The organism is Candidatus Endoriftia persephonae, assembly GCF_023733635.1.
In the GTDB taxonomy this organism is placed as follows: domain Bacteria; phylum Pseudomonadota; class Gammaproteobacteria; order Chromatiales; family Chromatiaceae; genus Endoriftia; species Endoriftia persephonae.
The window spans coordinates 172,228-229,898 of sequence record NZ_CP090569.1 but is presented as its reverse complement, the minus strand read 5'-3'; the positions used below and the strand labels follow the sequence as shown (position 1 = coordinate 229,898).

The 57,671-nt window shown below is 58.7% G+C and carries 51 protein-coding genes (2 of these 51 only partly in view); 19 read left to right on the top strand and 32 right to left on the bottom strand.

All coding sequences use genetic code 11. The annotated features are described in order from the left end of the window. The 4 genes from L0Y14_RS01020 to L0Y14_RS01005 all read right to left on the bottom strand — a co-directional run. Positions 1-138 carry the 5' portion of a retropepsin-like aspartic protease family protein gene (locus L0Y14_RS01020; protein WP_005959151.1) on the bottom strand. 405 nt of this gene lie to the left of the window's left edge, so 138 of the gene's 543 nt are visible here — the first part of the coding sequence; it begins with the start codon at positions 136-138; the stop codon falls past the left edge of the window. A gap of 83 nt (positions 139-221) precedes the next feature. Beyond that, the gene (locus L0Y14_RS01015) at positions 222-815 is read right to left on the bottom strand and encodes an MlaC/ttg2D family ABC transporter substrate-binding protein (RefSeq protein WP_006474364.1); all 594 of its coding nucleotides are present in this window, start codon (positions 813-815) and stop codon (positions 222-224) included. Positions 816-981: 166 nt separating this feature from the next. Next, positions 982-3,117, bottom strand: coding sequence for a nitric oxide reductase activation protein NorD (locus tag L0Y14_RS01010; RefSeq protein WP_006474366.1), 2,136 nt, complete (start codon positions 3,115-3,117; stop codon positions 982-984). Positions 3,118-3,135: 18 nt separating this feature from the next. Continuing rightward, positions 3,136-3,948, bottom strand: coding sequence for a CbbQ/NirQ/NorQ/GpvN family protein (locus tag L0Y14_RS01005; RefSeq protein WP_005959155.1), 813 nt, complete (start codon positions 3,946-3,948; stop codon positions 3,136-3,138). 371 nt (positions 3,949-4,319) lie between these two features. On the opposite strand from L0Y14_RS01005, the gene L0Y14_RS01000 reads away from it, so the two are divergent. From L0Y14_RS01000 to L0Y14_RS00985, 4 genes are read left to right on the top strand one after another with little or no spacing between them, the layout of a single operon-like run. Continuing rightward, positions 4,320-5,591, top strand: a complete 1,272-nt coding sequence (locus L0Y14_RS01000; RefSeq protein WP_006474367.1) for a CoB--CoM heterodisulfide reductase iron-sulfur subunit A family protein — start codon at positions 4,320-4,322, stop codon at positions 5,589-5,591. 3 nt (positions 5,592-5,594) lie between these two features. Continuing rightward, positions 5,595-7,847, top strand: a complete 2,253-nt coding sequence (locus L0Y14_RS00995) for an FAD-dependent oxidoreductase (protein ID WP_005959157.1) — start codon at positions 5,595-5,597, stop codon at positions 7,845-7,847. Between the two features lie 12 nt (positions 7,848-7,859). Beyond that, the gene (locus L0Y14_RS00990) at positions 7,860-8,471 is read left to right on the top strand and encodes a 4Fe-4S dicluster domain-containing protein (RefSeq protein ID WP_005959158.1); all 612 of its coding nucleotides are present in this window, start codon (positions 7,860-7,862) and stop codon (positions 8,469-8,471) included. A gap of 16 nt (positions 8,472-8,487) precedes the next feature. Beyond that, positions 8,488-9,387: a CoB--CoM heterodisulfide reductase iron-sulfur subunit B family protein gene (locus L0Y14_RS00985; protein ID WP_005959159.1), complete on the top strand. Its 900-nt coding sequence runs from the start codon at positions 8,488-8,490 to the stop codon at positions 9,385-9,387. Positions 9,388-9,721: 334 nt separating this feature from the next. Here L0Y14_RS00985 and L0Y14_RS00980 read toward each other — a convergent pair whose 3' ends face one another. Further along, entirely contained in the window at positions 9,722-10,243 is a 522-nt protein-coding gene (locus tag L0Y14_RS00980) for an FKBP-type peptidyl-prolyl cis-trans isomerase (protein ID WP_005959160.1), read from the bottom strand. A 60-nt stretch (positions 10,244-10,303) separates the two neighbouring features. On the opposite strand from L0Y14_RS00980, the gene L0Y14_RS00975 reads away from it, so the two are divergent. Continuing rightward, positions 10,304-10,516: an acetyltransferase gene (locus tag L0Y14_RS00975; RefSeq protein WP_240991615.1), complete on the top strand. Its 213-nt coding sequence runs from the start codon at positions 10,304-10,306 to the stop codon at positions 10,514-10,516. 51 nt (positions 10,517-10,567) lie between these two features. Here the strand turns inward: L0Y14_RS00975 and L0Y14_RS00970 are convergent, their stop codons facing one another. From L0Y14_RS00970 to L0Y14_RS00930, 9 genes are all read right to left on the bottom strand, one after another. Further along, the gene (locus L0Y14_RS00970; RefSeq protein WP_006474370.1) at positions 10,568-10,792 is read right to left on the bottom strand and encodes a hypothetical protein; all 225 of its coding nucleotides are present in this window, start codon (positions 10,790-10,792) and stop codon (positions 10,568-10,570) included. A 157-nt stretch (positions 10,793-10,949) separates the two neighbouring features. Beyond that, the gene (locus L0Y14_RS00965) at positions 10,950-11,471 is read right to left on the bottom strand and encodes an HPP family protein (RefSeq protein ID WP_240991616.1); all 522 of its coding nucleotides are present in this window, start codon (positions 11,469-11,471) and stop codon (positions 10,950-10,952) included. A 237-nt stretch (positions 11,472-11,708) separates the two neighbouring features. Then, positions 11,709-12,074 (bottom strand): TusE/DsrC/DsvC family sulfur relay protein, encoded by a 366-nt coding sequence (locus L0Y14_RS00960; RefSeq protein WP_005959163.1) that lies wholly within the window; start codon positions 12,072-12,074, stop codon positions 11,709-11,711. A gap of 62 nt (positions 12,075-12,136) precedes the next feature. After that, complete coding sequence (gene narI, locus L0Y14_RS00955) at positions 12,137-12,832, bottom strand: respiratory nitrate reductase subunit gamma (protein WP_005959164.1); 696 nt, start codon at positions 12,830-12,832, stop codon at positions 12,137-12,139. Between the two features lie 12 nt (positions 12,833-12,844). Further along, entirely contained in the window at positions 12,845-13,360 is a 516-nt protein-coding gene (gene narJ, locus L0Y14_RS00950; protein WP_005959165.1) for a nitrate reductase molybdenum cofactor assembly chaperone, read from the bottom strand. Positions 13,361-13,375: 15 nt separating this feature from the next. Continuing rightward, positions 13,376-14,929 carry a nitrate reductase subunit beta gene (narH, locus tag L0Y14_RS00945; RefSeq protein ID WP_050798697.1) on the bottom strand — a complete coding sequence of 518 codons (1,554 nt, stop codon included), beginning with the start codon at positions 14,927-14,929 and terminating at the stop codon, positions 13,376-13,378. 78 nt (positions 14,930-15,007) lie between these two features. Then, positions 15,008-18,769, bottom strand: coding sequence for a nitrate reductase subunit alpha (locus L0Y14_RS00940; protein WP_006474372.1), 3,762 nt, complete (start codon positions 18,767-18,769; stop codon positions 15,008-15,010). Positions 18,770-18,908: 139 nt separating this feature from the next. Beyond that, positions 18,909-20,513, bottom strand: coding sequence for an MFS transporter (locus L0Y14_RS00935; protein WP_005959167.1), 1,605 nt, complete (start codon positions 20,511-20,513; stop codon positions 18,909-18,911). Between the two features lie 30 nt (positions 20,514-20,543). After that, complete coding sequence (locus L0Y14_RS00930; protein WP_081417693.1) at positions 20,544-21,983, bottom strand: MFS transporter; 1,440 nt, start codon at positions 21,981-21,983, stop codon at positions 20,544-20,546. 300 nt (positions 21,984-22,283) lie between these two features. On the opposite strand from L0Y14_RS00930, the gene L0Y14_RS00925 reads away from it, so the two are divergent. Together L0Y14_RS00925 and narL are read left to right on the top strand one after the other, a co-directional pair. Further along, on the top strand, positions 22,284-24,197 hold the full coding sequence (locus tag L0Y14_RS00925; RefSeq protein ID WP_005959169.1) for an ATP-binding protein: 1,914 nt from the start codon (positions 22,284-22,286) through the stop codon (positions 24,195-24,197). Further along, positions 24,194-24,841, top strand: coding sequence for a two-component system response regulator NarL (gene narL / locus L0Y14_RS00920; protein ID WP_005959170.1), 648 nt, complete (start codon positions 24,194-24,196; stop codon positions 24,839-24,841). Before L0Y14_RS00925 ends, narL begins: the two co-directional genes overlap by 4 nt. Positions 24,842-24,929: 88 nt before the next feature. On the opposite strand, the gene L0Y14_RS00915 is transcribed toward narL, so the two are convergent. Then, positions 24,930-26,351 carry a response regulator gene (locus L0Y14_RS00915; RefSeq protein WP_005959171.1) on the bottom strand — a complete coding sequence of 474 codons (1,422 nt, stop codon included), beginning with the start codon at positions 26,349-26,351 and terminating at the stop codon, positions 24,930-24,932. Positions 26,352-26,476: 125 nt separating this feature from the next. Here L0Y14_RS00915 and L0Y14_RS00910 point away from each other — a divergent pair, with 125 nt between their 5' ends. Continuing rightward, entirely contained in the window at positions 26,477-26,818 is a 342-nt protein-coding gene (locus tag L0Y14_RS00910; protein WP_039959644.1) for a 4a-hydroxytetrahydrobiopterin dehydratase, read from the top strand. Between the two features lie 314 nt (positions 26,819-27,132). On the opposite strand, the gene L0Y14_RS00905 is transcribed toward L0Y14_RS00910, so the two are convergent. The 5 genes from L0Y14_RS00905 to L0Y14_RS00885 all read right to left on the bottom strand — a co-directional run bounded on the left by L0Y14_RS00905 (position 27,133) and on the right by L0Y14_RS00885 (position 32,063). Further along, positions 27,133-28,023, bottom strand: coding sequence for a YkgJ family cysteine cluster protein (locus L0Y14_RS00905; protein ID WP_005966056.1), 891 nt, complete (start codon positions 28,021-28,023; stop codon positions 27,133-27,135). Positions 28,024-28,269: 246 nt separating this feature from the next. Next, entirely contained in the window at positions 28,270-30,255 is a 1,986-nt protein-coding gene (aprA, locus tag L0Y14_RS00900) for an adenylyl-sulfate reductase subunit alpha (RefSeq protein ID WP_005966055.1), read from the bottom strand. A gap of 26 nt (positions 30,256-30,281) precedes the next feature. After that, positions 30,282-30,755, bottom strand: coding sequence for an adenylyl-sulfate reductase subunit beta (aprB, locus tag L0Y14_RS00895; protein WP_040819155.1), 474 nt, complete (start codon positions 30,753-30,755; stop codon positions 30,282-30,284). Between the two features lie 325 nt (positions 30,756-31,080). After that, positions 31,081-31,245 (bottom strand): hypothetical protein, encoded by a 165-nt coding sequence (locus tag L0Y14_RS00890; protein WP_006474377.1) that lies wholly within the window; start codon positions 31,243-31,245, stop codon positions 31,081-31,083. Then, on the bottom strand, positions 31,245-32,063 hold the full coding sequence (locus L0Y14_RS00885) for a CobW family GTP-binding protein (RefSeq protein ID WP_006474378.1): 819 nt from the start codon (positions 32,061-32,063) through the stop codon (positions 31,245-31,247). Before L0Y14_RS00885 ends, L0Y14_RS00890 begins: the two co-directional genes overlap by 1 nt. Before the next feature lie 136 nt (positions 32,064-32,199). Here L0Y14_RS00885 and L0Y14_RS00880 point away from each other — a divergent pair, with 136 nt between their 5' ends. From L0Y14_RS00880 to L0Y14_RS00860, 5 genes are read left to right on the top strand one after another with little or no spacing between them, the layout of a single operon-like run. Continuing rightward, positions 32,200-32,835, top strand: a complete 636-nt coding sequence (locus L0Y14_RS00880) for a HEAT repeat domain-containing protein (protein WP_006474379.1) — start codon at positions 32,200-32,202, stop codon at positions 32,833-32,835. 8 nt (positions 32,836-32,843) lie between these two features. Then, on the top strand, positions 32,844-33,386 hold the full coding sequence (locus tag L0Y14_RS00875) for a hypothetical protein (RefSeq protein ID WP_006474380.1): 543 nt from the start codon (positions 32,844-32,846) through the stop codon (positions 33,384-33,386). Continuing rightward, positions 33,383-33,763: a DUF423 domain-containing protein gene (locus L0Y14_RS00870; protein WP_005966041.1), complete on the top strand. Its 381-nt coding sequence runs from the start codon at positions 33,383-33,385 to the stop codon at positions 33,761-33,763. Before L0Y14_RS00875 ends, L0Y14_RS00870 begins: the two co-directional genes overlap by 4 nt. Beyond that, positions 33,760-34,695 carry a class I SAM-dependent methyltransferase gene (locus L0Y14_RS00865; protein ID WP_006474381.1) on the top strand — a complete coding sequence of 312 codons (936 nt, stop codon included), beginning with the start codon at positions 33,760-33,762 and terminating at the stop codon, positions 34,693-34,695. Before L0Y14_RS00870 ends, L0Y14_RS00865 begins: the two co-directional genes overlap by 4 nt. Next, a complete protein-coding gene (locus tag L0Y14_RS00860) occupies positions 34,674-35,117 on the top strand; it encodes a YqaA family protein (protein WP_005966037.1) in 444 nt (147 codons plus the stop codon). The genes L0Y14_RS00865 and L0Y14_RS00860 overlap by 22 nt, the downstream gene beginning before the upstream one ends. 89 nt (positions 35,118-35,206) lie before the next feature. Here L0Y14_RS00860 and L0Y14_RS00855 read toward each other — a convergent pair whose 3' ends face one another. The 9 genes from L0Y14_RS00855 to def all read right to left on the bottom strand — a co-directional run bounded on the left by L0Y14_RS00855 (position 35,207) and on the right by def (position 46,611). Continuing rightward, the gene (locus tag L0Y14_RS00855) at positions 35,207-36,436 is read right to left on the bottom strand and encodes a diguanylate cyclase (RefSeq protein WP_006474382.1); all 1,230 of its coding nucleotides are present in this window, start codon (positions 36,434-36,436) and stop codon (positions 35,207-35,209) included. 184 nt (positions 36,437-36,620) lie between these two features. Next, on the bottom strand, positions 36,621-38,072 hold the full coding sequence (locus tag L0Y14_RS00850; RefSeq protein WP_005964342.1) for a TrkH family potassium uptake protein: 1,452 nt from the start codon (positions 38,070-38,072) through the stop codon (positions 36,621-36,623). A 14-nt stretch (positions 38,073-38,086) separates the two neighbouring features. Then, complete coding sequence (gene trkA, locus L0Y14_RS00845) at positions 38,087-39,460, bottom strand: Trk system potassium transporter TrkA (protein WP_006474383.1); 1,374 nt, start codon at positions 39,458-39,460, stop codon at positions 38,087-38,089. A gap of 163 nt (positions 39,461-39,623) precedes the next feature. Further along, a complete protein-coding gene (locus L0Y14_RS00840) occupies positions 39,624-40,991 on the bottom strand; it encodes a sigma-54-dependent transcriptional regulator (RefSeq protein ID WP_005964336.1) in 1,368 nt (455 codons plus the stop codon). Then, positions 40,988-43,162 carry a sensor histidine kinase gene (locus tag L0Y14_RS00835; RefSeq protein WP_040819214.1) on the bottom strand — a complete coding sequence of 725 codons (2,175 nt, stop codon included), beginning with the start codon at positions 43,160-43,162 and terminating at the stop codon, positions 40,988-40,990. The genes L0Y14_RS00840 and L0Y14_RS00835 overlap by 4 nt, the downstream gene beginning before the upstream one ends. Continuing rightward, the gene (locus L0Y14_RS00830) at positions 43,144-43,695 is read right to left on the bottom strand and encodes a DUF4390 domain-containing protein (protein WP_006474385.1); all 552 of its coding nucleotides are present in this window, start codon (positions 43,693-43,695) and stop codon (positions 43,144-43,146) included. Before L0Y14_RS00830 ends, L0Y14_RS00835 begins: the two co-directional genes overlap by 19 nt. Beyond that, the gene (gene rsmB / locus L0Y14_RS00825; RefSeq protein WP_040819217.1) at positions 43,692-45,017 is read right to left on the bottom strand and encodes a 16S rRNA (cytosine(967)-C(5))-methyltransferase RsmB; all 1,326 of its coding nucleotides are present in this window, start codon (positions 45,015-45,017) and stop codon (positions 43,692-43,694) included. The genes L0Y14_RS00830 and rsmB overlap by 4 nt, the downstream gene beginning before the upstream one ends. A gap of 2 nt (positions 45,018-45,019) precedes the next feature. Beyond that, on the bottom strand, positions 45,020-45,958 hold the full coding sequence (gene fmt / locus L0Y14_RS00820; RefSeq protein ID WP_006474387.1) for a methionyl-tRNA formyltransferase: 939 nt from the start codon (positions 45,956-45,958) through the stop codon (positions 45,020-45,022). Between the two features lie 122 nt (positions 45,959-46,080). Continuing rightward, the gene (gene def / locus L0Y14_RS00815) at positions 46,081-46,611 is read right to left on the bottom strand and encodes a peptide deformylase (protein ID WP_039960340.1); all 531 of its coding nucleotides are present in this window, start codon (positions 46,609-46,611) and stop codon (positions 46,081-46,083) included. 288 nt (positions 46,612-46,899) lie between these two features. Here def and L0Y14_RS00810 point away from each other — a divergent pair, with 288 nt between their 5' ends. From L0Y14_RS00810 to topA, 4 genes are all read left to right on the top strand, one after another. Continuing rightward, positions 46,900-47,946 carry a LysM peptidoglycan-binding domain-containing protein gene (locus tag L0Y14_RS00810; RefSeq protein WP_005964308.1) on the top strand — a complete coding sequence of 349 codons (1,047 nt, stop codon included), beginning with the start codon at positions 46,900-46,902 and terminating at the stop codon, positions 47,944-47,946. A 30-nt stretch (positions 47,947-47,976) separates the two neighbouring features. After that, the gene (dprA, locus tag L0Y14_RS00805; RefSeq protein WP_005964306.1) at positions 47,977-49,101 is read left to right on the top strand and encodes a DNA-processing protein DprA; all 1,125 of its coding nucleotides are present in this window, start codon (positions 47,977-47,979) and stop codon (positions 49,099-49,101) included. Positions 49,102-49,128: 27 nt separating this feature from the next. Then, positions 49,129-49,605, top strand: a complete 477-nt coding sequence (locus tag L0Y14_RS00800; protein ID WP_005964303.1) for a Smg family protein — start codon at positions 49,129-49,131, stop codon at positions 49,603-49,605. Positions 49,606-49,675: 70 nt separating this feature from the next. Then, complete coding sequence (topA, locus tag L0Y14_RS00795) at positions 49,676-51,970, top strand: type I DNA topoisomerase (RefSeq protein WP_006474388.1); 2,295 nt, start codon at positions 49,676-49,678, stop codon at positions 51,968-51,970. A 333-nt stretch (positions 51,971-52,303) separates the two neighbouring features. Here the strand turns inward: topA and L0Y14_RS00790 are convergent, their stop codons facing one another. Genes L0Y14_RS00790 through L0Y14_RS00780 form a run of 3 tightly spaced genes read right to left on the bottom strand, consistent with a single transcriptional unit; the run spans position 52,304 to position 53,127 of the window. Next, a complete protein-coding gene (locus L0Y14_RS00790; protein ID WP_139042125.1) occupies positions 52,304-52,672 on the bottom strand; it encodes a hypothetical protein in 369 nt (122 codons plus the stop codon). After that, a complete protein-coding gene (locus tag L0Y14_RS00785; RefSeq protein ID WP_006474390.1) occupies positions 52,611-52,832 on the bottom strand; it encodes a hypothetical protein in 222 nt (73 codons plus the stop codon). Before L0Y14_RS00785 ends, L0Y14_RS00790 begins: the two co-directional genes overlap by 62 nt. 25 nt (positions 52,833-52,857) lie before the next feature. Continuing rightward, on the bottom strand, positions 52,858-53,127 hold the full coding sequence (locus L0Y14_RS00780) for a hypothetical protein (protein ID WP_006474391.1): 270 nt from the start codon (positions 53,125-53,127) through the stop codon (positions 52,858-52,860). Between the two features lie 74 nt (positions 53,128-53,201). Here L0Y14_RS00780 and L0Y14_RS00775 point away from each other — a divergent pair, with 74 nt between their 5' ends. Beyond that, a complete protein-coding gene (locus tag L0Y14_RS00775) occupies positions 53,202-53,411 on the top strand; it encodes a hypothetical protein (protein WP_006474392.1) in 210 nt (69 codons plus the stop codon). 797 nt (positions 53,412-54,208) lie between these two features. Beyond that, positions 54,209-57,671 carry the beginning of an Ig-like domain-containing protein gene (locus L0Y14_RS00770; protein ID WP_251859236.1) on the top strand. 4,694 nt of this gene lie beyond the right edge of the window, so the window shows 3,463 of its 8,157 coding nt (coding positions 1-3,463); it begins with the start codon at positions 54,209-54,211; its stop codon lies beyond the right edge, outside the window.

Below are 57,671 nucleotides of genomic sequence, written 5' to 3'. Positions count from 1 at the left end.
GTTGTGCTGACGCTCGAGCAGACCGGAGAAGAGCAGCGCGAACAGCCCCAGCAACAACACCCAGGCGGCAAGGGTCATGCCTCGCCCTATACCTGTCGTCTGTGGCGTTTCTGGGGTGCCATTACTCGCTGGGGACATGGGCAGTGCGACTCACAATAGATATACAGCCTGGCTGTTTTGAGGCCGCGACCAGCCAAAAGTTCGCGAATGGCCGATCCGCCTCAATGCCCTCTGCCAGCCAGTTTGCGGGCAAAGTGTCGCCGATAGTAGGCCAGTGCGCTGTTGCCATTGGCGGCGACGTCAAACACCTTCCAGCCCGCCTCACCGCGATAGAGACGGAAAATCAGCTTGGCCGGGTAGCCGGCACTGCCCATGATGCCCACCGTCACTTTGGCCTCGTTGCGACCGACTCGCCGCGAATGGAACAGGCGCATACCCTGATCGTCATAGACCGAGAGGCGCTTCGCCAGGGTGCCCAGCAGCAGATGCTTTATCTTCCGCGCCATCACCTCACGCTGTGTCTCGTTCATCGTCCGATAGGCCGGCCCGGCCGCCCAGCGCGCCATGTAAGCGAAGTCGAAGGAAGGGGCAATGTTCTGTTCGAGAAAGGCCGCAAGCGCTTGCGGCGATCGCCCCTGCTGGCTGTGCATAAAGCTGATCAGCTGCTCGATACCCTGCTTCAGCACCTGGTCAGGGCCTGGCGGCTGTAGTTGCTGATAGCGAGGTCCGGGAGCATAGCTGTAGCCGGGGGCCGCTTCTGCCTGAGATACGCCAAACCCGGCGAGTATGCACAGCGCAATGATCTTTGCTTTCATGATTCCTCCAGTGGGGACTGCTGCAACTGGCCGTCTGCGCGACCAAGATCGTCAGGTTGCCAAGCACCCCAAGCGAAAGCAAGCAGCTTCAGCATCACAGAAACTGCCGATAAACCAATATCATCAGCAGCACCGCCAATTATGATTTTGAGAACCACAAGAGAGCTCAGCTGGTGAGTTTTTTATAGATCTCAGAGACCTTGCGCGGCAGCGCCTCAACATCACTGATCAGCGCATAATTGGCCGCACCATACATATGCGGCAGGTAGTCCTGGCCCTCTTCATCAATGGTGATGCAGTAGGCGTGCACCCCATCCTGGCGCGCCTCGTAGAGCGCTTGGCGGGTATCCTCCACCCCATATTCGCCACGATAGTGATCGGGATAGTCCTCCGGCTTGCCATCCGACAGAGTCACCAGCAGCTTGGTGCGCGCCTCCACCGACTTCAGTTTGGCGGTGAGATGGCGGATCGCGGCCCCCATGCGAGTGTAATCGCCGGCTGTGATCCCGCTGATGCGCGCCTGCACTTCGGCATCGTAGGCCTCATCGAACGCTTTGATCTGGAACAGCTCACAGCGCTTGCGTCCCTGCCCAGTGAAACCGTAGATGGCGTAGCGGTCACCCACCATCTGTAGCGACTCCGCCAACAGCACCAGCGCCTCACGCTCCATCTGGTTGATCCAGCCCTCGGTGGAACCGGACATGTCGACCATGAACATCACCGCGATGCTGCGCTCCTCCCGCTGCATCCGGGTAAACAGCCGGTCGCTCATCTCCAGGCCGATGTGCAGATCGGCCCAGGCCTCGACAAAAGCATCGATATCCACCCCGTCACCATAGGCCTGGCGCTTCAACAGACGATCCTCATCGCGCATCGCCTCAAAGGTACGGCGTAGGCTCGCCAACAGCCGCCGATACTTCTGCAACACCTGCGTGGCAAACCCATCGTACTGCGGCTGGATCTGCAGCTCGCGCACCACGCACCAATCCTTCTTGTAGTGCTTACGGCGGAAGGGCCACTCGGGATAGAGAAACGCCCCCTCTTCATGATAGGCACCGCTCCAGACGTCATCCGGATTGAGGCCCTGCTCTTCAAAGGCGCTGAGGTCGTACTCGCCGGGGCCAGCGGGAATCAGGTATTCATCCGGGATATCACCCAGATCCTGGATGATCGAAGTCATGGTCTGCTTCAGCTCATCAGTGAGCGGGATGCGGTTGCCATCCACCGCCAACTCCATCTCGAATCCCTCCGGAACCATCGGCTCCCGCTCCTCGTCGAACAGCCGATGGAAGGTGCGAGGCGACGGCGCCTCAGTACGCTCTTGGCGCCCCTCGTTGAGTTCATCGTCGATCTTCTTCAGGGCGACCCGGAAGCGCGCCTTCTCCCGCTCGATGCGCCGCTGCATCACCTCCGCCACCTGCCCCGGCGCCAGTTCACCATAGAAACAGCTCGATGGCGGCGGCGACAACGCCAACGCCTGGGGCAGCAGGATGAGACTGTCGGTAACCGTTGCACTCGCCGCCTGCAACGGCGCACTGAGCCTCTGCCAAGCATCACCCGTCACCGTATCGCCCAGCTCGATCTGCAGCCGCCGCATCTCACGATAGAGTCCAGGCAGCTCCCGCGCCACACAGGCGTCGAGGCGCACCGACTCCAGCGCATGAAAGCAGCGCAACGCATGCCGCGGCGCAACGTAACGCTCCAGCTCGGCCGCGATATCGACCCGGAAGGTACCGAAGCGGGTCTGCGCCCAGAGGTGCGCCACAGTCGCCTTATAGAGCTGAAAGTTGTCACGCGGGTTGGGCAGGTGCGCCATCACCGCCGGCAGGTAGATCGTCTCGCTGTCGGTGTAGGCAAAGTCGGCCTGCTCCAACTTCAGCTTGCGCCCGGAGAGACCATGCACGAACGGCAACAGCACCCCCACCTGCTCGTCGAACAGCGCGCTCGAGGCGCGCTCGCGCCCCTGTCGCACAAAGATATCGATGTCGCGGATCACCTTCAGCGCCGGCTGCAGCCCAACCCGGTCGTAGCTGTCCATCGCCTGCACCACCCAGGTCTCGATCATCGACTCATCCATCAGCCGCAGCGCATCGGCGGCCTTCAGGCAGAATTGGTAGGCGAGCTCGATGTTGGTGCTGCTGATGCGCCCCACCCAGTCGAGCACAAAGCGCTGCTCCGCCGGCACTAACCGTTTGATGGCATCGGCCGGCTCGGTAGTATTGCGAAAGGTGAACTCGACCTCGAAAAGCTCATCCAGGAGAGCCTGGATCTGCCCCAGTGAGAGTTCAGGTTGCGGCGCCATGATCCGAGCAAATGCTAATCAGAAGAGTGAGGCGCTCAGCTCGTTGACCGCCGTCAGCATGTCGGCATCATCGGTCAGGGTCTGGGCGATAGCGGCACGGCAGGCGTTGACTGGCTCGATCCCGGAGTGGATCAGCTTGGCCGTGTGCACCAACAGGCGGGTTGAGGCCCCTTCGTCGAGGCCGCTGCCCTTGAGATTGCGGGTCATCTGCGCGAACCGCACCAGCCGCCCGGCCACATCCGCATCAACCCCCGACTCTGCGCAGATGATCCGCTGCTCCAGCTCCGCATCGGGGTAATTGAACTCCAGTGCGATGAAGCGCTGGCGGGTACTCGGTTTGAGATCCTTCAGTACGCTCTGGTAGCCGGGATTGAAGGAGATCGCCAAGCAGAAGTCGCTGCCCGCCTCGAGCAGTTCGCCCACCTTCTCCATCGGCAAAACGCGCCGGTCGTCGGCCAGCGGGTGGATCACCACGGTGGTATCCTTGCGCGCCTCCACCACCTCGTCGAGGTAGCAGATGGCGCCGGCACGCACCGCCGCCGCCAGCGGACCGTCGACCCATACCGTCTCGCCACCCTTGACCAGAAAACGCCCCACCAGGTCGGAGGCGGTCAGATCATCGTGGCAGGAGACGGTGATCAGCGGGCGTTTCAGACGCCATGCCATGTGCTCCATGAAACGGGTCTTGCCACAGCCAGTCGGCCCCTTGAGCAGGATCGGCAACTGGTTGCGATAGGCCACCTCGAAGATCTCGATCTCGTCCCCCACCGGCTCGTAGTAGGGTTCGCTCTCAACAAAATACTCTTCCGGCTTCAGGGTGCGTGCATCCAACTCTTTATCCTTATCTCTATGGCTGGCCCACGCTAACCTCAGCCCCGGTTGGAGGCAAGCCGATAAGCCATGAATGCGCCGTGGGAATCCAGCCAGGCAGGAACCGGCAGTGACAAAACCCTGCAGAGAACCTTGTTTTATTAGCAGCTACTAATAAAGCATAACCGCTTTCTATCAAACCATTGGAAAATTCGATAGGGAATAGGGGGCATTCATATAGAAGGGAGGCGCGAAGACGCGTATCGTAGCGGATCCAGAATCCGGGGGCGTGGAAACGCGCCGTCAATCATGAAATAACCTAGCGATCAAGTCAACTATTGGCTCGCTCACTGTTTCACATTGAAAAGCCATTCCGCGACGGAGGAAGATCCATGACGGAAGTAATCGCAACCAACGAGACCATTCTGGTGGTCGGCGGTGGCATCAGCGGCATGACCGCCGCCATTGAAGCTGCCGAGACCGGAAAACAGGTCGTACTGGTTGAAAAGCGCCCCTATGTCGGCGGCCGCGTCACCCAATTGTACAAATACTTTCCCAAGCTCTGTTTCCCGACCTGTGGTCTGGAGATCAACCAGCGTCGGGCCAAGATGAACCCCAACCTCAACATCATCACGATGGCCGAGGTAACCGACATCAAGGGCGAAGCTGGCGACTACACCGCCACCGTTAAGATTAGCCCCCGCTACATCAACGAAAAGTGCACCGGCTGCGGCGACTGTGGTCGCGCTGTCGAGGCCGAGTTCGACGACGAGTACAACTACGGCTTAGGCAAACGCAAGGGCGCCTACCTGCCCCACACCATGGCTCACCCACAACGCTACGTCATCGACCCCGCCATCATCGGCACCGATGACGCACAGAAGGCGGCGGACGCCTGCAAGGTCGGCGCGGTCGATCTGGAGATGCAGGAAGAGACCATCGAACTGAAGGCCGGCGCCGTGATCTGGGCCACCGGATGGCAGCCCTACGATGCCAACAAGATCCAGCCCTACGGCTACGATCGCTTTGCCAACGTCATCACCAACGTCGAGTTCGAGCGCCTGGCCGATCCGAACGGCCCCACCGGTGGCAAGATCGTCCGTCCCTCCGACGGTAAAGAGGTAAAGAACGTCGCCTTCATCCAGTGCGCCGGTTCCCGCGACAAGAACCACCTGCTGCACTGCTCGCGCATCTGCTGCATGGCCTCACTGAAGCAGGCCACCTACCCGGCAGACGATGTCGATATCTCCATCTACTACATCGACATCCGCGCCATCGACCGCTTCGAGGACTTCTACGAAACGGTCAAGGCGAAGGATAACGTCAAGTTCATCAAGTCCAAGGTGGCCTCTATCGTCAAGGGCGAGAATGACAGCCCGGTGCTGCACGGCGTGGATACCGAAGGCTACAACCGCTACGCCAACGAGCACGACCTGGTCGTACTCGCGGTCGGCATGGAGCCGAGCGTCGACAAGGCCAGCTTCCCGGTCGAGATCGTGATGAACGAAGAGGGTTTCATTGAGCCCGATCCGAACAACGGCGGCATCTTCGCAGCCGGTTGCTCGTCCGACGCACTGGACGTCAACCGTGCGGTACAACACGCCACCGGCGCCGCCCTGCGTGCGGTTCAGGTGGTTAATCGCGTAGCCGGAACGGAGGGTTAAACAGTGGCTGACGAAAAGAAATTTGCTGGTTATGTCTGCACCGGTTGCGGCCTGGGCGAACGCCTGGACGCCGCCACCCTGGAGCAGACGGCCACCCGCGACGGCAAGATGCAGTCCTGCAAGCAACACGAACTGCTGTGTGGCGCCGAAGGCGTGCAGATGATCAAAGACGACATCGCCAACGACGGTGTCACCCATGTCATGATCGCTGCCTGCTCCCGCCGCGCCAAGGTCGAGGCCTTCAACATCCCAGATGTCGCCATCACCCGCGCCAACCTGCGTGAAGGCGTCATCTGGATCCGTCCCGACACCGACGAGAATCGCGAAACCACCCAGGAGATGGCGGACGATTACGTCCGCATGGCCTGCGCCGAGCTGAAGTCGATGGGCATCCCATCCAGCTCCGGCGAGCAAGAGCTGAACAAGAACCTGCTAGTGGTCGGCGGTGGTATCACCGGCATGACTGCAGCCATCGAGGCGGCAGCCGCCGGTTATCCGGTACACATCGTCGAAAAGAGCGGCGCCCTGGGCGGCGCGGTAGGCAGTTACTACAAGATCATCCCGACTCGCGCACCCTACGACGCACCGGAAGAGAACCCGGTACCCGGCCTAGTCGCTGCCATCGAAGGCAACGACATGATCACCGTGCACCTCAACAGCAGCGTGGCCAAGACCGACGGCGCCCCCGGCCGCTTCGAGGTCGATATCACCACTGAGTCGGGCTCCAGCGAGACCGTCTCCTTCGGCGCCATCATCCAGGCCTCCGGCTGGAAGCCTTTTGATGCCAACAAGCTGCCCGAACTCGGCTACGGCAAGAGCAAGGATGTGATCACCGGCCTGGAACTGGAAGCACTCGCGGTTGCCGCCAACGGCGGCCCGATCAAGCGCCCCTCCGACGGCAAGGAAGTCAGCAGCGTCTGCTTCATCCAGAACGCAGGCCAGTGCTCCGATAAGGAGGGCCACCTGCCCTACTTCTCCGGTGTCACCGACCTGGTCTCGATCAAGCAGGCGATGTACTTCAAGGAGCTGAACGGCGACTGTGACACCACCATCCTCTACGACAACCTGCGCACCCCCGGCGCCGGCGGTGAGGATTTCTACCGTGCTGGCCAGCAGGCGATGGTGACCTTCTCCAAGGGCATCGCCTCCGAAGTGGCTACCGGCAGCACCCTGAGCGTCAAGTTCCATGACCAGATCCTCAACGAGGATACCGAGATGGCGTGTGACCTGGTGGTCCTGGCCACCGGCATGGAGCCCAACTCTGGCCCCGATCCCTATGCCCAGCTCGCCTTCGAGGAGGCCGAGGAAGGTTCCGCAGAGAAGGAGACACTGAAGCAGGCGCTGGAGGTGGCTCCGCCCTCGATCCTCAACCTGGAGTACCGTCAGGGCACCGACCTGCCACACCTACGGCACGGTTTTACCGACTCTCACTTCATCTGCTTCCCCTACGAGACCCGCCGCACCGGCATCTACGCGGTCGGCCCAGTGCGCCGCCCGATGGATATCCAGCAGGCCCAGGACGACGCCACCGGTGGCGCGCTGAAGGCAATCCAGGCGGCCGAGCATGCCGCGCTGGGACAGGCGGTTCACCCCCGCTCTGGCGACCTCTCCTTCCCCAGCTTCCGCAAGGAGGGCTGCACCCAGTGCAAGCGCTGTACCGTTGAGTGCCCGTTCGGCGCGATCAACGAGGACGAAGAGGGCTACCCGATGTACAACGAGGCACGCTGCCGTCGTTGTGGCACCTGCATGGGTGCCTGTCCGGTACGCGTCATCTCCTTCGAGAACTACTCGGTGGAGACCGTCAACCAGCAGATCAAGAACGTCGAGATCCCGGAAGAGTGGGACGAGAAGCCACGCATCCTGGTGCTGGCCTGCGAGAACGACGCCTACCCGGCACTCGACCAGGCCGCGCAGAACGGCGTCGAGATCAACCCCTGGGCGCGTGTCATCCCGGTCCGTTGCCTAGGTTCTGTGAGCCTCTCTTGGGTGACCGATGCGCTGAACAACGGTTATGACGGCATCGTGATGATGGGGTGCCGCCGTGATGACGACTACCAGTGTCACTTCGTGCGCGGCTCCGCGATGGCGGCGGAGCGCATGAGCAAGGTTGGCGACACCCTGGACACGCTGAATCTGGAACCGGAACGCGTCGTGCTCCACGAGGTCGCGATCACCGACACCCAGCGTGCGCCGCAGCTGATCAACGACATGGCAGAGACCGTCGAGAAGATCGGCCTCAGCCCGTTCAAGTTCTAAGGAGTCTTCCCAATGAGCAATCAGATCAACAACTATCGCAACAGCTTCCTCAAGGAGGTTGAGGCGAACGTGGAAGAGGGCGAATGGGTCAAGATGTGCATGCAGTGTGGCGTGTGCGCTGGCTCCTGCCCGCTCGGCAAGCACTGGGAGCATCCGCCGCAGGAGATCTTCATGATGATCCGTGCCGGCAAGCGCGAAGAGGTGCTGACCTCCGACTCGATGTGGATGTGCACCTCCTGCTACAACTGCATCGCACGCTGCCCCCGCGGCCTGCCGATCACCCACATCATGCACGGCCTGGCGACCTATGCTAAACGTCTCGGCTTGGTGCCCAAGAAGCAGCCGACTCAGGAATTCTCCCAGATCTTTTGGGACAACCTGATGAAGAAGGGCCGTGTCAACGAGCTCAAGCTGGGCCTCTCCATGTACTTCAAGGACGGCTTCAGCCAGGGCATCAAGAACGCCATGGCTAATCAGAAGCTGGGACAGAACATGATGAAGGCCAAACGCATGAACGCCATGGAAATCCTTGGTGGGCATGGTGTTAAGAACCCTGGAGATCTACAGAAGATCATCAAGAAGGCCCAGGAAATCGAGGATGGCAACATCCAGGACTTCAGCTGAGTGAGGACAAACCGCAATGGCTAAGATAGAACTTTCCTTCTACCCGGGCTGTTCCTCACAGACAGGAGCAACCTCATCCAACTACCTGGTCTCTGCGCAGACCATGTGTGAAGAGTTGGATATTACCCTCAACGAGATCCCCGACTGGAACTGCTGTGGCGCTTCCATCGGCTATGGCGGTGGTGGCGAGCTGCCCCGCCTGACTCTCTCGGCCCGCAACATCGCCCTCTCCGAGGAGCACAATGCCGGTCAGGAAATCGTCGCCACCTGCGCAGCCTGCTGGCTCTCCACCCGCGAGGCCAAAGAGCGTCTCTCTGAAGACGAGCAGATGTTCAAGGATGCCAACACTGCCTTGGCGGAAGGCGGTCTGCGTTACAAGGGCGAAGCCAAGGTCCGCCACATGGTGGAGGTACTGGTCGAGGATATCGGTTTCGATGCCATCAAGGAGAAGGTCAAGAAACCCCTTGAGGGTATCAAGATCGCCGGCTATGTCGGCTGTCAGACCAACCGCCCCTTTGGTATCGCGGGCGAGTCGTTCGAGAATCCGCAGTACCTGGACAAGATCGTTGAGGCTGTCGGCGCTGAGTCGATCCCAACTTTTGAGAAAAAGGTGCAGTGCTGTGGCGGCGCCCTGGCATTCTCCGAGCCGGAGAAGTCCCAGGAGATGATCCACGGCATCATCGAAGCGGCCTACGATAACGGCGCCGACATGATCGTCACCCCCTGCCCGCTATGTCAGGCCAACGTAGAGATCTATCAGGATCAGATCAACGAGACCTACGGCTCCAAGTTCAACATGCCGGTGGTCTACTACTCGACCCTGATGAGTGTCGCCTTTGGGCGCAGCGCCAAGGATGCCGCCCTCAACGGACAGGTGATTCCGGCCAAGAAGCTTGAGGAGCTTGCCGCCAAATAAGGCTGTTTTCGACTCGCCCCTGCTGGGGCAAAAGAAAAGCCCGCGCAAGCGGGCTTTTTTTTGCCCCCAATCCCACAGGTCGGGCTACAGCTGCCTGGCAGAGATAGCGCCTGCGATCTTTCTACATTCCCTCCCCGCTGGGTGTCAGATACAGGAGGCTCGCCCCCAGGGATGTGGGAGCTCGGGCAACACCCGGACCAAAGCCGGGAACAATGCATGGAACAATTGCTGAGCACAGCATAATCCGCCGCTGTTGCCGGCACAGTGCCGCCCTTGTTAGATCAGGGCTGGGGACCTTATTCGAGCGAGAATAGATGATCTGAGATACAGATTTCTATAGCTTGAATTCCACCACCACGCCGTCGACCCGCTCCTTCTCGTAGATTGCTTCCATATCCTGGACCCTGCCGCTCTTCAGCTCCTCATCAATCGCATCGCGCACCTCCACGATCACCAATTCCACACCCAGCGTGGCGCCAGCAAGCGGATTATTTGCATCCAGCGTCACCGTTTCATCGTCGAATTCGACAACCGTAATCGGCGTGACATTAGAGCCGTTTCTACCTCTCAATTTGAGGCCAACCTCCAGATCTCCCGAGACATTGACATGACTTCTCGGCACCTTCCTGATCAGACTTTTATCCCGATGTCCGTAAGCCTGCTCCGGCTCGAGGACGATCGATAACTTCTCCCCCACATCGCGGCCTTCGATTGCTGCTTCAATCGCAGCAAGTAGGCTCTCTTTGCCTTGAATGAAAGAGAGAGGTTCTCCATTGTCAGTGGTATCAACCACAGTGCCCTCTTCATCGGTCATGGTGTATTCGATGGTTACGACTTTGTCTTTTGTCACTTGCATGATCGGGTCCTGTCAGGATAAATACTACTGTTCTAGGTTTAACCGCAGGGATAACACCCCTTGAGTAAGAAGACGATGACAACGCAACACGAACCGAGTGACACGCACCACATGGCCACTGCGGTCAGGGATGCATGCATACGTGCCGCGCTTGAAGGTTACCAACATGCCGCCATCAGCGGACTGTGCCACGAAGGTGCCTGGGAGGCGGCTATCAGCGCAATAAAAATGCTCGACCTCGATGCGGTTTTGCATGAGAGCAAGCGTGACTGACTGCTGTCGCGTTGCTGCGGTTCGATTGGCGACGCAAGGCCGCTTCATTCATCACAACCAACCGCGGGTACGGGCCATCTCTGCAACTAGGAGCACGATCGCCGCATATAAAACGACGTTCTGCACAAACACCAGCGCCATCTTTTTGTTGATGCCGGCCTCCAGCTGTTGTGTGGTATCCTCGCGTTCGGCCATCGACTCGACCTCGCTCCACGCTTCTTTTCTTAGCCGGATCTGATCAACCGCCTGAGTCACACAGACAACCAACACAGCCATTCCTATTCCTTCGGGAGACCAGAGAAAATAGTAAGCCCCGAGCCAGCCCATAAGGGCGTGCATCATTAGATTCCAGAGCATAACAACACCATATTTTACTTTGCAGTCTCATCGACAAGAATAAACAAGGATCTCTCCAGCGAGCTTTCGCTCCCTGTCACTCTTCCAGCACATCCAGCGTTTCATCCCCCTCTCCTTTGAGCCGGGATTCAAACGGATTGTCATCGCGAAAGGTTGCAATCGCCATCGCGATGGAGAGCAGGATAATGGCGTTGATAAAAACGGGGATCACGATAAACGCGTATCCCAAGGCATGAACATTGGCTCCCCCCACCACCGCAGTAATCGCCGTGGCGCCGCCAGGTGGATGCATACATCGAAAAAGGTGCATCAGCAGCATCGCACTGGGAATGGAAATGGATGCCGCGAGCAGCTCACCGGGTACCAGCAAATAACAGGAGACGCCTGCAAATGCGGAGACCAAATGGCCACCCACCAGATTCCATGGTCGGGATACAGGGCTGAAGGGCAGGGAAAAGATAAGCACCGCCGAGGCGCCGGTAGACGCCAGAATGAGCGGCATCGCCTCCGCCTGCAGTATCATGTTGCTGAAGAACGAGGCAATCAGGGTACCGACAAAGGCGCCCATGACCGAAATCACGAACTCCTTTTCGGTCATATCCCGCTTTAGACCTATGATTTTTTTAAGCATGGTTCGTGTTATATATCAGCCTGGCCGATATCAACAACCTCCAGCGCACTCCACCCTGACCTTCTCCACGCCTCCGCTTTCGTTCAACAACATATTCGGGTATTGATCCCCGGGGTCAGCCGCTCTTTCTCGGCCATAGCAAGATCAGGAGGCGGAGAAGATGCCTTTACCGCCGGATACCCCTGTTCCTACATAGTGATTAGCTCAGTGCTCACCCTTGGTCTTGCGAATACCCGCCAGGCGGTTACCCTGCTTCTGCGGCCCGCCTTTGGGAAAGATATCGTGGAGATAACGGTTATTGCCGCGCTCCTTACCCCACGCCGTCCTGAAATGTTTGATCATATCGCGCACCTGAGCCTGAACTCGGTGCTCTTCATAATAGTCGCGGATATAGTTGATCACGTCCCAGTGGTCATCGATCAACTCTAGCCCCTCTTTTTCGGCCAACGCCTTTACAAAGCCCTCCGACCACTCATCCATATCCTGGATATAACCCTCCTGGTCCGTGGCCACCTTTTTGCCGTCGACATCCAGATATTCGATCCGTGTTGCGTAAGGGTTCGTACTCATGATTAACGCCTCGTGAAAGTGAGCGGGAGCAATCGCTCCCGCTCTACAACATCTACTTTCTGTTAGTTCATCCGCACCCGCTTGACGCGGACGATCTGGTAGGCGCGACCGAGATAGGTCACCGGCACACTCCAGACGTGAACCAAGCGGGTGAATGGGAAGACCAGGAATACCGTCATACCGAAGAACATGTGGGTCTTGAAGATCGGCGACACATCCTTGATCAAGCTCGGGTCCACACTCAGGGTGGCAATGCTCTTGACGTATTCGGTCAGAGCAATCATCTCCGAAACATCACCGTGGGCAGCGTGACCTGTGGAGACCAGCAGGGTGCTCAGCCCCAGGGTCACGGTGGCCAGCAGCCAGCCGATGACAAAGGTATCGCGATTACGACTCACCGCCTTAACCCGGGGGTTGGTGACACGCCGATACAACAGCATCGCGGCGCCGATCAGGCACATAATGCCGAAAATGCCACCGGCATAGATAGCGATATACTGATGACCGACATCGGAGATGCCCATCGCCAGGAACCAGCTGTGCGGCAGCAACATGCCTCCCGCGTGACCAAAAAAGATGCCCAGTATGCCGACGTGGAACAGGTTACTCGCCAGCCGCATATTCTTGTTGCTGAGCAATTGGCTGGAGTCCGCCTTCCACGTGTACTGTTCACGATCAAAACGGATCCAGCTGCCAAGCAGAAAGATGGCGCCAGCCAGATAGGGGTAAGCCCCAAAAACCAAGTCATGTAAGTTCATTTGTCTATCTCCTCAGGCTGCTTTGGCTAGATGACCACGGCCTTCCACAATCCGCAGCAGTCGTGAATAGGGGCTCTCCGCCTTCTCCAAGTTCTCCGCCAGTACGGTAATCACCTTCGCGGCATCCCCCAGAAAGACCCTTGCCTGCATCTCATCCAGCGTCGACACATACTCCAGAATCAGCGGCAGATAGTCCGGGATCTCACCCTCCTCTACCTCCAGCCCTGCACTCTTGAAGTGTTCCGAAAGGTCGATCAGTGCCGGACCGCGTCCCCGATCGTCACCAAACAGATGGTGGGTCAGGTGCAGATCGTGTTCCGGGGTCATATCGAAGGTCTGTACGTAATCAGCCTGCATACCGATCAGGTCGTGCAGTTGCATCCATGAGATCAGCTGCATCAGGTCTTCGCGCTCCTGTGCACTCACTTCGGGATCCTCTTTCAGTATCGTTATGATGGCTGGCAGATTCTCCATCAACTCCTCGGTCGGGTAATCCAGCAGACGAGCCATAATGTTATATATACGCATGGTGAACTCTCCCGGTTAGCCCTTCTTGCGGGGCTGAATGCCCTGCGGGGTATGGGTGCGTTTACGCGGACTCGGGAACAGGGTAAAGCCCTGACCGGCCTCGCTACCGTGTGAACTGGTATTGCCAGGCCCAAATCCGTTCTGACCCTGGAAGGCATAGGGATCTTCCTGCACCATCTCCTCATGGGCGGTCGGGATAACGAAGCGATCCTCGTAGTTGGCGATACCGAGCATCTGGTACATCTCCTCGGCCTGCAGTTCAGTCAACCCGACAGATTCCAGTGCCGCAACATTCGGCTTGCCTTCAATCGACTTGGAGCGCTGATTGCTGCGCATCGCCAGCATTCTGTTGAGGGCACTGAGGATCGGTGCCTCATCACCAGCGGTCAGCAGGTTGGCCAGATAGCGTACGGGGAAACGCAGCGCCTCGGACTTCGGAATCACCCCATCCGCTTCGGTAGGCAGCTTGCCCTGATCGATCTGACTCTGCACCGGCGACAACGGCGGCACGTACCACATCATCGGCAGGGTGCGGAACTCAGGATGGATCGGAAAGGCAATCTTCCACTCCATGGCCATCTTGTAGACTGGGGAGTCTTTAGCCGCATCCAACCACTGTTGCGGAATGCCATCTTCCAGCGCCTGCCTAATGACGGCCGGATCGTTGGGGTCGAGGAACATGTCGAGCTGCGACTGATACAGGTTCTTCTCATTGTCAGTGCCCGCCGCATCGCTGATCTTGTCAGCATCGTAGAGCACCACGCCCATATAACGGATGCGGCCAACACAGGACTCGGCGCAGGCGGTAGGCATGCCAGACTCGATGCGCGGATAGCAGAGGATGCACTTCTCCGACTTGCCAGACTCCCAGTTGAAATAGATCTTCTTATAGGGACAGGCACTGACGCACATGCGCCAGCCTCGGCAGCGATCCTGATCGATTAGTACCGCGCCGTCCTCGTCACGCTTGTAGATGGCGCCAGAGGGACAACTGGCGACACACGCCGGATTCAGGCAATGGTTGCACAGGCGCGGCAGGTACATGTGGAAAGTTTTTTCAAACTCCTTGTACATCTGCTTCTGGATGCCCTCGAAGTTCTTGTCCTTTGAACGATCTTCGAAGGCGCCGGCCAGATCATCTTCCCAGTTAGGCCCCCAATGGATCTTCTCCATCCGCTCACCGGTGATCTGGGAGAGCGGGCGTGCAGTGGGCGCCGCCTCAGACAGAGGCTTGTTCTGCAATTTCGCGTAATCGTAATCGAACGGCTCGTAGTAGTCGTCGATCTCAGGCATGTCAGGGTTCGCAAAGATGTTCAGCAGCTTGCTGATACGACCACCGGCCTTGAGCTCCAGCTTGCCATTTTTCTTAACCCAGCCGCCTTTCCATTTCTCCTGATCTTCCCAGTTCTTAGGGAAACCAATGCCGGGTTTACTCTCTACATTATTGAACCAGGCGTACTCCACACCCTTTCGGTTGGTCCAGATATTTTTGCAGGTCACCGAACAAGTGTGGCAGCCGATGCACTTGTCCAGGTTCAGGACCATGGCAATTTGCGCACGTATCTTCATCTTATCTTCCTCAAAATTCTTTCCACCGGGATGCAGGGTGGGGATCGATTCCACCCTGCATCAATACGATCAACTGACTCAGTTATTAATCCCCGGGGGATTGAGTTGAGCTTCGCGCTCCGGCGTCAGATCGCCTTCCAACCAATTCACGTCGGCGTCTTCGATCTTGTGAACGATGACGTTCTCATCACGCTGACTTCCCACCGTACCGTAGTAGTTGAAGGAGTAAGAGAGCTGGGCGTAACCACCGATCATGTTGGTGGGTTTCATCACCACTTTGGTCACGCTGTTGAGGATGCCGCCACGCTTACCGGTGGTATTGGAACCCGGCACGTTAACGTTCTTCTCCTGAGCGTGATACATGATGGCCATGCCCTCGGGCACTCGCTGACTAACCACCACCCGGGCCACCGTCGCACCGTTGGCATTGACCGCCTCGACCCAATCGTTGTCCTTGATGCCGATACTCTTGGCTTCGTTCTCATTCAGCCAGAAGTAGGGACCACCACGGAACAGGGTCAGCATGCGCAGGTTGTCCTGGTAGGAGGAGTGAATACCCCACTTGGAGTGCGGGGTGATCCAGTTCAGGGTCAGGGTCTTCTTACCCTTCAGCTTGCTGGCCAGCTCCTTTGGCAGGTTTTTGTGCGCACCCAGATCCTGAGGCGGACGGTAGCAGCACAGACCCTCACCGAAATCACGCATCCACTCGTGATCCAGATAGAAGGAGGCACGACCGGTCAGAGTACGGAAAGGGATATGCTCATGGATGTTGGTGTAGCAGGCGTTGTAGCTCACCTCTTCCGATTCGATACCCGACCAGGTCGGCGCGGTAATGATTTTGCGCGGCTGAGCGACGATATCGTGGTAACGGATCTTCTCCTCATGCCGCCCCGCGTAGAGGTGGCTATGATCAATACCCGTCTTCTTGGAGAGTGCCGACCAGGATTTGTGTGCAACCTCGCCATTGGTCTCCGGCGCCATATGCAAGACGGTATCGCACACCGCGACATCATCTACCAGCGACGGCCGGCCCTTGGAAACACCTTCATCATGGATGACACCGTTGAGTGAGCATAGCTGCTCGATCTCCAGGTCGGTATTCCAATCAATACCTTTGATATTGTTGCCCAACTTATTCATCAGAGGTCCGACCGAGGTGAACTTCTTATAGGTGTTGGGGTAGTCACGCTCCACCACCTTGAACAGCGGTGCGGTCTTGCCAGGAATCAGGTCGCATTCACCTTTTTTCCAATCCTTCACTTCACCAAAGGGCTGTGCCAGCGCCATCGGGGAATCGTGCTGCATGGGCAGGGAGACCACGTCCTTGACGGTACCCAGATGCTCTTCAGCCAACTCGGAGAACTTCTTGGCGATGGCCTGGAAAATCTGCCAGTCGGACTTGGATTCGAAGGCAGGATCGACCGCCTTGCCCAGCGGATGCACAAAGGGGTGCATGTCAGTGGTGTTGAGGTCGGCCTTTTCGTACCAGGTTGCGGTCGGCAGGATGATGTCCGAATAGGCACCAGTGGAGTTAAGACGGAAGTTGATATCAACCATCAGGTCCAGCTTGCCCACCGGAGACTTCTCACGCCACTTGATCTCTTTGGAGTTCTGACCCTCGACACCCTCTTGCATGACGCCGTTCTGAGCACCAACCAAATGTTTGAGGAAGTACTCATGCCCCTTAGCGGAACAACCCAGCAGATTGGCACGCCAGACAAAGAGGTTGCGGGGAAAGTTCTCTTCCGCATCGATGTCCTCACAGGCAAAGGCAGTCTCACCGCTCTTCAGCTGCTCAGTCAGATAGCTGGCCACACCCGCCTCATCGGTCGCACCCGCGGCCTCGGCCGCCTTGACGATATCGAGCGGGTTCTTGTTGAAGTGAGGCGCGGAAGGCAGCCACCCCAGACGCTGGGAGACCACATTGTAGTCGGCCAGCTGATAGCCACGATACTTGGCCTGGGCGGTAGAACCCAGAATATCGTCGGCCTGCACCTTCTCATAGCGCCACTGATCGGTATGAAAATACCAGTAGGTGGTGCTGTTCATGTGGCGCGGTGGGCGATTCCAGTCAAGCGCAAAGGCGATGGGCGCCCAGCCCGCCTGGGGACGCAGCTTCTCCTGACCCACATAGTGAGCCCAGCCACCGCCAGATTGACCGACACAACCACAGATATGCAGCAGGTTCATGATGCTGCGGTAACCCATGTCGTTGTGATACCAGTGGTTGATGGCGGCACCCATGATGACCATGGATTTACCCTGGGTCTCAGAGGCGTTTTGTGCAAACTCACGACCCGTACGTTCCAGGTCGGCACGCTTTACACCAGTAATCTTCTCGGCCCATGCCGGGGTGTAAGGCACACTGTCATCATCGTAGCCGGTCGCCAGATTGTCGCCCAGGCCGCGGTCGATGCCATACTGGGCTACCTGCAGATCAAATACAGAGCAGACCAGAGCCTCTTCACCAGAGGCCAACTTCAGCTTGCGCACCGGGATGTTGCGCAGCAGCATCTCATCCTCGCCCGGCGTGAAGTGAGGAAAGGCAACCTCAACAATCGTGTCCTTGCTGTTGATGCAGGAGAGCTCGGCCTCGGTCTCGGCCTGATCAGCGCCGCATTTCTCCAGAAGATTCCACTTACCCTCTTCTCCCCAGCGAAAACCGACGGATCCGTTGGGCACCACAAAAGCGTTACTCTTGGTGTCGAAGACCACCGTCTTCCACTCAGGATTATTGGTCTCGCCCAAGTTCTTGTCGAAGTCAGAAGCACGCAAGAACCGGCCAGAGACATAATGGTCACCATCCTTGCGCAGCATCAACTGCATCGGCAGATCGGTGTATTTCCGCACGTATTCGGTGAAATAGGGATCCTGCTTGTTGATATGGAACTCTTTGAGTGCCACATGCCCCATCGCCATGAAGGCGGCGGAGTCGGTGCCCTGCTTGACCGGCATCCACAGGTCAGCAAACTTCACATACTCCGCGTAGTCCGGCGCCATGGAGACCACCTTGGTGCCGTTGTAACGCGACTCGATGGCAAAGTGAGCATCGGGTGTACGGGTCATCGGCAGGTTGGAGCCACAGACGATCAGATATTTGGAGTTGTACCAGTCGGCCGCTTCCGGCACATCGGTCTGCTCACCCCACACCTGAGGAGAGGCTGCCGGCAGGTCACAGTACCAGTCGTAGAATGAGCCACAAGCACCACCGATCAGCGAGAGGTAACGCGAGCCGGCGGCGTATGAAATCATCGACATCGCGGGGATCGGCGAGAAGCCGTAGATCCGGTCTGGTCCCCACTTCTTGATGGTGTAGATGTTGGCGGCGGCGATGATCTCGGTCATCTCCTCCCAATCGGCACGGACAAAACCGCCCAGACCGCGTACTGCGGTGTAACTCTTGCGCTTGGCGGGATCGCTCTGAATCGCTTCCCAGGCAGCGACAGGGTTCTTGCCTGCCGCTCTCTCTTTACGATACAGCTCCACCAGACGGCCGCGCACCAAGGGGTACTTGATGCGGTGCGGGCTATAGAGGTACCAGGAGAAGGAGGCACCACGCTGACAGCCCCGAGGCTCGTGGTTAGGCATATCATCGCGGGTACGCGGGTAGTCGGTCTGCTGCATCTCATAGGCAACCAGGCCGTTCTTCACGAAGATCTTCCAGGAACAACCACCGGTGCAGTTGACGCCGTGGGTGGAGCGCACCACCTTGTCATGGCGCCAGCGGTTGCGGTAGGTGTCTTCCCACTGGCGGTCTTCACTGGTCACGATGCCGTGACCGCCAGAGTAGGTGCTCTCTACCTTCTTAAAATATTTCAGTCTATCGAGAAAGTGGCTCATAACGCTCTCCTTAGGGGCGCCGATTCTGTTTCATCGGCATGCCCCGCAATTTGGTTGGGGTGAGTCCGCCAAGGCTGGGGAGTTAGGACGCTGCCCTGTGGGGTATTGCAGACCCACCCCGATTTTTTACTGGTAACGATCAGGGATTCTTGATCTCAGCCTTCGGCCCCAGGTAGTACCACCAGTTCAAGATCAGGCAGATCGTATAGAAGACGGCAAACCCATAGAGTGCGACTTCTGGCGTAGCCAGTTTGATCTGCTCACCGAACACCTTCGGGATGATGAAAGCGCCATAAGCAGCTACCGCCGAGGTCCAACCCAGTGCCGGGCCTGCCTGCTCCTTGGGGAACACCATCGCGATGGTGCGGAAGGTGGAACCGTTACCGATGCCGGTGGCGGCAAACAACACCAGAAAGAGCATCAGAAAGGGTACGAAAAACTCTTCCGGCGTGGCTGACTGGTAAGCCTGCTGCAGATAGTAGGCCACACCCAGGGCAGAGCCGATCATCACGATGGAGACATACTGGGTCACCTTGGCGCCACCCATCTTGTCGGCGATCCAGCCACCAATCGGGCGAATCAGTGCACCGATAAAAGGTCCCATCCAGGCGTACATCAGTGCCGACGGGCCATTGGGGTTGGCGAGATCATGCGTCATCAAACCATCAACCATCACATGCTGATAGCCAAACACCACCTTGATGGCCAGGGCAAAACCAGCGGAGTAACCGATAAAGCTGCCGAAGGTCATGGTGTAGATGATGCTCATCACCCAAGTGTGCTTGTTGCCAAAAATCTTGAACTGACGCTTAAGATTGGGCTTGATGTCACCGGGGATCATCTTCATCAGCATGACAGTGCCGAACAGGATACCTGCGATGACCGGCCACTTGGCCCAACCGGGCGCACCCAGTCCAGTGGGGGCGGGCAGGATGATGTAGAGACCGATGGCTGCGGTGATGAAGCCGATGATCAACATACCAGCGATCTTGGACATGGCTCCGAGCGGGGAACCAATATGGGGAGAGACCTCATCCGTACGAATGTTGTTCATGCCAAACCAACCGGCGAAGGCCAGAGGTATCAGCAGCAGCAGCCAGACAAAACCGGCATTAAAGATGTAGGTCTCTGAACCGGCGGGGATCTTACCGATCAGGGTGCCCGAGGTGTTCTGCAGGATCATCGGCTCGCCACCGAAGATGCCGAAGGTCATCACCAGAGGGATCAGGATCTGCATGGTGGTCACACCAGCATTACCCAGACCCGCATTCAGACCCAGCGCCAGGCCCTGCATCCGCTTCGGAAAGAAGAAGCTGATGTTGGACATGGATGAGGCGAAGTTACCGCCACCGAAGCCGGAAAGGAATGCCAGCATCTGGAACACCCATAGCGGCGTGTCCTTGTCCTGCAGCGCAAAGCCAGCACCGACCGCTGGAATCATCAACAGCGCCGTCGTAAAGAAGATGGTATTCCTGCCACCCGCGATGCGGATGAAGAAGCTCGACGGGATACGCAGGGTGGCGCCCGTCAGACCAGCAATCGCCGCCAGGGTAAACAGCTCCGCCTTTTCAAAAGGGAAGCCCAGGTTCAGCATCTGTACCGTGATGATGCCCCAGTAGAGCCATACCGCGAATCCGCTGAGCAGGCTGGGTATGGAAATCCACAGATTTCTATTAGCGATCTTTTTTCCCTTCGACTCCCAGAACTGGGGGTCCTCCGGGTTCCACTCTTTTATGTCAGACATAATCGTTCTCTCTATATAGCGTGGTTTGAATTATTCGAGACAGTCGACGCTCTTGCCCTTGGTCTGGCCATTGCGGATCCTTTGCGCCTCCGCTTCAGCCTTGGCGCGAGCAGCGCTGTATTTGGTGATCAATTCCTCAAGCAGATCGGCCTGTTCGACAGCAGCACGGGCGGCCACATACTCATCCGGGTTCTCATGCATACGAGCATACTGGTCATAGGCATGATCCTTGGCGATCTGCTGATCCTTCTCCTGGTGTTCTTTGGCAAAGGTGTAGTGCATCCAGATCAGGGAGACACAGGTGGCGCCATAGAGCAGCATGAAGACCGCGCTGTTGATGCCGGTGAAATCGATCAGGGCACCAAACATAATCGGCAACATAAAACCACCCATACCGCCAGCCAAACCCACAATGCCAGAGGCGACACCGATGTTGTCGGGGTACTCATCGGAGAGGAACTTGAAGACTGAGGCCTTGCCAAACCCCCAGGCGATGCCGACGACAAACAGCAGCGCGGTAAACGCCCAAACATTGAGGCCGACACCGATGTTGACCTCGCCATTGATGGTCTTGATTACCATCTCGGTCTGCGGATAAGACATCAGGAACAGACAGACCCAGGAGATCCACATCACCCACCAGGTCACCTTGTAGGCACCATACTTGTCGGAAAACCACCCTCCCAAGGCGCGAATCACACCGGAGGGCAGTACGAAGATCGCGGCCAGCAGCGCAGCATGGGTAAGGTCGAAGCCGTACTCGGCGATGTAGTACTTGGTCATCCACAGGGAGAGACCGACAAAACCACCAAACACCAGTGAGTAGTACTGCATGTACTTCCAGATGTGCGGATCCTTCAGCAGGGCCAGCTGTTGACCCAGCGTGACATGGGAAGCCACCTTGTGCTCGGGATCCTCATAGGTGAATATCCAGAACAGTACCACCACTACAAACATGGCGACGGCATAGACCTGTGGTACCGTCTCCCAACCATAGGCGACGACAATCGAGGGGGCGACAAACTTGGTCAGCGCGGCACCGGCGTTACCGGCCCCGAAGATGCCCATCGCAAAACCCTGCTTCTCTTTGCTAAACCAGCGGGCAGTGTAGGCAATACCTACCGAGAACGAGGCGCCGGCGATACCGACAAACAGACCCAGCACCAGGAATTGCCAGTACTGCGTCGCCTCGCTGATCAAGTAAAGCGGCAGGATAGTGCAGAGCATCAAGATGAAATAGACGATACGACCGCCGTATCTGTCAGTCCAGATGCCCACCGGCAGTCGCGCTACGGAGCCGGTCAGGATCGGCGTAGCGATCAGAATGCCGAACTGAGTCTCGCTGAGCGTCAGCAACTCTTTGATCGGTATCCCGATAATGGAAAACATCACCCAAACCGCAAAGCAGGCGGTAAAGGCTAGGGTATTCATTGTCAGTACGGATAGTTGTTTGGTTCTCTGCGTAGCCATATCTCGCATCTCCGGCAGGGTTCGGCGTGGAAGATAAGACGCACAAATCTCGTGGCTCTTGATCTCAATCAAGCGCGGTTTTCCAGCGAGAGACTCGACTACCACCTTTGAGTTAGAGGGGGTAACACCTCTAATGCATTGTTAAGAAAGGAAAAAAAGATTTATGATGGCGTCATGCAGCGGACTTTTGCTTAACCGCAAAAGCAAAAGGATTAACCCTAAAAAAACTAGCCGAGCACCTGACCCGGCGATGCTGGAGGAAGGCGGCAGAGGCGGCTCATCCGGCATGGGAGAGCACTGATGTTTCGGTTTATCGGTCAGTCACTACAGATACGCGCGGGATTGGCGATGGGGCTCATCACCCTACTTGCCCTGACCGGCATGGTCAGCGCCGTGATCATGGCGCGGTCCACCTATGGCGTAGCAGCAGCGGTCAATCAGGCCGGCAGCCTGCGCATGCAGTCTTATCGCATCGTTGCCACCCTCGAGTCCCGCCACATAGACCAGGAGGCGATACGCAAACAGGCCATGGAGTTCCACAGCCGCCTGGAAAGCCCACGCCTAACCAGGGTTCTGAAGGACACAGAACGCAAATCACTGCACACCATCTACCGCCAGATATCTGACCAGTGGCAAGAGGTCATGTATCCTCTGCTCTCCAGCCATTTGGATCGACTGGCCACCACCCAGACAACCGCTGAACTGGAACAGCACATTGACCAACTGCGCCGCCAGTACAGCAGCCTGGTCGATCCCTTCGTTGCGGAGATCGACCGTTTTGTCTACCTGCTGGAACAGGATGCAGAATCGCGGCTGCACAAGCTGGGACTGATCCAGGGTATCTGCCTGATGCTAACCCTGCTGGTACTTGCCAGCACCCTTTATCTGGTTCACACCGATGTCCTGGGGCCACTGCGTGAACTTCTGTTCGCAGCAGAGCGAGCGGGAAAAGGCAATTTCAGTGTTCGCGTCGGGCATATCGGCATGGATGAACTTGGCCGATTGGGACTTGCCTTCAACAACATGGCAGCCGAACTGTCGAAAATGTACGGTAATCTGGAAAAGCGGGTATCAGAAAAAACCGCCGAACTGCAGACCAGGAATCTCTCCCTGCAACTGCTCTACAGCGCCACCCAGCAGCTGACCAAAGTGCCGGTTTCACAAAAGACCTACCACGCGCTACTGGAGGATATCAGCCGGGTAGTGGGAATCCGCTCAGGCACCCTCTGCCTGACTCCCGAACAGGATGGCGACAAGGCCTACCGGGTAGCCCTCAATGGCCCTGTGCCCCCTATGTGCAGCACTGAGGCATGCCATATCTGCCTCGGGAACGGCAACACCCAACTGCTAACACGGAAGCATCATGGGGGCTCTTCGAAGATCCTTTCGATCCCCATTCATGACCAGGAGCACAACTATGGGGTTCTGCTGCTGCAGAAAGAGCCTGGGGCCAATCTCGCAGCATGGCAGATGCAGCTGCTCGAAACCCTTGGCCAGCACATTGGTATCGCCGTCGGGGTCAGCCGCCGTGACATCCAGCGCAGACGACTGGCTCTGCTCGACGAACGCAGCGTGATTGCGCGGGAATTGCACGATTCACTGGCCCAATCCCTCTCCTACCTGAAGATACAGGTCACCCGCCTCACAATTTTAATGGACAGGGAGGCGGAAAAATCGCAGATCGAAGAGGTAATGACAGAACTGAGAGAGGGATTAGCCGCCTCCTACCGGCAGTTGCGGGAACTTCTGACCACCTTTCGCCTGCAGATGGATGGCCGCAATGTCGTTACCGCGCTCGCGGAGACAGTGGCGGAGTTCAACAAGCGGAACAAGGTCGCCATCACCCTCAACAACCATACACAGAATATCCCCTTCAGCGCCAACGAAGAGATCCATGTATTACAGATAGTACGCGAGGCCCTAGCCAATGTGACCTACCACTCGGCAGCATCCAGCGCCAATGTTACCCTGGAGCAGCTTGCCGACAACCGTATCGAGATCAGCGTGGAGGATGACGGCATCGGCATGCCGCCTGAGGCGGAACGCAGTCACCACTACGGCCTTGCCATCATGCAGGAGCGGGCCCGGTCACTGCACGGCGACCTGAATATCCGGCCCCTCGGCGAAGGCGGCACCCGGGTCAGCGTCACCTTCACACCCATACAACTAAGCCCCGACCAGAACAACAATCAGCAGGCAGATGTAGCGATATGAGTGATTCAACCGTCCAACGCGTGGTGATGATCGACGACCATCCGTTATTACGCAAGGGGTTGCAACAGCTTGCGGACCTCACTCCCGAGATCGAGATCGTCGGCGAGGCAGACAACGGCGAGCAGGGTATCGAGATGGTTGAACAGCTGCAGCCAGACCTGGTACTGCTCGACCTCAACATGCATGGCATGAACGGCATCGAGACCCTGGTGGAGATGAAGAAGCGCGATACCGTCGCCCGCATTGTCATCCTTACCGTATCTGATGCACAGGATGACATTGTCGCCGCCATGCGCAACGGGGCAGACGGCTATCTGCTCAAAGACATGCCGCCAGAGGAGCTGATGGTCAAGTTTCGCGAGGTGGCCGAAGGGAGGCTGGTGATGTCGCATAATATCGCGGAGTCATTGGCCCGGGCCATGCATCAAACCTCCCAGCGTCCGAAAGACGTTGACGATGCGGGATTGACGGAGCGGGAGAAGGAGATCTTGACCCACCTAGCCCAAGGCGAGAGCAACAAGGTCATTGCCAGGAACCTGAATATTGCGGAAGCAACAGTCAAAGTACACGTCAAACATCTGCTGAAAAAACTCGGATTCAAGTCCCGGGTCGAGGCGGCGGTCTGGGCAGTTGAAAATCGATAGCCGCCGATCGCATCCTCCTAGCACAACGCGCGGAGAGGATGCGCCATTGGCAGCACGCAGGAACCTGTGTTGTGCCAATGGCTGGAGTTTATTGCACTGCCGGCAGCAGGCGGACCTGAATGCGTTGGTTGCGGGCGGCGACCTGGTTCCACTTGGCAGCGCTCACCTCCTCCCGCGCCTCCGGATAGGGCACCACAGGCGCATCATACCCCCCTCTTTTCACCTGCACCTTAATCGGGCCAGCGCTCAACCTGGGGGAGGAGTTGATGTAGTTGGTAAAGCTGATGCTTTGCAGTTCGTTACGAGTCGATCCATCTGCAGATAGCTGACGCGAGAAGAGGCAGTCAGCCCCCTTCACCTGATCAACGGCCAGTTCAAGCTGCGCGTCTGGTTTTCCAGTCAGACAAAAATCCCCATAACGCGCCTCCAAAAGAAGCGTCCCTCTGAAGCCTGCATTGCTGAGATGATCGAGCGCCTGGGAGAGCCAACTCACCATCTTGTCGTCAAATGGCACCGCCCGATAGGCGAACTCAAGGTCTCGGTTCAGCGCCCACTCAAGCAGTTTCAGCCAGGCCTCCGGCTGTTCTGCCGCAGTAATCCCGGTTGCCTTATCACCAATCGACACACCACCTTGCTGTTCAAGCAGGCTGACCAAAGAATCTGCCTGCTCGTCGTAGTTAGCACGCGCTTTTTCCATCAAAGTGATCTGCTCACGCAGCGTGTTGCGCTCCTCGAGCATTTCGCTTCGCCAACCTGAAAGCAGAAGTGCGCCACCTCCAAGCAGCAATAGAAACAGCAGCATTACCCATGATAGACCACCAGCCTTGCTCTGCTCAGCCTCTGCCTGCTGCATCTCCAGCAACCTGTTTTCGATGGCACTGTTACCCTTCTCCATCTCCTCAACAGTCTGCCGGGAAGTCTCATCGATATGTCGTCTTACCAATTTCAGATGCTGCGCCAGCAGTTTTGCGATCTGCTTGCGCAGTCGTGTTGAGCCGACTGAGGCTTCGGTCTCGCGTGCGGCATCATGCAGCATGCGGGATGATTCCGCGATTTCACTGGCCCCATCGAGCAGTTGTACGCTTGGTGTCTCATCAATATTCATGCTGTCGACGAACTGGCTATCGGGCTCACCCTCAGGCTCCAGCTTCAACATGCTGATGACGATCTCGAAGTCCTTACTGTCGAGATTCTTCGGCAACACTCCAACTGCACCGAGCGCCTTGACCTGTTCAGGCTTCAGTTTCTCGGAGTGGGAGGTGTACATCATCACCGGGATCGATGCCGTCTCCGGATTGAGACGGATGAACTTCAGTGCCTGGATGCCGTCCATCCCTGGCATGTGATAGTCCATAAATACCGCATCAGGCTGCGCCTTTTTGAGGAATTCAATCGCTTCCTTGCCCGAGCCAACCTCACTGACATCGACATGAAAACTGTCCAGTTTCTTTGCCAGAACCCGGCGCGCCGTTTTGGAATCATCGACAATCAGTGCATGCTTCTTTTTCAACGTCGAACTGCCTCCTAGCCGCTGCTAATTACCCCGCAGTTTCTCACTAAACTCATTCAATTAACTGAGGAATAATTCTCGATACTAGTCTATTTCCAGCCTTATCGACAAAGAGAGCGATGAATATGAGTGCTTTGACTCAAGAACAGTGTGAGGCTTGCAGAGCCGATGCCCCGCAAGTATCTGAATCTGAACTGGCCAACCTGATCAAACTGATTCCAGATTGGAACATCGAAGTCAGGAATGGAGTGATGCAACTCGAAAAGGTTTTTTCCTTCAACAACTTTGAAGAAGCACTCGCTTTTACCAACAAGGTCGGAAGAATTTCAGAGGCCGCAGGACACCACCCCGCTGTTTTGACCGAATGGGGCAGGGTGAGCATAACCTGGTGGTCGCACAAGATTCGCGGTCTGCATCACAATGACTTCATCATGGCAGCCAAAACCGACGCCATCCAAACCCTCTAAGGAGCCGCAGATTAAGTCTGGACGAAGTCGATTGTGATTCAGAATATTCAGATTCAAGGCACAAATCGCACCTAAAACTACCACTCCCTACTCACGCCCTCCCCTACATCTCTGTCGGGGATAGCTGGCTATTGCGAACGACGGCATGGATCCAGGAGGTAGAGTCACGCATGGAGCCGTTGCCGAGATTTGCCACGCAGAAGCTGGATAGTCTGGGCACAAGATACGCGTTCATGACTTGATCAGGGGCTCCCTAAACTAAAAAGCCGCGCAGGATGCGCGGCTTTTTAGGATTGTCGTGGCAGCATTCAGACTCAGGAGAGTACGTCCTTTTTCTGCTGCTCCTCTTTCTGCCGATGGATCTCGATCTCGGCCTTACGACGCATTTCAAGAATCTCACGACGCTCCTTGAGGCGCTTCTCCTCTGCTCCCGGTTTGACCGCGATGGTCTCGTCGCCAAACAGGATCTGTTTCAGCAAACGGATGCCAAAACTCATCAGCGCCAGATCCTCTTTCTCCACAGTCGCGTAGAAAGCGTCATCCATATCGTAGGAGGCCTTGAAGGAATCACTCAGCACAAAGCGACGAAACCGGTCCATGTCGTAGCAACACATGAAGAAGAATTGCAGGCTGGTATCGGAAGGTCGTCCAATTGAAGGCCCTGCCGATTTCTTCTTCAGAATCAGCTGCATCCATTCACGATTAATCTGGTCGTACTGCTCGACCTGCTGCTCCTTTCGGTAGTCAGTGACGCTGATTTCCCGATCTTCTTCATGACCTTTGCAGTGATCCTCCTTGACCAAAAAGTATCGCGCCTCATCTTCGGTTGCGCCCGCCTCACGAATCGCCATATGGCCTACCGGATAGTAACGACAGGCGGTGGGACGATCATTGTAGACACTGCAGCCCTCATCCGTGACAAACAGGCAGGCACCATCATTATCGGTACGCAGTTTGATACCGGGGATACCGTCCTTATCCATCTCAAAGGGAACCGTGTGGTTCTTCAGGAAATCGGTGACGCTCATACCCAGATTATCTTTCAGGCGCAGGATGTCATAGGGCGTGAGCTGAATATCTGCACTTTTGCAGCAGGCATTGAAACAGGAGATGCCCTTGTAACAGCGGAATTTAAGCTTGCTGCCAGGCTCCATAACGGTCGGCACCAAGTCACTTTTAAAGGGAATGTCGAATTGTTCGCTCATTGTTTAGACCTCGTAAAAGTCTGCAAATGAACGCGAATGAACGCGAAATGAAATGCAGATGCGGAAAAAATGGCGGTATTGGACTTCAGCTGCTCATTAACGATGAGCATCCGATCCACGCGATTGCGCAATTTTAATACAAAACAAAGCGCTGCGTTAATTGGCGTTTATTTGCAGACTGATGAAAAAGGCCCGGACACCTTACGGCATCCGGGCCTTTCACGCCATCAGACTGTCAAGCAATGCTTACTTGAACAGCTTAGACTTATCGACCAGATCGACGTGAGCGCGTTTGAAGCACTTGAAGGTCTTGGTCTCTTTGTCGTAGATGGAGTTCACAAAGCACTTCCAGTTTTCTTCGTCAACGAAGTTTTTGTCCATGCGGTAGTAGAAGCCAGGATAACGGCTCTCCTCACGGAACTGGATGTGTTTCATGTGAGCTTCAGCGGTCAGGATGCGGTGATAGTTCTCCCAAGCACGCAGCAGCTCGTGGAGGTCTTTCGCACGCATCTTCAGAGCGTCTTCCTTCAGCTCGGCCAGCTTGTGCTCGGCAACTTCCAGCATGTTGGCATTGGTGGTGTAGTAGGTAGCAACACCAGCAACATACTCATCCATCAGCTTCTGCAGGCGGAACTGCAGCATTTTCGGCGTGATGTAGTTGGGGTTCACGTCGATAGCGGTGGAGTAGTCCTTGTGCTCCAGGAAGTTACGCACCGGACGGTAGATCTCTTCGATCAGCTCGTCAACGCTGGTGTCCAGCTCAGGCTTGTGGTCCTTGTTGTCCATCACGAACTTGACCATGGACTTGGCACACATGCGACCCTCGGCATGGGAGCCGGAGGAGAACTTGTGGCCAGAGGCGCCAACGCCGTCAGCAGCGGTGAACAGACCCTGAACGGTGGTCATGCCACGGTAGCCCCAGTTCCAGCCCTTCGGCAGGTGCTCGGGAACGCCGTCCATCGCCTCATCGGTGGGCGCGCCCACATCGTCAGGACCGGAAACCCAGATGCCGCAGCAACCGGAGTGAGAACCCAGCAGGTAGGGTTCGGTGGGCATCAGCTCGGAGTTCTTCTTCTCAGGCTCGATGTTCTCACCAGCCCAGATACCGCACTGGCCGATACACATGTCGAGGAAGTCTTCCCATGCCTCTGCTTCCAGATGCTTAACCTCGCGGGGAGACAGAGTCTCACGCAGGTTGGCGAGGGCGGTAACGGTGTCCATCCAGATGGGACCGCGACCTTCCTTCATCTCCTTCAGCATCAGGTGGTTACGCAGGCAGGATGCAGGAACGGCAGCCTGGCCGTAAGGAGGATAGTCGTCCAGCATCTCCTTGTTGCGATCCATGTACACTTCGCCATAAGCGTTGGTGGCCTTGGACTTGAACAGCAGGAACCATGCGCCAACAGGACCGTAACCGTCTTTGAAACGGGTCGGTACGAAGCGATTTTCCATCAGGGTCAGCTCGGCACCAGCCTCAGCAGCCATGGTGTAGGTGGAACCAGCGTTCCATACGGGGTACCAGGCACGGCCCTGACCCTCACCCACGGAGCGGGGACGGAAGATGTTTACGCAGCCACCGGCAACCAGCAGGCAAGCCTTGAACTTGTAAACATACAGTTTGTGCTCACGCACGGAGAAACCGACAGCACCGGCGATACGGTTCGGATCGTTCTTATCGTTAACCAGCTTAACGATGAAGATACGCTCCTGGATGTTGTCCATACCCAGTGCTTTCTTGGCGGCCTCAGCGACGATCCACTTGTAGGATTCGCCGTTGATCATGATCTGCCACTTACCAGAGCGTACGGGCTTGCCGCCGTCCTTCAGTGAGGTCATGCCCTTGGAGCCGTCATAACGCTCACCGTTCTCGTCGGTCTTCCAGATCGGCAGACCCCACTCTTCGAACAGGTGAACGGATTCATCAACGTGGCGCCCCAGGTCGTAGGCCAGATCGTCACGGGTGATGCCCATCAGGTCGTTGGAGACCATGCGAGCGTAGTCCGCAGGATCCTGATCAGGACCAATGTAGGTGTTGATAGCGGACAGACCCTGCGCCACAGCACCGGAACGATCCATGGCAGCCTTATCGACCAGCTTGACCGTGATGCCGCCGCCAGCAGCTTCGATCCAGGGACCAATCTCGTAAGCGGTACCGCAAGCAGCCATACCACCGCCGATGATGAGGATGTCTACTTCTTCTTCGATGACGTCCGGATTACCGAATTCAGCCATTGTGTTTACCTCTCAATATCTTCGGATTACTTGCAAATCAGCTCGCTGGGATCGCCAGCGCGGTAGCCATTCTGCTGATTGTGGTTGAAGAAACCAGGCTCAGCGATCTTGGCCATATCGGCTGCGGGCGTATTACCATAAGGGTCGATGGAACCCTCAGGGGTGGTGCGGATCGGGAACTTGAAGCGCTTCATGGTGCCGTTGCGGAACTTGATGGTCCACATGATGGAATCGGTACCGCGCAGGGGCTGCACAGAACCACCCATCGGAACGATGTCAGCGTAGGGACGTGCCTCGATGGCCTGCTGGGGGCAGATCTTGATGCAGGAGTAGCACTCCCAGCACTGTTCGGGCTCCTGGTTGAAAGACTTCATGGCGTGACCGGTCTCGGAACCGTCTTTGTCCAGCTTCATGAGGTCATGCGGGCAGATGTACATGCAAGCGGTCCTGTCCTGACCCTTGCAGCCATCACACTTTTCAGTACGCACAAATGTTGGCATGGTGCATTTCTCCTAGGTTTTTCACTGCAGTGATTCAGCCAACGCACAATCGCGCTGACTTAGAAGCACTTACCGGGTAAACATCCCGGATTTTGAATCCAGCTTTCCGTCCTTTCGCGACCGCCGCCGGCCGGCTTGCAACAACGAAATCCGGCCTGAGCCCCTGGGTAAAGCGGCATAAATCTGGCGCAACGGGGCCTCAGGGCGGTCAACACTAAGGTTTTCAAGCCTAATGCGCCAAACAGTTTTTCAAGGTGGGCGCATAAGCTGCCTTTATTGATCTACCTGGCGCCATTGACCCAGTAAAACAGTCGGATAAAGCACCCTAAGCCTTCCACAATCCTGCCAGCAGTGCCTGTTCAATCTGCCGCCACGCCAGCCGCCGCCTGCCGATGAACTCGATCCGACTCTCCAGCAGTGGCCGCGCCGGCCGCATCGCCAGCTCCCCATCAGCGGCATTGAGCTCCAGCCATCCTGCATCCGTGTGCATCACGCCTTTCCGGGCTGGCGGCAGAGACGCTCCAGCGCCACGCGAGCAAAACATTGTCGGGCGGCGATCCGCCAACCGCCACTGTAGAAGCCATCCCCGACACCCTCGAGAAAAAACCAGCCAGCCTCTGCCGCTGCAGCACACCGATCAGTGGCAGCCTCCACGACATTTGCTGGCTGCCCATCTGCCCGGGAAGATCGCCGATTCCGATCTATAGCGCGGGGGAGATCAAGCCAGAGCGGACTGACACGACCAAACTCTAGCCACGCACTCAGCGCCTTTGGCGGCGTCGCCGCTCTCACCAGGGCAACAAAAGCCTCCCGCGCCGCCTCATCATAAAGATCCGCCTTGTTTGCCAGCAGCAGATCCGCCAGCTGCAACTGATCGATAAAGGTCTCATGGGTGGTATAACGGGGATCTGTGAGCTTTCGCGCATCCACCAGCCCGAGCGTCGCCCGCAACTCAAGCAGCTCGTCAAAAGGTGGCCGTAGCAATGACTGCAGAATCTGCTGCGGATGACCCAGCCCGGTGGGCTCGATTAGCAACCGGTCAGGTCGCGCCTCACGGATCGGACGGTTAAGCCCCACCTGCATCGCCGCCCCTGCGACACAACAGATGCACCCTCCCGCCACCTCGGCCACCGCCACCCCCTGCTGCTCCAGCAGAGCACCATCGACACCGACCTGGCCAAACTCATTCACCAACACCGCCCAACGCTCACCGTCAGGGCGATGCGCCAACAAATGGCAGATCGCGGTGGTCTTGCCGACACCAAGAAAACCGAGAATCAGATTGGTAGGGATATTTCGAAGCGCCACTGCCACTTCCGGGATCAAACATTATGCGAGCAGCGATTTTTAACACGATCTCCCCCAGCTCCCAACCGACTGACCTGCTTTGCGCCCCCGCCGCCTTCCAGTTATGGTAGCGCCTGTTTCACTCACGGACCCCCATATGGCCAGATCCGCACCCGATGCGCTGCTGTTGATCGCCCCCGGCTGCACCCACTGCCCCAGCGTGCTGCAGGAGCTCTCGGCCCTCGTCAAAGAGGGAAAACTAGGCCGCCTGGAGGTGGTCAACATCGTCGAACACCCGGAAGTGGCCCAGCAGGTCGGCACCCGCAGCGTGCCCTGGACCCGCATCGGGCCCTTCGAGCTCGAGGGCAACCAGAGCCAAGGGGAGCTGGAACGCTGGACCGGACATGCCGCCAACGACACAGGCGTGGCAGACTACTTCAGCCACCTGCTGGAGACGCAACGACCGCACCGGGTCACCGAGATGGTCCATGCGGAGCCGCAACAGCTCGATAGCCTGCTAGCTCTGCTGGAGTCGGAAGAGCTACCGATGGCGGCCCGCATCGGCATCGGCGTGGTGATGGAGGAACTGCAGGGTGAGCCTATCCTGCTCCACTCCCTGCCCACTCTGCTGCGCCTGAGCGAATCGCAGCATGCCAGCCTGCGCGCCGACGCCGCCCACTATCTCGGCCTCTGCGGCACCAATGCAGCCCGCCCACGACTGCAGGAGCTGCTCGACGACGAACACCCGGATGTCCGCGAGATCGCTGCGGACTCCCTGCAAGAGATCGACTAAAAACAGCCATGGACCACAAACAACAGATCCTCGCCATGCACGCCCGCTTTATAAATGAGGTGGTTAAGTGCAGCCAAAACCCAGAGCGCCAGGCCGAGCTGGAGCAGCACCTCAAGCAGGCGGAGGAGAACGGCTGGACCGCCCTGGTCAGCGCCGTGCGGCAGATGCTCAAGGGGCGTCGCGATGCCGAACTACTTAACAGCCTCGACGAAGAGGACCAGACTATCGCCGAGTCGATCCTGCTAGGAATGCAGAACCCCGCCACCCTGCCCGACCCGGACGCCAAACCCGATCCCGCCATGGCCGCCCCAGGGCTAGCCTCGATGATCCACACCGCCGCCAGCGGCAATCCCCAGGCACTGCAGCTGATCTCCGAGATGGCCGAACAGATGAGTAAGGCCGGCGGTCCGCTGGCCGGGCTCGCCTCGGTGATCCGGCCGATGATCAACGGCGAGCGGGAGCCGGAGCGACTCTGCAAGCACCTCGACGACACCACCGGGCAGCTGGTGCAGGGTATTCTCAAAGAGTTGAACACACTGGAACAGCAATGAACGCAGGGCGGATGCTGTTTATTGGCGCCATCAGCGGCCTGCTGACCGTAGTGCTGGGAGCCTTCGGCGCTCACGGATTGGAGGGGGCGGTGCCGGCCACGCATCTAGAGTGGTGGCAGAAGGCGGTTCACTACCAGGGGCTGCACAGCCTGGCACTGCTGGCCGGCGGTCTGCTGGCGCTGCAGCTGCCAAACAACCGCTGGATCGCCTCCAGCGGCTGGCTGTTTCTCACCGGCATGCTGCTGTTCTGCGGCAGCCTCTATCTGCTGACCCTGACCGGGCAACGCAGCCTCGGCATGATCACCCCAATCGGCGGCAGCGCCTTCATCGCTGGCTGGTTCTGCCTCGCGATGGCGGCCAGAGGCATCAACCGGTGAACAATCTCGATGCCTTCACCAACCGCCTGCGCAAAAACCAGCGCCACTGGCGTAAGTGGGCGCGCCGGCGCGGCATCAGCTGCTACCGCATCTATGATCGTGACATCCCGGAGTTTCCCCTGGCGATCGACTGGTACGAAGGTCATCTGCACGCCCAGCTGTTCGCCCGCAAAGGGATCGAAGAGCCGAGCGAGAGTGAGGAGCGAGCCATTGCCGACGCCCTCAGCAGCGTCATGGAGGTTCCCGCCGATCGGCTCGCCTTCAAGACCCGCCGGCGCCAGCGGGGCTTAACCCAGTATCAGAAGACCGGTCGGCAGGGCAGACTTATGATCGTGCAGGAGGCCGGCCTGCGCTTTGAGGTGGATCTGCACAGCTACCTCGATACCGGCCTGTTTCTCGACCACCGCATCACCCGTTCGATGGTGCGCGAACAGGCCGCCGGCAAACGCTTTCTCAACCTATTCGCCTACACCGGCAGCTTCAGCGTCTATGCCGCCGCCGGCGGGGCCGAGGCGAGCCTCACGGTGGATCTCTCCAACACCTATCAGGAGTGGAGCCAGCGTAATCTGCAGCTGAACGGCTTTGGCTACCCCCGCCACCGGCTGCAGCGGGCCGATGTATTTGAGTTTCTAATCCAAGCAGAGAGAAAGCGGGAGCGCTTCGACCTGATCGTGCTCGATCCACCCAGCTTCTCCAATTCAAAACGGATGCAGGAGGTGCTCGATGTGCAGCGCGATCACGCACGCCTGATCGAGGGCTGCATGGCCCTGCTCAACCACGGCGGGGAGCTGATCTTCTCCAACAACCGGCGCCGCTTTCGCCTTGACGAATCAATCGAGCAGACCTTCGACTGCAGCGAGATCACCCGGCAGACCCTGCCGGAGGATTTTCACCGCCATCCGGCCCATCGATGCTGGCGATTGAAGGGCTGATCGAGCCAACCAGCTGGCCGGCGATCCTGGGCGTCAGCTTCCTCTCCTCCACCCTGCTCCCCGGCGGTTCCGAGGTGGCGCTGCTGTATGCCGCCAGCGAACAGCCTGAATCCCACGTCTCGCTCTGGCTGGCGGCGAGCATCGGTAACACCCTGGGCGGACTGAGCAGCTGGCTGATCGGCTGGTGGCTAGCGCGCCGTTTTCCCCAGGTCGGATTGAAAAAGCCCGAGCAGCAACGCGCGCTACAGCGCATCGCCCGCCATGGCAGCCCACTGCTGCTTTTCTCTTGGCTGCCGGTGGTTGGTGACCCGCTCTGTCTGGCTGCAGGCTGGAGTGGCGTCCGGCTGCTACCGGCGATGTTCTTTATCGCCACCGGCAAGGCGCTGCGTTATGGGGTATTGCTGGCGCTGCTACCAGTGTGAAGCCTCGACGACGGAAGGACAGGGCCTCAGTTAGAAGCCTATGCACCAATCACACCTCGACGGACGGATGGCACCCGCATCAGTTCAGTTCAGTTCAGTTCGACACGATTCCTGCCAGCCGCCTTCGCCTGATAGAGCCCCTGGTCGGCCCTGGTAATCATCTGCTCCAGGCTCTCACCGGGATCGAGCGTGACACCGATGCTGACGGTCACCTGGAAACTGTCGCCCCCGTTCTGAATCGACAGAGCTTCGATTCCCGCGCGAACCCGTTCAAACTGCTGCATCGCCAGGCTCTCAGATGCACCGGGGAGGAGGCAGACAAACTCCTCCCCCCCATAGCGACCAACCACACACGCCTCACCCAGGCTCTGCTGCAAACTGTTGGCAATCGCCACCAGGGCAGCATCCCCTGCCTGGTGACCATATCGGTCATTGATCCGCTTGAAATGGTCAGCATCGACCATCGCCACCGCTAGCCCGGCAGCAGACTTTTTGGCCCGGGCATACATCTCCTCACCCTGCTCATAGAGGTAGGAGCGGTTGTAGACACCGGTGAGAAAGTCCCGCCTAGCTGCATTACGGATCTGGCACACCCGGGCAATCATGTCGACACTCTGCATCACCCGGCAGTAGAACTCCTCCACTTCAAATGGCTTGGTAATGAAGTCATTGGCTCCCGCCTTGAGCAGGCGGGCGCTGACCTGCGCTTTAGTTCGATCAGAGATACCGATAATGGCAAGCTCTTCCCGGCGATGATCACGGCGGATGATCTCGATCAGCTCCGCCCCGTCCATTCCTGGCATGTTGTAGTCGCTAATCACCAGCACCGTATCGGGATTCGCCTTCAGCTGCTGTAACGCCTGTTTGCCATTGGCCGCCTCCAGCAGCTGATATTTATGTACGCTCAGCAATCCTCTCAGATAGAGCCTGAAAGAACGGGAATCGTCCACCACCAGCACCTTGCGCCGGTAGTTATCGCGAATCTGCCTCACCAGATTGCAGACGTAGTCGATCTCGCTGGCATTGCGTTTCAGCACATAGTCGACCAAATGATCCTGGCGCATCCGCTGGCGCGCCGACGTATCCAGGTTGCCAGTGAGCACGATGATCGGGATATCAAACTGGCTGACATAATCGACTACCTCCCCATCCGCCGCATCGGGAAGATTCAGATCGAGCACCGCGATAAAAAAGCGTTCCGGCCGCTCAGCCAACAGTGCTTTGGTCTGCTCCAGAGTCGCCGCGCCTTCCGAAGCGACCCCTGCCAACTCCATCAACTCAGCCCTAAGCAAGGCGTTGATCGCCTGACTATCTTCCACCACAAGCGCATGTCGAGACGTCTCTGCGGCTAATTTTGATGCATGACTGGGGCTAGAAGACATAGACATTAAGTCGATTCCTTATAGGATGGAAATGGCGGCCTGAATGATGATCAATCGCTTATTGAGAAGACTATAGCGAACAGGCAACAAAGCAGGGCGCGGAAATGAGAGATGTCATCTATTATTTTCGCCAGAAAGCAGGCGTAAGCAGCACCAGCAGGGTGAAAATCTCCAACCGCCCCAGCAACATCGCAAAACAGAGGATCCACTTTGCCGGATCGTTCAGCCCCGCATAGTTGGCACCGACCCCCGCCAGTCCCGGCCCCAGGTTGTTGATGCTCGCCGCCACCGCCGAGAAGGCGGTCATCAGGTCGAGCCCGGTCAGTGCCAGCGCCAGATACATCAGGGTGAAGCTGGCCATGTAGAGGGCAAAGAATCCCCACACCGCCTCCACCACCCGGGTCGGCACGGTCTTGCCGCCGATGCGGATCGGGATCAGCGCGCTAGGATGGATCAGTCGGTTGATCTCGCGAAAGCCCTGTTTGATCAGCAGTAGGAAGCGGATCACTTTGATGCCACCGCCGGTGGAACCAGCGCAGCCACCGATGAAGCTCGAAAACAGTAGTAGGATCGCGACGAACCCTGGCCAGAGCGAATAGTCAGCCGTGGTGAAGCCGGTGGTGGTACCGATGGAGACCGCCTGAAACAGCCCCTTGGTAAATGCCTCGCTCCAGTCGGTATAGGTGCCCATACCGTAGAGCGCCAGGGTGACAGCGAGAAACACCAGCCCCAGACTGGTCAGATAGAAGAGGAACTCGCTATCCGCCAGATAGATCTTCAGGGAGCGCCGCCGCACCGCCACAAAGTGGAGCGCAAAATTGGCCCCGGAGAGCAGCATAAAAACCACCGCCACCATCTTTATCAGGGTGCTATCGAAATACCCCATGCTGGCGTCGTGGGTGGAGAAACCGCCAATCGCCACCGTGGAGAAGGCGTGCCCCACCGCATCGAACAGGCTCATGCCCGCGCCCCAGTAGGCGAGGGCGCAAGCAATGGTCAGCCCCAGATAGATCAGCCACAACGCCTTTGCCGTCTCGGTGATACGTGGCGTCAGCTTGCTATCCTTCATCGGCCCGGGGGTTTCAGCCCGGTAGAGCTGCATACCACCGATCCCGAGCATCGGCAGCACCGCCACCGCCAGTACGATGATGCCCATACCACCAAGCCACTGTAGTTGCTGTCGATAGAAGAGGATCGAAGGCGGCAGATGGTCGATGCCGACAATCACCGTCGCGCCAGTGGTGGTGAGACCGGAGATCGACTCAAACACCGAGTCGGTAAGCGACATCCCAGTCTGGGCCGCCAGCAGAAACGGCAGGCTTCCAGTCAACCCGAGTACCGTCCAGAACATCACCACCACCAGGAAGCCATCGCGCACTCGCAGCTCCTGACGCCGCCCCCGCACCGGCAGCCAAATCAACACTCCAAGCCCCAAGGTAAGCATAAAGCCATCGGTAAAACCGATGAACGCACCGTCCCAATACCAGAGTGAGACCAACATCGGTGGGATCATGGTCAGGCTGAATACCATCAGCAGGATGCCGAGAATACGTTGAACCACGGTGATATTCATAGCCAGAGCTGCCCCTAGAGGAAGGTAATCCCCACCTGAAACAGCTTCTCCACAGCACGAATCTGACGCTTGTCGACCAGAAACAGGATCAGATGATCGCCGCTCTGGATCACCGTATCGTGGTGAGCGATCAGCACCTCCTCACCGCGCACCACCGCGCCGATGGTCGCCCCCTTGGGCAACTTAATCTCCTCGATCGCCCGCCCCACCACCTTGGAGGAACCGGGATCACCATGGGCCACCGCCTCGATCGCCTCCGCCGCGCCGCGCCGCAGCGAATGCACCATCACCACATCACCGCGCCGCACATGGGTCAGCAGGCTGCCAATGGTCGCCTGCTCCGGTGAGATGGCGATGTCGATCGGGGCGCTCTGCACCAGATCTACATAGGCGGCGCGGTTGATCAGGGCCATCACCCGACGCGCACCGAGGCGCTTGGCCAGCATCGCCGAGAGAATGTTTGCCTCGTCGTCATTGGTGATGGCGCAGAACACATCGGTGTTCTCGATGTTCTCCTCCAGCAGCAGGTCTTCATCCGCCGCATCACCGTGCAACACAATGGTGGTGTCGAGCCGCTCAGCGATCTCCCGCGCACGCTGCTGATTCTCCTCGATCAGCTTGACCCGATAGCGGCGCTCTAGCGCCTGCGCCAGGCGCCGACCGATATTCCCCGCCCCGGCGAAGATCAAGCGCTTATAGGGCTTCTCCAACTTGCGTAGTTCGCTCATCACGTCGCGAATATGCTCGGTGGCGGCGATGAAGAAGACCTCGTCATCCTCCTGGATCAAGGTGTCCCCCTGCGGGTTGATCACCTCCCCCTCCCGGTAGATCGCCGCCACCCGCGCATCGATCTCGGGGATATGCTCAAACAGCACGCTCAACCGGTTCCCCACCAGCGGACCGTCGTGATAGGCCTTCACCGCGACCAGCCGCACCAGCCCACCGGCAAAATCGAGCACCTGCAAGGCGCCGGGGTACTGAATCAGACGCAAGATATATTCAGTAACCAGCTGCTCCGGGCTGATCAACACATCCACCGGAAAGGAGTCCAGGGCGAAGATCTCAGGATAGTCGAGGTAGCCTTGGGCACGCACCCGGGCGATCTTGGTGGGGGTATGAAACAGGGTATAGGCGACCTGACAGGCAACCATATTGGTCTCGTCGCTATTGGTCACCGCCAGGATCATGTCGGCATCCTCACCGCCGGCACGACGCAGCACATCCGGATGGCCGGCGTGACCCTGCACAGTGCTCAGATCGAGCCGGTCCTGCAACTCGTGCAGCAGCTCGGCATTCTGGTCCACTACTGTGATGTCGTTCGCCTCGTGAACCAAAGCGTTGGCCACTGAGCGTCCCACCTGCCCGGCGCCCAGGATGATTATTTTCATTATCCTGCCAGTCGATTGATTGGTTACAGACTCTGCTCGAAGCAGAGGCCCCTTAGGATCCCAAGCCCAGCTCGCTGCCGTCGGTGGCGGTCATCTCTGACTTGGTCCATACAGGCGAATCTTAACCAATTTGCGAGTTGCCTGCGCGACAACCCACTCAGGCTCAGCGCCGCTCTTTGAGCTCGATCTCCAGGCCGCGCAGCTTGCGGTAGAGATGGGTCCTCTCCATGCCGACCTGTTTGGCCATGCGTGAGATATTGCCGCCGCTCTCACGCAGATGGTACTCCAGATAGGCTTTCTCAAACTTCTCACGGGCCTGGCGCAGCGGCAGTTCAAACGCCATCACCGCCTCCATGCCCTCGCTGGAGTGAATCTCTGCCGCCCCCATCGCCGTCTCCACCTCATCCTGGGTGATCTCATCCCCAGCGCCGAGGATCAGCAGCCGCTGCACCAGGTTTTTCAGCTCGCGCACATTACCGTGCCAGCTGTGGTTGCGCAGAAAGTTCTGCGCCCCCACGTTGAAGCGCCGGTAGGGCAGTTTGTCGTGGGCAACAAACCAGTCGACATAGAAGTTGAGCAGATCCGGCACATCTTCGGGGTGCTCGCGCAGTGGCGGCACATGCAGCGGCACCACGTTGAGGTGATAGAAGAGGTCCTCGCGAAAGCGCCCCTGCTTGACCTCTTCTTCGAGATTTCTCTGGGTGGCGGCGATGATCCGCACATCGATCTTCACCGGGTCACTGCCGCCGACCCGCATGAAGGTACCGGTGTCGAGGGCGCCGAGCAGTTGGGTCTGCACCTCCAGGTCCATGTCGGCCACCTCGTCGAGAAACAGGGTGCCACCGGCGGCCTGCTCCAGCCAGCCGTAGTGGACACTGCCCCCCTCCTCGCTGCCGAACAGCTCATAGGCGGCGTTGCCGCGGGCGATGCTGGTCACGCCCAGATCAACAAACGGCCGATCCTTGCGCACGCTCTGACTGTGCAGGTAGCGCGCCAGAGTCTCGCGACCACTGCCCGACTCTCCAGTAATCAACACCCAGGTGTCGTGCTGCGCGATGCGCTTGACCTGCTCACGCAGGCGCTGCATCACCGGGCTCTTGCCGGTGGGTTCCTGCACCGGCGGTGCGTGGCGTCGCAGTCCGACATTCTCACGCTTCAGCTGGTCCGCCTCCAGCCCCCGCTCCACCGTCAGCAGCAGCTTTGCCAGCGACAGCGGCTTCTCCAGAAAATCGTAGGCACCGAGGCGGGTCGCCTCCACCGCCGTCTCCACCGTGCCGTGGCCCGACATCATGATCACCGGGCAGACCAGGCCATCATCCTCAGCCCACTCCTTGAGCAGACTGATGCCGTCGATATCGGGCATCCAGATATCCAGCAGCACCAGATCGGGGCGGCGCTCGCGCAGCGCCTGGCGTGCGCTGGCCCCATCCTCCGCCACCGCCACCTGGTACTCCTCGTCCTCCAGGATCTCCCTCACCAGGTTGCGGATATCGGGCTCGTCATCGACCACCAGGATGTGCGGGGCGCTCATAGTTCCTCTCCCTCCAGTTTCTCAAGCAACGGCAGCTGCACGATCATACAGGCCCCATCCTCGCAATTTTCGGCCCACACGATACCACTGTGCTCTTCGACGATCTTCTTCACAATCGCCAGCCCCAGCCCAGTGCCTTTCTGCTTGGTGGTGATATAGGGCTCAAACAGGTTCTTCAGGATCTGCTGGTCGAAACCGGGGCCATTGTCCTGCACCCGCATCTCGAACAGCCGATGGTCACTCTGCTCCACCACCCGCGTCTCCAGCCGCACGCAGCCATCCAGGCGTTCCGCCACCGCCTCCCGGGCATTCTTCAGCAGATTGTGCAGCAGCTGGCGTAGCCGTAGCGGATCGGCCTTCACCTCCACCTCAGCGGCCTCCAGTTGCAGCTCAAAACAGGTCTCTCCGCCATCCGCCCGATAGAGCTCCGCCACCTCCTCCACCAATGCATCGATGCGCACCGGCTTGGTCTCCATCTTCGGCGGACGGGCATAGTCGGAGAAGGCGTTGACCATCTCCTTCATCGCCTCCACCTGCTGCACGATGGTGTGGGTGGCCCGATCCAACACCCTGGCATCCTGCTCCGGCATGCTGCGTAGATATTTGTGGCGCAGCCGCTCAGCGGAGAGCTGGATCGGCGTCAGCGGGTTTTTGATCTCGTGGGCGAGACGCCGCGCCACCTCACCCCAGGCCGCATCCCGCTGGGCGCGGATCAGCATGGTCACATCGTCGAACAGGATCACATGCCCCTTGCGCCCGGCGGGCTGGGAAAACGGTAAGGTACGACAGATCAGTACCTTGCGTCCCTCACCGCCGTAGAGGGTCACCTCGCCCTGCCACTCCTCCTCCATATCCTGCAGCGGGCTCTGCAGGCTATCGACAAACTGACGCAGCGCACTCGACTCTTGGGCGAAGGCCTGCAACGGCTGTCCCTGAAAACGGGTAAAACTGACGCCAAGAATCTTGCCGGCAGCCGCATTCGCAGTACGCAGATGACACTCCGCATCCACCGTCACCACCCCGGAAGAGAGCCGCCCAAGCACCGTTTCCAGATAGGCGCGCTGCCCCTCCACCTCGCGCTGGCTACGCTCCGCCAGGTCCATCGCCTTGGCGATGCGCCGGGTCATGGTGTTGAAGGAGGTGACCAGAAACGCCAGCTCGTCGGCGAGCCGCGGCACCGGCAGCTGGCGGTCGTAGTTGCCCTCTGCCACCGCGCGGGTGCCCTCAGCGATGTTGGCGATCGGAGCCACCATGCGGCGCGCCGAGAAGAACGCCATCCAGACCGCCGCCAGCATCGCAAACACCAGCACCAGCAGCAGCGTCAGCGAGAAGTTGCGCTTCAGCGACTGGCGCAGAAAGGCCAGCTCCTTGTAGCGGTTGTAGGCCAGCTCAAGCTTCTCTGAGAGCGCGCTGACCCGCGCCGAGGTGGGGTAGAGCCCCTGCAGGATCAACGAGCGCCCCATCGGGTCGTGCACCGCCACCCGCACCATCAGCACATCCCCCTCCTGGTCCAGCCCCACATAATCATCACCACTGCGCATCTGCTGGCGGATCTCTGAACTTAGGGTACTCAGCGCAAGCACTGTGGGATCTTCGTTGGAGTAGGCAATCACCTGCCCCGACAGGTCGGTCAGCACCAGCTCGATCGCCCCCGACTTCCGGCGCAACTCGTCGATGGCCAGCGCCAGCGCCGACTCCGAGGCGTCATCGATGCTCGCCATCAGGTTCTCGGTGAACTTCAGCAGCACCCGCTGATTCAGATTGAGCGAGGTCTGCCCCAGTTCCCGTGCATCCTCCATCGCCTCATCGATCTGCACATCGAACCAGGCATCGATGCCGCCCTGCAGGAAGCTGAAGGAGTAGTAGTAGACCACCCCCACCGGCGCCAGCGAGATCACCACAAACATCAGCACCATGCGCAGGGTAAGGCGAGCGCCGGCGCGGTGGCGCAGATACTGGCGAATCAGGCGCACCGTGTTGAAGGCAATCAGCCCGACCAGCACCACCAGGCCGCTCAGGTTGACCAGCAGCAGCGGCACAAAGTAGCGGCTCAGCTCGGCGGAGTTCTGCACCGCGCTGCTCATCAGGTGCAGCGATACCAACAGCAGAATCAGCAGCACCCCTACCGAGAGGCCGCCCAGTCGCATGCGTCTTAGGGTCGTAACGGCCATTGTCTCCACCCACTCGAAAGTCGCCACTCAGAATTGAGATAGGCCAGCGGCCGTAGCGGCAACGGCAACGACTCGATATCGAGCGATGCCTTCAGCCAGACCAGGTACTCCTTACCCGGCTCCAGCTGGGCTCTGTCGAGCAGCGCCAGGCCATTGATCTCGCCGAGGGCGCTGATCGCTGCGTCGCGGGTGACGAAATTGCGTTCCTCCCCCTCCTGCAGATCAACCACGCGAAACAGCTCGGTGATAGCGTTGTAGCGTATCTGATAGCGCATCCGCTTGTTGAGCAGCCAGGGCTCCCAGAAGCGCGCGCCACTCCACTCCACCCGCACCAGCAACTCGAAGGTCAGTGGCACGCCATTGTCGAGCGCCTCCAGCGCCGCCTCACTCAGGCGATAGTCGATATGCGTATTGAGCTGGTAGAGCGCCTCATCCGCCTCGAACTCAACCTTCTCGATGAGAAACTCCGCAGCGCTGCAGAGGCTGCCCCAGCAGAACAGTAGCAGCGCCAGCCAGTGCCTTTTGCGCCTCACCCCGGCACCCTCTGCAGACGTGCGTAGTAGAAACCGTCCATGCCATGCTGGCCCGGGGCAATCTGCCGGCCAACACAGCGCGGCTCGCCCCAGCCGGCCTCGATCGGCTGCTCGCGGGCATCACCGCAGCGCTGCAGGAAGGCTTCGAGCTGCTGTTCGTTCTCCTGCGGCAACAGCGAACAGGTGGCGTAGAGTAGCAGCCCACCGGGTTTCAACAGCGGCCAGATCGCATCCAGGATCTGCCCCTGCAGCCGGCCCAGCCGGTCGATATCCGCCTCGCTACGCAGATATTTGATGTCGGGGTGACGCCGCATCACGCCGGTGGCGGAACAGGGCACATCGAGCAGGATGCGGTCATATTGGCGCTCGGCCCAGCGGCCCTGTGGATGGGCCGCATCGCCAGCCTGCAGCTCAGCCTGCAGGCCGAGCCGCTGCAAATTCTCCGCCACCCGCTGCAGCCGCTGGGGATCGAGGTCGATCGCGGTGAGCCGGAGATCATCAGCCAGCTCGAGCATGTGGCCGGTTTTGCCGCCAGGGGCGGCGCAGGCATCCAGTACCCGCTGGCCGGGCTGCAGCTCGAGCAGTGGCGCGGCCAGCTGAGCGCCACCATCCTGCACCGAAACCGCCCCATCACTGAAGCCGGGCAGTTCCAACACATCCACCGGTCGCTGCAGCGTCAGCCCGCTCTCGGTGTGGGGAACCGGCTCAGCAGTGATCTGCTGCTCCCACAGTCGTTCCAGGTAGTCGCCCCGATCCACCTGGCGACAGTTGATCCGCAGACTCATCGGCGGGCGGGCACTGAGCGCGGCGATCCGTTCCTGCCAGCTATCCGGCCAACGTTGTTCGATCCGTTGCAGCAACCAGTCGGGCATGGCGTAGCGACTGCTTGGCTGCCGATCGACCTTTTCCTGCAACACTGCCTGCTGGCGCTGAAAGTTGCGCAACACGCCGTTGATCAGCCCCACGCCCCAGCGTTTGCCCAGCCGGCCTGCAGCACCGGCGGTCTCATGGATCGCCGCATGCGCAGCGACACGCATCTCACTCAGCTGATAGAGGCCGATCAGGATCAGCGCCTGCAGGTCTTGATCCTTCGCCTTAAGCGGCTTTTTCAACAGCAGGCCAACCAGCGCCTGCAGGCGTGGATAGCCGCGCATCACACCGTAGCAAAGCTCTTGAGCCAAGGCTCGGTCGCGGGGGTCGTCGAGTCCATTCAGCCGCTCGGGCAGCAGATCGGAGAGGGAGCGCCCTTTAAGTACATCCCGCAACACCCGGGCCGCGATCAGGCGCGGATCAGCTGCCGATTTACGCTGCGTCGCCAGCATCTTCAACCCAACACCACGCCGTCGATCTGGTGGGCGTTGAGAAAGTCGGCCACCTGCATCGCCCGTTTGCCCGGCATCTGCAACTTTTGGATACGCAGCAGGCCCTCACCGGTGGCCACGTCGATGCCTACCTTGCCAGCGGCGACGACAGTGCCAGGCGGCTGCGCGCTCTGCTCATCCAGCGGCTGTGACTCCCAGATTCGCATCACCTTGCCGGCAAAATCGGCCTGAGCCACCGGCCAGGGGTTGAAGGCACGCACCTGGCGGTCGATTTCAACGGCACTACGCTGCCAGTCGATACGGCTCTCCTCTTTTGTCAGCTTACTGGCGTAGCTCGCACGGGCATCGTCCTGCGGCTCGGCTACAGCGCTGCCATCGGCCAGCGCAGGCAGCACCTCGAGCAACGCCCGTGCGCCCAGTTCGGCCAGCCGGTCGTGCAGACTGCCGCCGGTCTCCTCGGCGGTGATCGGACATTTGAGGATGTGCAGCATTGGCCCAGTATCGAGCCCTGCCTCCATCTGCATGATGGTCACGCCCGACTCCTGATCACCGGCATGGATTGCGCGCTGGATCGGTGCGGCACCGCGCCAGCGCGGCAGCAGCGAGGCGTGGATATTGATGCAGCCCAGTCGCGGCGCATCCAGCACCGCCTGAGGCAGCAGCAGGCCGTAGGCCACCACCACCATCAGATCAGCCTGCAACTCCGCCAACGCCTGCTGATCAGCCTCAGCCTTCAGGCTTTTCGGCTGGCGCACCTCAATGTTGTGCTGCAGCGCCAGTTGCTTCACCGGGCTGGCCGCCAGTTTGCGGCCGCGCCCTGCCGGGCGGTCAGGCTGGGTGTAGACGGCGATCACCTGATGCTCACTGGCAAGCAACGCCTGCAGCGCCTCAGCGGCAAAATCGGGGGTGCCGGCGAAGATGATCTTCAACGCTTTATTCATCCTGGGTTTCCTGCATCTGGGCCGCCATCTCTCGCAATCACAGTTTGGGATCGGTGTCTCAGCAATCTTCGTGGCGGCGATCGAAGATGGCGGGGAGCGGACACCGATACGGGTTCAACCACTCAGATCACCTTGTGCTCTCCATCGTCTGTGCTGCGCAATCGGCTCTCTTTTTCGAGCCGCTTGCGAATGCGCTGACGCTTCAGGCTGGAGAGATAGTCGACAAAAAGCTTGCCATTCAGATGGTCGATCTCATGCTGTATACAGACCGCCAACAGGCCTTCCGTCTCCAGTTCGAAGGGCGCTCCATCCCGGTCGAGCGCTCGTACGCTGATCCGTGCGGCACGTTTCACCGATTCGTAGATGCCGGGCACCGAGAGACAGCCCTCGTCCATCTTCTCCTCGCCCTCTTTACTCAGGATCTCCGGATTGATCAGGCAGAGCGGCTGGTTTTTCTCTTCGCTGAGATCGATGACGATGATCTGCTTGGCCACATTCACCTGGGTCGCGGCCAAGCCAATGCCGGGGGCTTCGTACATGGTCTCAAACATGTCATCCACCAGCTTGCGGATGGCATCGTCAACCTGGCTGACCGGCTTCGCCTTGTTGCGCAGCCTAGAATCGGGGAAGTGGAGTATGTCGAGAATTGCCATGGATTGTTCCAGTGTCGTCAGGCCCTGCAGTCGCTCACTCTTGCGGGCGGTCATTTGAATAGCCGATATAGCGGAAGGTAAATAATGTTGAAAGTCAAAGGATCTTCATCTTGCTTTGCCGACCCCGCAGCCCCTTCGCCCGGTACAGGGTGTAATTTGCGGGCATGCTATGGAACCGACGCAAGAAATTGCGCTAACATTATGATCATATTGAAATCCGGGGGCAATTTCCGGCAAGAACTCCGCAGATGGCGGACACATCGCTGTTTGGTCGCATAGGGAATCAACATGTCTTATTTTAGCCACAAACCCGTAGGAATACTCCTCGGACTGCTGTTTTCCTTCGTTGCGCTGGCAGCAGAGCCGATCGCCCTGGACGAGGACCATCCCAGCCGCTATACGGTGCTGGAGGGTGACACCCTGTGGGATATTGCCGATCGTTTCCTGCGCGACCCCTGGCGCTGGCCCGACATCTGGTATGTCAATCCCGAGATCAGCAACCCGCACCTGATCTACCCCGGCGACGTGATCCTGCTGACCTATCAAGACGGCCGCCCGGTTCTTACCCTCGAACGCGACCGCCCCGGCAGGGGCAAACTCTCACCTCATATCCGCGCCACCCCGCTCGATACCTCTATTCCCCTGATCCCGATCGACGCCATCGCGCAGTTTCTCACTCGCCCCTACGTGATGGAGAAGGATCAAATGGAGAGCGCGCCTTACATCGTGCACTTCCTCGACGATCACATTATCGGTGGCGCCGGTGTCAGCTTCTATGCCCGCACCATCGAGCAGCAGGACCCCGGCAAATATGAGGTCATACGCCCCGGCAAGCCTTACAAGGATCCAGCCAGCGGCAAGATCCTGGGGTATGAGGCCAGCTATATCGGCCCCGCCGAACTGCTGCGCAGTGGCGACCCGGCCAAGCTCCAGCTACAGCGTTCGAAGATGGAGGCGATAATCGGCGACCGCCTGCTACCGGTTACTAAAGGGGTGCCACTGCACAGCTTCCAGCCATTGAACTTCGAAGCCCCCCTCGAAGGCCGCATCATCTCAGTGCTCAACGGCGTCTCTCAGATCGGCCAGTACAACGTAGTGGTGCTCAACAAGGGCGCCAGTGATGGTCTCAAGCCCGGCCATGTACTGGAGATTTTGCAAGGTGGCGACGAGATTCGCGACGTCGTCGCCGGTCGTGGCGAGACCGTGAAACTGCCACTGGAGAAGGCTGGCCTGCTGATGGTCTTCCGCACCTTTGAGCAGGTCAGCTTCGCACTGGTAATGCATACCACCAAACCCCTGCACATACTCGATTGGGTACGCCCCCCCGAGGAATAGCGCAGTCTGCAGGCACGAGCGCCGCAAGTCATGGAGGACGCTAGCGTCCTATCGGAGCAAACGGTTGCGTGGCTGCGCGTCAGCCTCGCCCCTGGCGTTGGCCCGCGCACCTTTCTCAAGCTGCTGGAGCAGTTCGACTCTCCCGCCGCTATTCTCCATGCCGACACGCCAGCGCTGCGTCAGTGCGGCCTTGGCGAAGCGGCCATCTCCGCCCTCAAACAGGCTGATTCCCCACTCCTGAATGCCTGTCTGGAGTGGGCATCCATCACCGGCAACCAGCTGCTCACGCTTGACCAGCCAGCTTATCCACCATTGCTGAAGGCGATCCATGATCCGCCCCCGTTGCTCTTCGTAACTGGCAACCCGGAGCTGCTCTCCACCCCGCAGCTGGCCATAGTGGGCAGTCGCAACCCCACCCCCGGCGGCATTCGCAATGCCGAGAGTTTCGCCGAGTTCCTTGCCGCCTGTGGCATCACCATCACCAGCGGACTGGCCATCGGCATTGACGGCGCCGCCCATCGCGGTGCGCTGCGCAGTGGCGCTACCTTGGCGGTCTGCGGCACCGGTCTCGACCGGGTCTACCCAGCCCGGCATCGCCAGCTGGCACGCCAGATCGCCGAGCAGGGTGTACTGGTCTCCGAGTTCCCCCCCGGCACCGCCGCCCTGCCTCAGAACTTCCCACGCCGCAATCGCATCATCAGCGGCCTCTCCGCCGGCACCTTGGTGGTCGAGGCCGCCCCCAAGAGCGGCTCGCTAATCACCGCCCGCACCGCCCTGGAGCAGGGGCGCGAAGTGTTTGCCATCCCCGGCTCGATCCACAACCCACAGGCCCGTGGCTGTCATGCACTGATCAAACAGGGCGCCAAACTGGTGGAGACCGCACAGGACTGTGTCGACGAACTCGCACCACTGCTTGGCCTCAGCGCTGAACCGCCCGCCGGCCAGGAGGCCATCGCCAATTCTCACCACTGGCAGCTCGATGACGACTACCATAGTCTGCTCGAAGCCATGGGATACGACCCGACCTCCCCGGATGAATTGATCACCAAAACAGGTTTGACCGCGGAGGTGGTTTCCTCCATGCTGCTATTGCTTGAGCTGGAAGGATATGTATCATCAGCAGCCGGCGGCCTCTACTGCCGCACTAGAAAATGACTCCCGCCGCGGCGGAAGAGAGAGAAGATGAACGAAAACGTGGTCGACATACTGATCTACCTCTACGAAAACTATATGGATGGTGAGCAGTCACCGCCGACCGATCAGAATACTCTTCGCGACGAGCTGACCCAGGCCGGCTTTGCCGCCACCGAGATCGACAAGACTTTCGACTGGCTCGACGAGCTGGCCGACCACGCCTACCGGCCACCGAGCGTCAGCCACAAGGCGCACTCCCTGCGCATCTTCTCCGAAGAGGAGCAGGCGCGCCTCGACACCAACTCCCGCGGCCTGCTGATGTTCCTCGAACAGAATGAGATCCTCAACCCGGAGGGACGCGAGCGGGTAATCGAACGGGCACTGGCCCTCGACACCCCCTTCATCAGCGAGGAGGAGTTGAAATGGATCGTGCTGCTGGTGCTGATGAACCAGCCCGGCCAGGAAGCCGCCTTCGCCCGTATGGAAGATATGGTCTACAACGAATCCCCCGTCTTTATCCACTGATAAAGATCCAACCATCCCGTGCCCTCAGCGCGGGAGCTGGATCCTGCATCTGCTCCAAGCCTAGCCATTCATGAACCTAGTCATCGTAGAGTCCCCAGCCAAAGCCGGGACGATCAAAAAGTATCTGGGAAGCGGGTTTGAAGTCCTTGCCTCCTACGGTCATGTGCGCGATCTGATCCCCAAAGAAGGTGCCGTCGATCCCAATAACCACTTCGCCATGAAGTACCAGGTGATCGAGAGGAACGAGCGCCATGTGCAGGAGATCGCCAAGCTGCTGAAGCGCTCCGATGCACTCTATCTGGCGACCGATCCAGATCGCGAGGGCGAAGCGATCTCCTGGCACCTCACTGAATTGCTCAGAGAGAAGGGCAAGCTAAAGAACAAACCGGTCTACCGGGTGGTGTTCAACGAGATCACCAAGAAGGCAGTACAGGAGGCGATAGCCAACCCCAGGGAGCTAGCCCAGGAGCTGGTCGACGCGCAACAGGCACGCCGCGCCCTCGACTACCTGGTCGGCTTCAATCTCTCACCACTGCTGTGGAAAAAGATCCGCCGCGGCCTCTCTGCCGGCCGTGTGCAGAGCCCGGCACTGCGCATGATCGTCGAGCGCGAGCTGGAGATCGAGGCCTTCAAAGCCCGCGAATACTGGTCTATCGAGGCCGATACCAGCAAGGATCAACACCCCTTCAGCGCCAAACTGACCCACCTACAGGGCGACAAACTCAGTCAGTTCAGCATCACCGATGAGACCAGCGCCAAGGCCGCCGAAGCGACCCTGCTTGCCGCCGGCACAGATGGCCTGCAGGTGGTCAAGGTCGAAAAGAAACAGCGCCGCCGCAATCCGGCCCCGCCCTTCACCACCTCCACCCTGCAGCAGGAGGCGTCGCGCAAGCTCGGCTTTACCACCCAGCGCACAATGCGCACCGCCCAGCAGCTCTACGAAGGTGTTGATGTCGGCAACGGCACCGTCGGCCTGATCACCTATATGCGTACCGACTCGGTCAACCTGGCCGACGAGGCGCTTGACGAGTTCCGTGAGTTTATCGCCGAGCGCTACGGCAAGGATCAGATCCCCGATGCGCCGCGCCACTTCAAGACCAAGGCGAAGAACGCCCAGGAGGCCCATGAGGCGATCCGCCCCACCTCGGTGCTGCGCCTGCCAACCGAGATCAAGGACCACCTGAGCAAGGATCAGGCGCGCCTCTATGAGCTGATCTGGAAACGCGCCGTGGCCTGTCAGATGATCCACGCCACCATCCACACCGTAGCCGCCGACCTGCAGTGCGGCGAGGGCAACATATTCCGCGCCAACGGCTCCACCATCGCCAAGCCCGGCTTCATCGCCGTCTATATGGAAGGCAAGGACGATGCTGCAAAGGGTGACGGCGACGAGAAGATGCTACCGCCCCTGCAGGAGGGAGAGACAGTGGCGCTGAAGGCGATCCGCCCCGAACAGCACTTCACCGAGCCGCCGCCGCGCTTCACCGAGGCCAGCCTGGTAAAGACCCTGGAGGAGTACGGCATTGGCCGCCCCTCCACCTACGCCTCGATCATCTCCACCCTGCAGGACCGCGAATACGTCACCCTGGAGAAGAAGCGATTTCAGCCCACCGACGTGGGGCGAATAGTCAACAAATTCCTCACCGACCACTTCACCCAGTACGTGGACTACGATTTTACCGCCAAACTAGAGGACGAACTCGATGCAGTCTCCCGCGGCGAAGAGGCTTGGGTACCGCTGCTGGAGCGATTCTGGACCCCCTTCAAGGAGCGCATCGACTACACCCAGGAGAACGTCAAGCGCAGCGACGTGACCCACGAGGCACTGGATGAGAAGTGTCCCAAGTGCGGCGACCAGCTGTCGATTCGCCTGGGTCGCCACGGCCGCTTCATTGGCTGCAACAACTATCCGAAGTGTGACTACACCCGCGACCTGAACGCCGACAAATCAGAGCAGGATGAGCCACAGGTGGTGGAGGGGCGCAGCTGCCCCGAGTGCGGCTCCCCGCTGGTGATCAAACGCGGTCGCTACGGCAAGTTCATCGGCTGCTCCGGCTACCCCAACTGCCGTCACATCGAACCCCTGGAGAAACCCCAGGATACCGGCGTAAGCTGCCCCAAGTGCGGCAACGGCACCCTGCTGAAGCGCAAATCGAAGCGCGGCAAGATCTTCTACTCTTGTTCCACCTACCCCGACTGCGACTATGCGGTGTGGAACGAGCCGGTCGATGGCCCCTGCCCCCGCTGCGGCTGGCCGGTGCTGACCATCAAGACCACCAAACGCAAAGGCACCGAACGGGTCTGCCCGCAGAAGGAGTGCAGTTTTGCCGAGCCCTATGAGACGGAGCCATCCGACAAGCAGTAATCCATACCCGATTCAGGGCGCACGCCATGGAAGAGATCAAACAGGTAATCCGTAAACGCCAGTAGGCCAGCAACTAATAAACGGCTGCGATGGCCAACTCGCGACTGCCAGACAGTCTGTCAAGACGACTGACGCAAAGGGATCAACAAACTCGGCAATCCACCAAGGCGCATCCATTGGTTGGGCCGAGCCGACATAGCTTGGGCTTCGATCAATGACAAACGTCGACCAAAGACCGTCTATCTATAACAGTAGCTCATGCGATCGACGATCAGCCCCTGGCCATTGGTGACGGTGTCGATGGAGCCAAGCGTCCCGGTGCAGGTAGCGGGTCTAATCCGGTTTTGGTGTGACCGGGACACTGTCGCTCTTGCGCACATGGATCCCCACTAGCTGATTGTCGGCATAGACGAAGTATTTGTGCTTCACCTCACCGGTTGACTTATCGACGACCCGCTCGTAAGCCTTGCCGATGTAGAGGGTCTGCTCTTTATTCGTCTCTTTGCGGAAGCAGGCACGATCGGCGTCGTAATCGAACTCAACCCAGTGATTACCCTTTGCCAGCCGACTCGGCTTGTTGAAGCTAGTCCACTGAATCTCACGCCCGCCACCGGCGGTCATATTGCCGTTCTGGTCGTATCTATAGCCAGTATGGTGCGGGCCGGCGCTGGTCAGGGCGTGGGGGCCTGCGCCAGGCCTCACCACAGTCGTAGTCTCCCACATCAGACTTGAAGCTGATGTTGCCGTTGGCGTCGTAACGCAGGCTGATGCTGCGCCGATACTGCACGTTGTCGAGGGCATTGTAACTATAGACCAGACTGCGGATCTGCTTGCCATATTCGAAGCCGCTCTCTCTGCCCATCAGTTGGCCGGTACCGGCATGGTAGTCACGGATGGTGATCAGGCCATCGGCCAGTGCAGCTACTACTCAGCCGCCCGGCAGCATCGCGGCTAGTGGCCTGCCAGAAGGTGATATAGCCTGTGCTGGCCTTACCCAGCCGCTCCAGCACTGTGGTCTCTGCGCCGCTGTACCAGTGCGGGGCCTGGTGCTTTTCATCCTCGATCAGGTCCGCCAGCACCAACAGTTGGTTAGCCATCTCATAGGTGTTATCGGCGTGATTGCTCAGGGCCTCGCTGACCGCATCAATCTCGCGCATGGTCTGGGCGAGGCTGGCGAGTAGTTCGGGATCGTAGAGGGGGCGGTATTGTTAACTGAGACTTCGATGTAGTCTTGCTGGCTGTCGGCATCGAAATCACCGAAGAAGAGGTGATCGCCGGTAGCCTGGAGGCTGAGCAGAAGATTCTGCCATTGGCTCAGGCTGATCAGTTGCAGCAGCTAACGCCCGGTGCCGCCGTCTTGCAGAATGCGGTAGTGTTGTTCGGGTTTGACCAGAATTCACTGCCCCCCCAAACCAAACATAATCCGCTCCTCTCCATTTGAGCGCACGATAGCGCCATCCACAATTCCGGCAGAAACAAAATGCAGCGGACGTCACTCAGACCGAGCTCCTGCTCCACGCTAAAGAAAGATCGGTATGGGGCAATGCTGGCTACATAGCGTGGAGCGCTCAAAGGGAGGGCCATGCGTCGCCGCCAAGTGAAGAAACTGGAACAGGGCAGCGCACTGTTCTACAGCTTTTTTACGCCGAGTAATCTTGTGATGGCCTTACGTTTGCGAGCACAATGCGCCCAAGCTGCGTCTTGAACCGGGGAAACGGCCAAAAAACGCCCAGATGTCGCAAAAAGCGGCATCCAACGGCCCAATTTCTTGAATGGCGCTCGAAAAACAATTTATTCTAAGCGGAATACGAAAAAATCGTCTGGTAACGGGAAGGCTGCCGAAACCTGTTAACTGATCAGTGTTTCCTTAATGTGAAAGTATTCGCGAATGGAATCAAAACGAACTTGGAATCAGAGTATGAGTTCATCATATTTGACTCAACTCAAGCGCCTGACCAACCCTGCTCTGACCACCTCCTTGAATGACTTACTCCAAAGGAACACTTGCATATGCGACGTGACACGCACAGCTGCCTAAAGGATTTTATTTCCCTTTTGTCTGGGATTGCCTGTTCAATCGCTTTCATATCACCGTCTTTGGTCCAGGCAACTCTACCGGGCTCAACTCTCGCTCAAGCTCCTGAGTTGCGGCAAATAGCCAGCACCGGCAATCCTGCCGGCAGCGCGCCATTTGCACCGACAGGATGGGAAGTTTTCTCGCTGGAAAACGCTGCACGGTTGTACAACGTCGGTCACGGTTTTCAGGTAACGATTAACCCAGAGCAGCTGGATCTGAAAACCGCAAAGGGAGATTCACTCACCCTATCGCTGTCAGCATGGGGTTATGAAGATGCGTTACAGCCGACTGCCAAGGGAAATATCAAGATCTCTGGCAACCGGGTGGATATCGATCATGGTCATGGTCTGAACGAGTGGTATCTGAACGGAGCGTTTGGCGTCGAACAGGGATTTACGCTCAGCCACGCTCCAGATGGCGCTCAAACTGGTTCGGGAAATCTGCGGGTTGACCTGAGTCTAGGTGGAAACCTGCGCCCGGAGATGGACGAGGAAGGACTGGTATTCAAGGATAGCAAGGGCAGGGTCCAACTCAGTTACGGTCAGCTGACCGCCTTCGACGCCGACGGCAACATCCTTGATGCGAAGATGGCCATCACAGAAGGTATGCTGCGTTTGAGTGTCGACGATTCCAACGCACGTTATCCGCTTGTCATCGACCCACTGCTGGAGGGGGATGTACAGGTAGCGCCTGACCACACCGACCGGCAACGAGGCGCTGATTTCGGATTCAGTGTCGCGATTGACGGCACCACTGCAGTGGTTGGCGCCTATCAGCATCCCGAACTCAACGGGGCGACCGGTGAGTACGGCGCCGCATTTGTGTTTGAAATCGACAGCAACAACAACTGGAACCAGGTGGCCAAACTGACCTCGCCTGCCCAAGAGACGGAGCGGTTCGGCTGGGCGGTTTCGATCAAGAACGATGTAATCGTCGCCGGCGCCCCCAAATACGACAATGGCGCAACCAGCCGGGCCGGGCGCGCCTTTGTGTTCGTCCGAGAGGGCGGCGTCTGGGGCCAGACACCGGTCGCTGAACTGACGCCCAATGACCCGGCGCCGGGGGCGCAGTTCGGCTACGCGGTGGATGTGGCCAATCCCCAGGGGGGTAATGACTACACTGTCGTGGTCGGAGCTTGGGGGGATGATAAGGACAATTACGACCCCAGTGACGACGGCGCGCAATCGGACCCCAATGAGTTCTGTTCCGGCATACGCTGCCGTAACGTCGGTTCGGTCTATCTGTTCCATTTTAGCGACGTCACTACCGGCACCTATACCAACAACGCCAGGACCAGCCTCAACGCCACCGCCAAACTGACCGACCTGGATGGCGACGGCGTATACGACACCTCCGCAGATTCAGACGACAAAGACGGCGATACTCTGGGTAACTCAGTGGCGATTTCAGCCGACGGCACGACGGTGGTGGCCGGTGCCTTTGGCGATGAGGACCTGAGCACCAGCAGCAATGGCAACGATGCGGGAGCCGTCTATGTCTGGCAAAAACCTAGCGGCTCCAACGGTTGGGCCGACTGGGATCACCTGGGTGAATCGGTCTCAGCCATGGATGAGACCCGCAAGATGGGATTTACAGGAATAATATACTCCGACCGGCTCGGTAATTCGGTCGATGTGAATTCGGATGGCTCCATCATCGTTGCCGGTTCCCGTGGCTATGACACAGGCACACAAAACAGTGTCGGCGCAATCTTTATGTATCTCGAGAGTAACTCCGACTGGAGCGGCAGCGGCATCCGCAACGAGGATTTGATGCTGAGGGATCTCGCGGGTGTCAGCGATGATCGCATCGGCACATCGGTCTCGATCTCACCAAACGGCAACATGGTGGTTGCCGGCCTGAGCGACACCAACAGACTCCATCCGGGACGCCCAGAGAAATCGATAAAGTGGAGCCGGCCAGCGGCTGGATGGGCCAGCGCATCCAGCCCCTATGATAATGACCAGGTGATCATCGCCTCCGACCAGCCGGCCAGCTGCACCGACGTGGATAACGCCGATTGCGATTATTTTGGCGCCTCCATGTCGAACGGCGTCTGGACCGACGGTGTTCGTGTCATTATCGGCGCAGCCGGGCACGGCGACATCTCCAGCACTCTTGAGCAATCAGGTGACGACAACCCGGGCAAGGAATTTGGCCTCGCCTATGTCTTCACGTCGGCCTCAGGACTCTCCTTCACCAAAACCGACAACGAACCCCTGCCCTTGCCGGTCACCCCCGGTGACACCTTCACCTACACCCTGCAGGTGATCAATAACTCCTCCGACTTCGATGCCACTAACGTAACCATCGTCGACAACCTACCAAATGAGGTCACTTACCAATCGGACGATGCGGGGTGTTCACATAATAATGGTACGGTGACCTGCAACATCAACGGCACCCTGGCCCGCGACGGGGCCGGCAGCGCCAATGTGAGCATTACCGTCAGCACCGCCTCCAATCTTCAGTATTCGATCAGCAACACCGCCACTGTCACTGCAGAGATGGGCGGCAATATCGACGACGCACAGGCCAGCGAAGATACACTGATCAACAACATTCCTACGGTCACAGCGGGACAGCGTATTGATATCGCCGAAAACGTGGCCAATCTGACATCGCTTGGACAGATCGCCGCCACCGACCTGGATTCCAACGCCACCCTGACCTTTTCGATCAGCTACGGCAACGAGGCGGGTATATTCACGCTCGACGCTAACACCGGTGAACTAACGGTAGCGGACAACTCCTCCATCGATGCGGAAAACACCACCAGCTACACACTCGGTGTTACCGTCAACGACGGCTACAGCGATTCAGAGACAACGGACATTACAATCGACGTCGCTGATATCAACGAATTCACCCCGGTGGTGAGCGGCGCCAGCATCAACCTCAGCGAAGACACAGCGGTCTCGACCCTGCTGCACACAGTGGTGGCCAGTGACAACGACGCCAGCGCCACACTGACCTATTCTCTGTTAACCGACGCTGGCGGAACATTCGGCATCAACGCGACCAGCGGCGAAATCTCTCTGCTGCAGCCGCTTGATTTTGAATCCACCACATCGTACGCCCTCGATGTGAAGGTGAGTGACGGTGACTTCAGCGACACCGCGGTGATTTCTGTCAATGTACTGAACGTGAACGAGACGCCGGTCACGGCAGATGACAGTTACGCCGCCTATTCAGGGATAGCGACTACCACCGGTAATGTTCTGAACAACGATGCCGACGAGGATGGAGATACTCTCTCCATCTCAGACTTTCAAAATCCTTCCGCCAACGGCGGCACGGTAGCCAGCCTTGGAGATGGCACCTTCACCTACACATCCGCTGCGGATTTTGCCGGGCAAGACACATTCACCTACCTGGTCAGCGACGGTAACGGTGGAACCGCCACCGCCACCGTTACCATGAACGTATCGGCCAACCCACCACCCACTGTTGTGGGCGATGCAGCCACCGTGGATGAGGGGGCATCGGTCAATATCGATGTGCTCAGCAACGACAGTGACGACAATGGACTCGATCCCACCACCCTGACCGTAACCACCCAACCCGCCTACGGCAGCGTCGTGGTACAGCCGAATGGTTCCATTGATTACACCCACAACGGTT

What these genes read in the sequence shown, in the direction of transcription:
- narI (WP_005959164.1), bottom strand. Translation starts at nt 12,832, where the DNA reads ATGAACTTACATGACTTGGTTTTTGGGGCTTACCCCTATCTGGCTGGC.
- aprA (WP_005966055.1), bottom strand. Translation starts at nt 30,255, where the DNA reads ATGGCTGAATTCGGTAATCCGGACGTCATCGAAGAAGAAGTAGACATC.
- fmt (WP_006474387.1), bottom strand. Translation starts at nt 45,958, where the DNA reads ATGAATAAAGCGTTGAAGATCATCTTCGCCGGCACCCCCGATTTTGCC.
- topA (WP_006474388.1), top strand. Translation starts at nt 49,676, where the DNA reads ATGAACCTAGTCATCGTAGAGTCCCCAGCCAAAGCCGGGACGATCAAA.
- L0Y14_RS00890 (WP_006474377.1), bottom strand. Translation starts at nt 31,245, where the DNA reads ATGCACACGGATGCAGGATGGCTGGAGCTCAATGCCGCTGATGGGGAG.
- L0Y14_RS00810 (WP_005964308.1), top strand. Translation starts at nt 46,900, where the DNA reads ATGTCTTATTTTAGCCACAAACCCGTAGGAATACTCCTCGGACTGCTG.
- L0Y14_RS00990 (WP_005959158.1), top strand. Translation starts at nt 7,860, where the DNA reads ATGAGCAATCAGATCAACAACTATCGCAACAGCTTCCTCAAGGAGGTT.
- def (WP_039960340.1), bottom strand. Translation starts at nt 46,611, where the DNA reads ATGGCAATTCTCGACATACTCCACTTCCCCGATTCTAGGCTGCGCAAC.
- L0Y14_RS00930 (WP_081417693.1), bottom strand. Translation starts at nt 21,983, where the DNA reads ATGGCTACGCAGAGAACCAAACAACTATCCGTACTGACAATGAATACC.
- L0Y14_RS00940 (WP_006474372.1), bottom strand. Translation starts at nt 18,769, where the DNA reads ATGAGCCACTTTCTCGATAGACTGAAATATTTTAAGAAGGTAGAGAGC.
- L0Y14_RS00965 (WP_240991616.1), bottom strand. Translation starts at nt 11,471, where the DNA reads ATGACCGAAAAGGAGTTCGTGATTTCGGTCATGGGCGCCTTTGTCGGT.
- L0Y14_RS00880 (WP_006474379.1), top strand. Translation starts at nt 32,200, where the DNA reads ATGGCCAGATCCGCACCCGATGCGCTGCTGTTGATCGCCCCCGGCTGC.
- L0Y14_RS00925 (WP_005959169.1), top strand. Translation starts at nt 22,284, where the DNA reads ATGTTTCGGTTTATCGGTCAGTCACTACAGATACGCGCGGGATTGGCG.
- L0Y14_RS00870 (WP_005966041.1), top strand. Translation starts at nt 33,383, where the DNA reads ATGAACGCAGGGCGGATGCTGTTTATTGGCGCCATCAGCGGCCTGCTG.
- L0Y14_RS00970 (WP_006474370.1), bottom strand. Translation starts at nt 10,792, where the DNA reads ATGGCTGTGTTGGTTGTCTGTGTGACTCAGGCGGTTGATCAGATCCGG.
- rsmB (WP_040819217.1), bottom strand. Translation starts at nt 45,017, where the DNA reads ATGCTGGCGACGCAGCGTAAATCGGCAGCTGATCCGCGCCTGATCGCG.
- L0Y14_RS00935 (WP_005959167.1), bottom strand. Translation starts at nt 20,513, where the DNA reads ATGTCTGACATAAAAGAGTGGAACCCGGAGGACCCCCAGTTCTGGGAG.
- narH (WP_050798697.1), bottom strand. Translation starts at nt 14,929, where the DNA reads ATGAAGATACGTGCGCAAATTGCCATGGTCCTGAACCTGGACAAGTGC.
- L0Y14_RS00985 (WP_005959159.1), top strand. Translation starts at nt 8,488, where the DNA reads ATGGCTAAGATAGAACTTTCCTTCTACCCGGGCTGTTCCTCACAGACA.
- L0Y14_RS00785 (WP_006474390.1), bottom strand. Translation starts at nt 52,832, where the DNA reads ATGGGCAGAGAGAGCGGCTTCGAATATGGCAAGCAGATCCGCAGTCTG.
- L0Y14_RS00800 (WP_005964303.1), top strand. Translation starts at nt 49,129, where the DNA reads ATGAACGAAAACGTGGTCGACATACTGATCTACCTCTACGAAAACTAT.
- L0Y14_RS00860 (WP_005966037.1), top strand. Translation starts at nt 34,674, where the DNA reads ATGCTGGCGATTGAAGGGCTGATCGAGCCAACCAGCTGGCCGGCGATC.
- L0Y14_RS01015 (WP_006474364.1), bottom strand. Translation starts at nt 815, where the DNA reads ATGAAAGCAAAGATCATTGCGCTGTGCATACTCGCCGGGTTTGGCGTA.
- L0Y14_RS00850 (WP_005964342.1), bottom strand. Translation starts at nt 38,072, where the DNA reads ATGAATATCACCGTGGTTCAACGTATTCTCGGCATCCTGCTGATGGTA.
- L0Y14_RS00840 (WP_005964336.1), bottom strand. Translation starts at nt 40,991, where the DNA reads ATGAGCGCCCCGCACATCCTGGTGGTCGATGACGAGCCCGATATCCGC.
- L0Y14_RS01000 (WP_006474367.1), top strand. Translation starts at nt 4,320, where the DNA reads ATGACGGAAGTAATCGCAACCAACGAGACCATTCTGGTGGTCGGCGGT.
- L0Y14_RS00875 (WP_006474380.1), top strand. Translation starts at nt 32,844, where the DNA reads ATGGACCACAAACAACAGATCCTCGCCATGCACGCCCGCTTTATAAAT.
- narJ (WP_005959165.1), bottom strand. Translation starts at nt 13,360, where the DNA reads ATGCGTATATATAACATTATGGCTCGTCTGCTGGATTACCCGACCGAG.
- aprB (WP_040819155.1), bottom strand. Translation starts at nt 30,755, where the DNA reads ATGCCAACATTTGTGCGTACTGAAAAGTGTGATGGCTGCAAGGGTCAG.
- L0Y14_RS00905 (WP_005966056.1), bottom strand. Translation starts at nt 28,023, where the DNA reads ATGAGCGAACAATTCGACATTCCCTTTAAAAGTGACTTGGTGCCGACC.
- L0Y14_RS00910 (WP_039959644.1), top strand. Translation starts at nt 26,477, where the DNA reads ATGAGTGCTTTGACTCAAGAACAGTGTGAGGCTTGCAGAGCCGATGCC.
- L0Y14_RS00960 (WP_005959163.1), bottom strand. Translation starts at nt 12,074, where the DNA reads ATGAGTACGAACCCTTACGCAACACGGATCGAATATCTGGATGTCGAC.
- L0Y14_RS00980 (WP_005959160.1), bottom strand. Translation starts at nt 10,243, where the DNA reads ATGCAAGTGACAAAAGACAAAGTCGTAACCATCGAATACACCATGACC.
- trkA (WP_006474383.1), bottom strand. Translation starts at nt 39,460, where the DNA reads ATGAAAATAATCATCCTGGGCGCCGGGCAGGTGGGACGCTCAGTGGCC.
- narL (WP_005959170.1), top strand. Translation starts at nt 24,194, where the DNA reads ATGAGTGATTCAACCGTCCAACGCGTGGTGATGATCGACGACCATCCG.
- L0Y14_RS00780 (WP_006474391.1), bottom strand. Translation starts at nt 53,127, where the DNA reads ATGCGCGAGATTGATGCGGTCAGCGAGGCCCTGAGCAATCACGCCGAT.
- L0Y14_RS01010 (WP_006474366.1), bottom strand. Translation starts at nt 3,117, where the DNA reads ATGGCGCCGCAACCTGAACTCTCACTGGGGCAGATCCAGGCTCTCCTG.
- dprA (WP_005964306.1), top strand. Translation starts at nt 47,977, where the DNA reads ATGGAGGACGCTAGCGTCCTATCGGAGCAAACGGTTGCGTGGCTGCGC.
- L0Y14_RS00835 (WP_040819214.1), bottom strand. Translation starts at nt 43,162, where the DNA reads ATGGCCGTTACGACCCTAAGACGCATGCGACTGGGCGGCCTCTCGGTA.